The organism is Micromonospora polyrhachis, assembly GCF_014203835.1.
In the GTDB taxonomy this organism is placed as follows: Bacteria; Actinomycetota; Actinomycetes; order Mycobacteriales; family Micromonosporaceae; genus Micromonospora_H; species Micromonospora_H polyrhachis.
Window position 1 is genome coordinate 288358 of the sequence record NZ_JACHJW010000001.1, and the last position, 57671, is coordinate 346028.

Genomic DNA, 57671 nt, shown 5'->3' on the forward strand with positions numbered 1-57671 from the left:
GCGGCGTCGACGTGGCCCAACCGGCCCGGGTTGATCCGTACCCACCAGGCGACTCCGGGTGGCGCGGCGCGCAGGAAGGCGGCGGCCGCCGAGCGGGCGGCGTCCTTGCCGGCTGGCGGCACCGCGTCCTCCAGGTCGACGATCACTGCGTCCGCGCCGCGCCCCGTCGCCTTGGCCAGCTTGTCGGACGCGTCCCCGGGCACGTACAGGTACGACCTCAACGGATTCGGGCCCTTCCACTCGACAACGCCCGACGACACACGGCCATTGTTTCGACAGTGGACACAGTGTTTCCATTGGTGGTCGAGACGTCAAGGAGGCTTCAATGGGACCGCACCCCTACGGCTGGTGGATTCTGCTGCACATCGTGCTCTTCGTCTTCTGGCTGGGCGGCGATCTCGGGGTCTTCTGGTCGAGTCGGTACGTCCTCAAGCCCGATCTCACCCCGGCCGCCCGGGCCACCGCATTAAAGATCATGAGCGGGCTCGACCTGGGACCGAAGATCTGCCTGGTGCTCTTCCTGCCCAGCGGCGTCACGCTGATGGCACTGGATCCGCACGGCGCGCAGGTCTTCGGGATCAATCCGTTCGGCTGGCCGATCGTCGCGCTGGTCTGGGTGTTCGCGGCGACGTGGCTGGCCGCCACGATCTCCGACCATCACCGCCCGGGGCACCGCCGGTGGGTACGCCGGGCAGACTGGACGGTCAGGATCGCGCTGATCGCCGGACTGGCCGGGACCGCGCTCTACACGCTCTTCGCCGCCGCACCGTTCGGTGTGGGCACCAACCCGAAGTGGCTGGGCGGCAAGATCCTGCTCTACAGCGTCGCCATCGCCTGTGGACTGGGCATCCGGCTCACCCTGCGCCCGTTCGGCCCGGCCTTCGGCACACTGCTGACGACCGGCTCCACGCCGGAGGTGGAGCGCACGATGCGGCGGGCAATCGACGGCTGCCTACCCTACGTCTGGGGCATCTGGGGCAGCGTGCTGGCAGCCGCAGCGCTCGGCGTGTTGAAGCCGCTCGCCACGCTGTGACCCATCCAGGCCGGTCAGGCGCTGCCAAGGCAGCCCGCACATCGCGTCCAGGCAACGCCCTTCACCGCGTGACGGGCCCGTGGAAGCGGACTCGATTCGGTACCCTTCCGTCGCTGCCGCAGGTGTACGTCTCCGGAGGTATGGCTATGCGTCGAACTCTGCGAGCCACGGTGGCGACGGCCGTCGCCGCAGGGCTGCTGTCCGTCTGGCCCGCCGTGACGCAGGCCGACTCGGGGTCGGTAACCCGGGTGACGTTGGCCAGCGCGCGCAACGTCACCCCTGGTGCGCTCACTCTGCTCACCAGCCGTACCGTCACACTGGCCACCGGCGAGTCCCGACATGTCAAGGGCCGCTTCGAGGCGACCAGCAGCATGACCTCGATCGCCGCGATGAACAACCATGTGCGGTGCCTCGACTCCGCCGGCTCGCAGGTCGGTGTGCAGGGTGTCACCTCGCGCAACCACGAGGGATCCGACACCACGTCGTACGCGATCGACGGGCACCTGCCCCTGTACGCCGATCTGCTGTTCACCGCGCCGGCCGCAGGGACCTACACCTGTGGCGTGTACGGCTACACCGCGTCCAGCGCCAGCAGTTCGTACCATCTGACGGCGGTACCCGGCAGCACCTGGCTGGAAATGAGCGACACCAACCAGGCCGGCTCACACTGGTGGCAGAATCCGGTCTGCAACAGCACCGGCACGTCGTCGACGTGCAGCTACATCGGCGCCGGCACCTCGACCGTGCACGTGTTCTACAACGACGGGACGCCGGTCTACAAGTGGACTGCGGCTCCGGACGCGACCGCGGTGCAGTCGCTGGCCAACCTGACTGTCACCACCTGCTACCTGAACACGGCTTCGTGCCAGCGGTCCAGCGTCGCACCGTACCAGAAGGCCCGTGGCACCAACGCGGTCATCGACGCCCGATTGGAGGTAATCCAGCTCGACCCGACAGCGCACACCTGCCGCAACACGGCGACCGCCACGACCCGGCACACGATCCGCGACGACGCCCACCACTACGCCGCCTATTTCAGGCTGCCCCAGGTGACGATCGACCCGACCTGCGGAACCCGGATGTTCATCATGCGTATCGTCGTCACGCACATCTCGGGCCAGCCGGTGAAAATCGACGGTCTGCAGGGCACGAGCGCGCTCAGCCACGGGATCGCGATGAACCTGTTCGACTAAGAACTCCTACCGAGAGAAGCTTCGAGATACTTGGATCACTCCGCAACGTTGATCAGGGGGTACGGGGCGACGCGGCACAAGCGACACCCGGAGACCCACCTCGCACGCCGTACGCACCCAACAATCTGTCGATCAGACGAATCAGCGGGCCAGAACCAGGTACCGGGCAAGGAAGGATCCGGACGACTTCGATCGGGCCTTCGTTCATTCAGGTGGAAATAGCGGCTCTGGTGTCTCGGCCCGGACTGGCGACCTTGTTGATGACGGTGTCGTCTGGACCGAGTTGTCGCCCGTCGTCGGATCGGACCTCCAGGGCGCGCAGCGGGTGCCCATGCTGGCGGTCGATCATTTCCGAGTGCGGTTCGCCCGGCTCGAAGCAGTGAGTCTCGCCCCACTGCCGTAGTGCCACGATGACCGGAAAGAGGCCCTTGCCCTTCTCCGTCAGCGCGTACTCGTGGTAGCTGCCACCGTCGGGGGCCTCAACGATTTCGATTACGCCGCTGGCGACCAGGGTCCGCAGGCGGGCAGCGAGGATATTCTTCGCCACCCCGAGGCTGCGCTGGAACTCACCGAAGCGGCGACTGCCGTCGAACGCGTCACGCACGATGAGCAGCGACCACCAATCTCCGATCGCGTCGACCGACCGGGCCACTGGGCACTCGGCATCGTCGAAGCGGGTCCTCCTCACCATCGCGCCCTCCTCGTCACATTCCGGTTGCAACATGCTACCAGAAACCCGTACGGTGCCCTGGTGGCAACATGCAACCATGACTCGAAGATAGATCTGGCCATCACCGACCGGACGAGAAGTCGAGCGCCGTCGCCCTCCGGGCTATCCGGGTGGCTCACCCTGCTCTTCGCCGGCGCCGCCGGGGTGGCAGTGGCAAACGTCTACTTCGCCCAACCACTGCTGGTGACCATCGGCCGGGAGTTCGCGCTCGATTCGGCGACCGTGGGCATCGTGGTGGCCATCACTCAACTCGGCTACGGGCTCGGACTATTCCTCGTCGTTCCGCTCGGTGATCTGATGGACCGGCGGCGGCTGGTCGTGACGCAGTTGCTGCTGTTGGCCGGCGCGCTGGCCGTGGTCGGTACCGCCGGCACGGCGCTAGTTCTGCTCGCCGGCATCGCCGCGGTGGGACTGCTGGCGGTGGTGACCCAGTCGATAGTGGCGTACGCCGCCGCGCTGGCGGGACCGGCCAACCGCGGTCGGACTGTCGGCCTGGTGACCAGCGGGGTGGTGATCGGCATCCTTTCCGCCCGGACGGTGTCCGGCACCCTGGCGGATTTCGCCGGCTGGCGGTCGGTCTACCTTGTCTCCGCCGCGCTGACCGTGACGATCGCGGGACTCCTGTACCGGGTGCTGCCCCATCACCCGCCGGCCAGCAACCGCCTTCGGTACGTCAGGCTGCTCCGTTCGACCGTGTCACTGTTCACCGAGGAACCCCTGTTCCGCGCCCGCGCCCTGCTCGCCCTGCTCATCTTCGCCGCGTTCAGCGTCCTGTGGAGCGGGGTCGCGCTGCCGCTCAGTGCACCGCCGTTGTCGCTGTCGCACAGCGCGATCGGCGCGTTCGGGCTTGCCGGGGTGGCAGGTGCGTTGGCGGCGGCTCCCGCGGGTCGGTTGAACGATCGTGGTCTGTCCGGGTGGACCACCGGCGCTGCTCTCGTCCTGCTCGTCCTGTCCTGGTTGCCGATCGGGCTCACCCGACAGTCGCTGTGGGCACTGGCGATCGGCGCCGTCCTGCTCGACCTCGCCGTGCAGGCAGTCCATGTCACCAACCAGTCCGTCATCTACGAGTTGCGGCCGGACGCCGGCAGCCGACTGATTGGCGGCTACATGGTCTTCTACTCGATCGGCAGCGGCGTCGGGGGGATCGCTTCGACCACGGTGTACGCGCGGGCCGGCTGGGGTGGCGTGTGCGCGCTGGGGGCGGGGATCAGTGCACTCGCGTTCCTGCTCTGGGCGGTGACCCGACCCCGGGTCGGCTTAGGAGGCCGCACAGACAGGCGCTCGGCGTGCTGAAGCCGCTCGCGGCGCTGTGACCTGTGCAGTTCGGTCAGGCACCGCGGTAACCGAGCTGAGCGGAGATCCGGCTGGTCGCCTTCAGCAGCGACTTCGCCAGGTCGGGCGACTCCGGCTTGAAGCGTCCCACCGGCCCGGCCACGCTGACGACCGCCACCACGTGCCCATCGTGGTCAAAGACCGGTGCCGCAATCGAGGTCGCGCCGGGCTGGCGTTCACCGCGCGAGGTGGCGTAGCCGCGCTTACGGATGGCGGCCAGCTCCTTACGCAGCTTCACCGGGTCGGTGATGGTGCGGTCGGTCAGCTCGTCGAGCCGGTGCCGCTCCAGGTAGGCGTCAAGCTCGTCCGCGTCGACGAAGGCCAGGAACGCCTTGGACGAGCTGCCGGCATGCAGCGGGTACGGGATGCCGATGTTGACGTCCAGCCGCAGTTCCTGCTCGGGCACCACCTGGTCGACATACAGCCGGGTGTCGCCCCGGCGCAGTGACAGGGTGGCGGTCTCGCCCGTCTCGGCCGCCAGCGCACGCAGCTCCGGACCGGCCATCGCCCGCAGGTCGGTGCGGGCCAGGTAGGCCCGGCCGAGGGTGACGGCCGCGTGGCCCAGTGCGTAGCGACGGGTGCTCGGGTCGAGGATGATCAGCTCCCGGCTGCGCAGCGCCGTGAGGATGCGGTGCACGGCGGCCTTGGTCAGGCCCAGCGCGGTCGCGATCTCGGTGACCCCCAGGTCCGGACGCCCGCTGCGCCCGAAGTAGAGCAGCACGTCCATCGCCCGCTCCACCGCCGCGATCGAGCGGGACTGGCCGTCGCCGTCCTCCCCCACGGCCGGTGCCGTCGCCTCAGATGTCCGGCTGGTCATGGATGGGCCTCCAGAGCACTGTTCGTCCGTCCGGTCTCGGACCAGTGTAGGTGGCTCGATTCCACACAGCGAAACAGCGTGTCCTGAACGCCACCGACAAACTCCCACGCTTCCCACGCTCCCGTGCAATGGGCCAGCCCGGGGCGATCCGGTGGCCGGTTTCGGGGGCTGGCCGCCCGGACGTAACGGCGGTTGACACGGGACACCACCCGTCGTTACGTTTACGGTAACGACGTTTCCTAATGCGAAACGGAGAGACTGCCAGTGTCGGTCGACAGCATCACGTTCCGCTCGGTCCTCGCCCAGTGGCCCAGTGGCGTCGGTGTCGTGACCACGGTCATCGACGGCCGCCCACATGGCATGACCGCGAGCTCGTTCTCCTCGGTCAGTCTCAACCCGCCGCTGGTCTCCGTCTGCCTGGGCATCCACCTTCCCAGCCACGCCCTGGTGAAGCGGGCCGGCGTCTTCGCGATCAGCTTCCTCGGCAAGGGCCAGGCCGGTATCGGCCAGCGCTTCGCCGGCATGCATCCCGAGGTCACCGACCGCTTCGCCGGGCTGGACTGGGCGCACGCCGAAACCGGCTGCCCGTTCCTGGCCAACGCGACCGCTTGGCTGGACTGCCGGGTCGTGCACGCCTACCCCGGCGGCGACCACACGATCTTCGTCGGCGAGGTGCTCGCCGCCAGCACCCCCCGGATCGGCGCCCCGCTGCTGTTCCACTCCAGTGCGTGGAGCCAACTCGCCGACCCGCTGCCGGAGCGGATCGACATCGCGATCGGGGGCCGGCTCTCGCTCCTACGCGCGAACACCCTGGCGGCAGCCGGCTTCACGGTGCGGGCAACCCCCGACCCGATGATCTCCGACGCCTTCCGGGCCGGTGGCGAGGAGGCCATCCTCGCCGAGCTGGACCAGCTGCTGTGCGCCGGGCACACCACCGTCACCCTGGTCGAGGAGGCCGACGCCACCCCGGTGCAGGTGCGGGCCGTACTCGCCGACGCCACCGTGCGCGCACGTCGCGCCGCACTTCGGGTGCGGCTACGGCCCCAGGGCGGGCTCGGCCTGGTCAACGCCATGGTCGCGATGAAGAGCGGGGTCACCGGATTCGACACCACCCTCAGCGGCCGATCGGGTGCCCTACGCACCCGCGACCTGGTCTTTCTCGCCCGGCAACTCGGGGTGTCCTGTCCCCGGCTCCCCGCCAACAAACCAGAGGAGTGACCACATGTCCACCGGCGGACGCCTCATCGACGACCTCACCCCGGCCGAGCAGGATCGCGCGGCCCGGGTGGAGAAGGTGCTGCCCGCGCTGCGGGCCGCCGCCGCGCAGGCCGACGCCGACGGGGTGTTCCCCGCCGCGCACGTCGCCCTGCTGCGCGATGCCGGGCTGCTCGGCCTGGTGGTTCCGCAGGAGTATGGCGGCCTCGGCGGCGGCCTGCGCGACCTCGCCGCCGCCACCTTCGCGATGGGCAGCGCGTGCCCGTCGACGGCGTTGGCCTTCTTCTTCCACAACACCAGCGCCTCCCGCGGCCTACTGCCACTGGAGGCGATCGAGCGCGGCCTCTTCGACGACGCCGACGTCCCCGTCGTACGGGATTTCGCCGAGAAGGTGCTGACCCGGATGGCCGGTGGGATGTGGCTGGCCAACTTCGCCAGTGAGTCGGTCAAGAGCTCGTCGGCCAACATCGCCATCTCCACCACCGCCACCCCGGCCAACCACGACGGCGTCGACGGTTGGTCGCTCACCGGCGAGAAGTCGTTCGGCTGCGCCACCGGCGTCGCCGACACCTACCTGGTCACCGCCCGACTCGCCGGCCACGAGACAGCGGACAGGCTGGCACTGTTCCTGGTGCCCCGCGATGCCTCCGGGGTCACCGCACGGCCAACCTGGGACGGCCTCGGCATGCGCGGCTCGGCCAACCACGGCATCCGGCTCGACGACGTCTTCATTCCCGCCGACGAGGCGCTCACCGTGCCCGGCGCATTCGTGAAGATGCTGCAGTGCAGCCGGGGCAGCTTCGTCGGCAACCAGCTGGCCATCACGGCGGTCTACGTCGGCGCGGCGCAGAGTGTCTACGACGACACGCTCACCAGGCTCACCCAGAAGACCTTCGCCGACACCGGCCGACCAATCGCGGAAAGCCCCATGCACCAGGTGATCATCGGGAGCATGACGGAACGGCTGGAGACGGCGTACCTCTGGCTGCGCCGCCAGTTGCTGCTGGAGACCAGCGAGCCACCGCTGCGCCCGCACGCCGAGGTCTACCAGCAGTGGCGGTTGGCCAAGGGCTCGATCTGCGAGGCGTGCTTCGACGTGGCGGTCGGCGCGCTCAAGGCGTCCGGCACCTCCAGTGCCACCATGAACGGGCCCGTCGGCCGGGCGCTGCGCGACCTGGCGATGGGGCTGGTGATGACCTTCCCGCCGGAGCGCGGCCGGTTGGAGGCGGCCGGCATGGTCACCAGCGACCGGTCCAACAACCTGTTCGCGGCGGTGGCCGGGTGATCGGATCCGACCAGCCGAGCCTGCCCGACCAGCCGGCCCTGCCCGACCAGCCTGAGCTGCCTGAGCTCGCCGATTTGGTCGACGGGGCCTGGACCCCCAGCGACGCACCGCTCGGGTTCGACCTGGAGGATCCGGCGACCGGGGCGGTGCGGCGGCCCGCCGCCGGAACGCCGCCGGACCGGATCGAGGCCGCCGTCGCCGCCGCCTCGGCGGTGCACGAGGCCGGGAGCTGGGCCGCACTGCCGGCCCCGGCTCGCGCCGACGTGCTGGACGGCGTCGCCGAGGCGGTCGAGGGCGTCGCGGCCGAGATCTGCGCGCTGGAGTCGGTGACCACCGGTGTGCCGATCCGGCAGACCACACCGCTGGGCGTGATCCTCGGCGGGGCGTTCCGGCTCGCCGCCGCCCAACTGCGGCAGGGCCCACAGAGCCAGGAGTTCCACCGCGAGGACGGCCGGATCGTGCACGCCGAACGGCTGCCCTGGGGTCCGGCCGCCTGCGTGGTGCCGTGGAACGCGCCCGCACCGATGGCCGCACACAAGGTCGCGAACGCACTCGCCGCCGGTTGCCCCACGATCCTCAAACCCAGCGAGTACGCCCCGCACGGCAGCCAACGGCTCGCCGCCGTCATCGGGGCCGCGCTCGCCGCCGCCTACGCACCGGCCGGGGTGTTCCAACTCGTACACGGCGGGGCCGAGGCCGGCGCTGCCCTCGTCGGCGATCCCCGGATCCGGGCGGTCTCCTTCACCGGCGGGCTCGCCGCCGGGCGGGCGGTGGCGACGGCCTGCGCCTACGACATCAAGCCCGTGCAGCTCGAACTCGGCGGCAACAATCCGCTGGTCGTACTCCCCGACGCCGACGTCGCCGACGTCGCCCGGGCCGCAGTCGACCTGCTCAGCACGCTCAACGGCCAGTGGTGCCGGGCGCTGGGCCGACTGATCGTGCCCGCCGACCGGCACGACGAGATCGTCGGGGCGATCGCCGATCGGCTCGCCGATCTGGTCGCCGGCGCGCCGCTGGACCCCGCGACCGACCTCGGTCCGCTGGTGCACTCCCGGCACCTGGCCCGGGTGGTGGCCGCCCGGGACGACCTGCTGGCCCACGGTGGGACGGCGGTCACCGGCACCACGCTGCCGGTCAACGGGCCACTGGCCGGTGGCAACTTCCTCGCCCCGACGCTGGTCACCGGCGTCGCCGCAACACACACCGAAGACGAGATCTTCGGGCCGGTGGCGGCGGTGCACCCGTACGCCACCGTCGACGAGGCGGTGGCGTTGGCCAACGGCACGCCGTACGGGCTGGAGGCGTACGTGCTCGGCGCGGACGAGGAGGCCGCGCTGGCAGTAGCTCGCCGGATCCGGGCTGGCGAGGTCAAGGTCAACGGCTCCTCGGTGCTCAGCCTGCACCTGTTCAGCCCACGCCCGGCGTTCGGGCTGTCCGGGTATGGCGAGGAGGGCACAGCCGAAACCCTGCGGTTCTTCACCAACCCACGGGTGGTCGGCGTCGAGGGCGGCTTCGCGCTGCATAGTCGGTTATGAAGCGGCCGGACGGGAGCATCGCATCGGAGGACGCGCCCCCGGTCGCGGCCGGACCACCACCGGGTCACGGCCGGGTTCCCGACGCGGTGCCCACGCACCCGGCCAACCTGCTACGGGCGCTGCTGGGTGGCGCCACACCGGTGCACGCCCCCGGCGTACACGATCCGCTCACCGCCGCACTGGCTGCCGAGGCCGGACACCGGGCCGTACATCTGTCCGGTGCGGTCTGCGCCGCGGTCGATCTGGGCCTTCCCGACCTGGGATATCTGCACGGCACACACGTCGCGGAGCGGGCCGCCCGGCTGGTCCCGGCGCTGGCCGGCGTGCCGCTGATCGCCGACGCGGACACCGGTTACGGCAATCCACTGCACGCGGTCTGGACCGCCCAGCGGTACGCGGCGGCCGGCGTCGCCGGGCTACACCTGGAGGACCAGGTCAGCCCGAAGCGCTGCGGCCACCTGGCCGGCAAGGAACTGCTGGATCGGGCGGGTGCGACGGCGAAGATCCGGGCGATCGCCGAGGCGGGCACCGGCCTGGTGCTGATCGCCCGCACCGACGCCTACTCGGTGGCTGGCCTCGACGAGGCGATCGACCGGGCCGGCCGGTTCGCCGCCGCAGGTGCCGACGCGGTCTTCCTGGAGGGTGTGGACACTGCCCAGGAGCTGGCTGCGGTGCGTACCGCGCTGCCCGGCGTACCCCTGGTGGTGAACCGCTCCGAGGCGGCCGGTGTGCGCGCCTTCCCGTCCGACGACGCGCTCGGTGCGCTCGGGGTCCGGGTCGTGCTGCATCCGGTCGCGCCGATGCTGGCCGCGCTCCGCGCGGCTGCCGCCGCCTACGCCGCGATCGGCCGGGACGGCCACGCCGACGCGGTGCCCCGCCTTGCCTGGTCGTCGTTCACCGCACTGGTCGGCCAGGACGACGCGCTGACTCTCGATCGGAGGTACGCCTGATGCACGTGCTGATCGCCGGAGCGGGCCCGGTCGGGCTGACCGCGGCGCTCGCGCTGGCCCGCCGGGGCTGCGAGGTGACCGTGCTGGAGGCCGGCGAGCAGCTCGCCGCCGAGTCCCGCGCCTCCACGTTCCACCCGCCGACGCTGGAGATGCTCGACGCGCTGGGGGTCGGCCCGGACCTGTTGGCGCGCGGGCTGGTCGCGCCGACGTTCGCCTACCGGGACCGCCGGGAGGGGCTGATCGCGGAGCTGGACCTCACGGTGCTCGCCGGCGACACTCCGTACCCGTACCGGGTGCAGTGCGAGCAGTCCAAGCTGACCCAGATCCTGCTGGCCCACCTGGCCCGGCAGCCAACGGCCCGAGTCCACTTCGGCTGGCCGGTCAACTCGGTACGGCAGGCCGCAGATTCGGCTGCCAAGGATGGTGTGGTCACGGGCGATGGCGTGATCGCGGACGATGGAGTGGTCACGGACAATGGTGTGGTCACGGGCGATGGCGTGGTCACGGACGGCGTAGTCGCGGTCGCCGACGATGGTCGGGAGGTCGCCGGCGACTGGCTGATCGCGGCCGACGGCGCCAGCTCGGCGGTACGGCGGGCGCTGGGGTTGCCGTTCGACGGGATCACCTACCCCGAACGGTTCCTGGTGGCCTCCACCGACGAGGATCTGCCGGCGCTGCTCGGCCCGCTGGCGTACGTCAACTACGTCTTCGACCCGGTCGAATGGTCGGTGCTGCTGCGCACGCCGGACCACTGGCGGGTGCTGCTGCCCACCCCCGAGGACACCCCCGACGCCCACGAGTTGGGCCGGCTCGACGAGCGGCTGCGGGCGATCGCCGACCCGGGACGTCCGTGGCGAGTGGCGCACGCCAGCCTGTACCGGGTGCACCAGCGGGTCGCCGGGGCGTTCCGGCGGGGGCGGGTGCTGCTGGCCGGTGACGCCGCGCATGTCAACAACCCGCTTGGTGGGCTGGGCATGAACTCGGGCATCCACGACGCGGTCGCCTACGCGGAGGTGCTGGCCTCGGGCCGCACGGCACCAAACGGCGAGAAGCGGGACCGGGCACCGGACGGCGGGGAGCTGGACCGAACGGTGGCCGGCGGGGAGCTGGACCGGGTGGTGACGGCGGTGGCTGACGAGCGGCGCCGGATCGCCCTGACCTACGTGCAGGAGGTCTCCGACCAGAACTACCGCCGCATCCGGACCACCGATCCACAGCAGCGCTCCGCGCATCTGGCCGACCTGCGCACGCTGACCGAGAATCCGGCGGCCGCCCGGACGTACCTCCTGCGCAGCTCCATGATCGCCTCGCTGCGCCCCGAGGCCGGAGCGCCGGTGGCACGGGCATGACGGCACCCGGCGGCGGCCCACGCGGCGCGGTGATCGAGCGGGAGAACCCGTCCCGGGTCACCGAGCTGGTCGGCACGGTCGAGGTCAGCGGGCCCGACCGGGTGGACGCCCTGGTCCGCCGGGCCGACGCCGCGCAGCGGGGCTGGGCGGCCACCGGCATCACACAGCGGCTCGCCGCGCTGACCGCCGGTACCGATGCGATCGCCGAACGACTTGAGCCGCTGGCCGAGATGCTGGCCAGGGAGTCGGGCAAGGTGCTCGCCGACTGTCGCGGCGAGGTCGGGTTCGCCGTCACGTACCTGCGTTGGGTCGTCGCGCACGCCCCGGCGGCGTACGCGGAGCGGGAGATCGACGACGCGGCCGGGCGCCTACTGCGGCTGCCCCGGCCGTACGGGGTGGTCGCCGCGATCACGCCGTGGAACGCGCCGATCATCCTCACCCTGCTCAAGGTGGCCCCGGCCCTCGCCGCCGGCAACGCGGTGGTGGTCAAGCCCTCGCCGCTGGCCCCGCTGGCGGTCTCGGAGGTGCTGCACCTGCTCACCGGGGCGCTGCCGGAGGGGACGCTGGCGGTCGTCCACGGTGACGCCGCCGCCGGGGCAGCGCTGGTCGGGCATCCGTTGGTGCGCAAGGTGGCGTTCACCGGCGGCGGCGCGACGGCCCGCCAGGTGGCGGCGACCGCCGCCACGCAGACCACCCCGGTCGTGCTGGAGTTGGGCGGCAACGACGCGGCGATCTTCCTGCCCGACGCCGACCTGGGCGCCGAGCCGATGCGCCGGCTGGTCCTGGCGAGCTTCGCCACCAGCGGCCAGGTGTGCATGGCGGCGAAGCGCCTGTACGTGCAGCGCAGCCGCCGCGACGAGTTCGTGGCGGCGTACCGGTCCGCCGCAGTGGAGGTGCTGCGGGTCGGTGACGCGCTCACACCCGGGGTGAGCATGGGCCCGGTCATCTCGGCCGGTGCCGCCGCCCGGATCGAGCGGATCGTCGCGGCGGCCGTCGCCCGGGGAGCCACCGCGCTGCCGCTGGGCACCGTCGACGGCGGCACCGACCTGGCCGGCGGATACTTCGTGGCCCCGACGCTCGTGCTGGACGCGCCGGACGACGCCGAGGTGGTCGCCGGGGAACAGTTCGGGCCGACGGTGCCGCTGCTGCTCTACGACGACGAGGAGGAACTACTGGCCCGGGTCAACGCCGACGAGCTGGGCCTTGGCGGCTCGGTCTGGTCGGCTGACGAGGAGCGGGCGTTCGCGCTGGCCCGCCGGGTCGAGGCGGGCTTCGTCTTCGTCAACACGCACAACCGCACCGGGCTGTCGCTGCGGGCACCGTTCGGTGGGGTAAAGCGCTCCGGCTACGGCCGCGAGTACGCCGAGGAGGGGCTGGCCGAGTACGCGCAGACCTGCGTCGTGCACGCCCCCGGCCCGTTCCGGCCCGGTGGTGCCGGGCTGCCCGCCAACGCGTACCCGGGTTGAGGCCGGGACCGCGTCGGGCGGTTTCATGGCCGCGCGGCACCAGCGTCGAGGCACTGACCGCACTCGACCGGCCCGGCACCAATCCTTGTTTCAGTAGTCGACGACGACACGGGCTGCGAGGCGCGGCTTGAGCCAGCCCGCCACCTCCAGGTGGGCGGGGTGGGACTGGTAGGCGCGCAACGCTTCCACGTCGGCGTGTGTGCTGATCATGCACAGGTCGTATGAGACCGGGGTCCGCAGCCTGTCCAAGGCGACCGTCAGGGTCGCGATCTCATCAATTGTGTTGGCCAGACCTTCCAGCAGTGACTTCGCCTTGGCAGCATCGGCAAAATCGGCGAACTTCATCAATACCACGTGGGTAAACACCTGTTCTTCCCCCTGTTCCCCGGCGTCGCCCGAGTGTATGTTCTGGAAACAGCGTTTCGCCAGGGGAACCGGAGCGGATATGACCATCAGGGTTGCCGCCGTACAGTTCGAAGCCGGCCAGGACATCGAGGCCAATCTGGCCACCTGCCTGCGCCTGGTCGCCGACGCCACCGGACAGGGCGCACAACTCGTGGTACTGCCCGAGTTCTGCAACCATCTGTCCTGGTACACCGACCGCGCACAGGCACACGCTCTGGCCACTCGGCCAGGCGACACGTTCCTCACCGCGATCTCGGCGAGCGCCGCCGAGCACCGGATACACATCAAGATCAATGTCACGCACGCCTACCCAGATGGGCGCACCGGCAGCACCAACTTCCTCTTCGGACCGGACGGCGCGGTGCTCGGCAGCTGCGACAAGCAGATCCTGATGGGTGCCGAGAACGACCACCTCGACCCGGCGACCGAGGTTGGACCCGTGGTCGACACCCCGATCGGCCGGCTCGGCATGTACGCCTGCATGGAGGGCGTCATTCCCGAGACCACCCGGGGGCTCGCGCTGCGGGGCGCGCAGGTGCTGCTGAACAGCCTGAACTCGTTCGCCACCGATGAGGCCGCACTGCACATCCCGGTCCGGGCCGCGGAGAACCGGGCCTGGGTGATCGCCGCCAACAAGGTCGGTCCGCTGCTGCCCGCCGCGCACCTGCCGGCCATGAGCCGGGGCCTCGGCGTACCGGAGCAGTGGCTGCACGGGGCCGGCGAGTCGCAGATCGTCGCACCGGACGGGACGGTGGTGGCCAAGGGCCCGCGCACCGGTGAGGCCGTCGTCATCGCCGACATCGCTCCGCAGAGCGCCGACGACAAGCACCGTCCGGACGGCAGCGACATCCTCGCGGCCCGCCGGCCGGAACTCTACGGTCCGCTCGGGGGCGCGCCGACCGGCCGCCAGAGGTCGCCTGGCGCGCCGAGCCTGCCGGTCGCCGTGGTCCGGCCACGGGACCCCGGCCAGGCGGTCGACCTGCTCGGCGAGTCGGTCGCCGAGGGCGCGCTGCTCGCCGTACTCGCCGAGAATGCCCTCGGCGCGCACGTCGGGCCGGCCGAGGCGGCTGCCGCACTGGCACCGGCACTGCACGGCACCGACGGGTACGCCGTGGCCACCGCACGGGACGCCGACGGTCCGGTCGGGCTACTCATCGGTTCGGACGGCGTGGTCGGCGTGCAGCCACAACTGCACCGGGCCGGCGCAGCCCGCGACGCCGCCCGACTCGGCGACGCGCTGCGCACCTTCGACCTGCCCTGGGGCCGGCTGGCGATCGTGGTCGGCGACGACGCGATCTTCCCGGAGACGTTCCGGCTCGCCGCGCTCGCCGACGCCGATGTGGTCGCCGTACCGTTCACCCCGCGCGAGCCCTGGGAGCTGGTGCTGGGCCTACCGGAGCGGGCCGCCGAGAACCGGCTCAACGTGATCGCCGCCGGGCCGCTCGGCACGGGCGCCGCGGTCTTCGCCCTCAGCGCCGACTTCACCCTCTGGACCACCTGGGCTGGGCCGTTCACCGGCCGGATCAGCAGCCCACTACGCACCGACATCACCGCCGACCAGCCCGTCACGCATGCCGTGGTGGCCCCGGCACAGGCGGCGAACCGGCTCGTCTCCCGCCGAACCGACCTCGTCGACGGCCGCCCGTGGCGGCTCGTCCAGGCCCTCACCGAAAGGCGCTGACTCGTGGCCGACACCCTGAAATTCGTCGAGGACATGGTCGACAACTCCCCCACGGTCGACGTCCACGAGACGTTCCACCGGTACCAGATACTGCTGGATGAGCTGAAGGCCAAGATCGCGGCACGGTTCGAGCTGATCCGCGACCCGTCCACCGAGCCGCTGGAGCACTACGGGGACTACCCGAATGGACCGGGCGGCTCGCTCGCCGCGTACACCGGGCCCGAGGTCGACTGGCTCGTGCACTCCTGGCTGGGCAACCCTGCGGCCAGCTTCGCCAACCTGCACCTGACCTGCTGGCTGGGCCCACAGGTCAGGGTGCCGCACCTGGGGCTGGCCCTGCTGGTCTGGCCCGGCGGCTGGTTCTACATCGACTCCGTACCCCGGGTCAACATGGTCGAGCACGGCGACTACTACGACCGGTACTACGAGCCGGTCAACGAGGAGTGGCTACAACTGCGCGCCAACCCCGCGTTCGACTACTTCGTCAGCCGGGCCGGGTTCATCCGGGCCAGCCTGTCACCGACGGCGTACTGCTACTCCTTCGACCGCAGCCCTGAGAACATCGAGAAGGTCAGCCAGGTAACCCACGCCCACGTCGACCGCTGGCTGCGCTGGGTCGACGAGGCCGAACCGGTGCCGGCCGAGGAGCGGGCCGCGCTCGCCGAGACCGACCTACGGATCCGCCGCAACATCGCCGACCGCGACCCGGCGAACGTGATGGGCGTGCGCTACTTCGGGGAGGAGACCACCAACCAGCTCGTCCGCGCGCTCTGGGGCGGCGACCGCGAACTCCCCCGGCCATCCGCATGAGTGGTCCGCAGCGCAGCGGAGGAGATGACATGAGCGGTCCGAAGCGAAGCGTAGGAGCCGCTCATCAGAAGCTCAGCCTGAACTCATGGCATCGCCGCAGCGCAGCGAAGGAGATGACATGAGCGGTCCGAAGCGAAGCAAAGGAGCCGCTCATCAGAAGCTCAGCCTGAACTCATGGCATCGCCGCAGCACAGCGAAGGCGATGCCATGAGCGGTGTCCGGTCGGTCTGGTGGGCGGCGCGTATCCCCGGCGCGCCGGCCCCGTTCGACACCGCACACCTGCGGGTCTACTACCCGGCCCGGCCCACCGGCTCGGACGCCGAGCGGCTCAGCGGGGTGCTGGGGCCGGGGCACCGTACCCGGTGGTCCTGCTGGTCTCCGGCGTCAACGTCGGGCAGGACGCCTACCGCTGGCTGGCGGTGGAGTTGGCCGCGCGGGGCGTCGTCGCGGTGACCTACGACTGGGTCGGAGTGCTCTTCGCCGGCCTGCACGGAATCACTCCCGGCGTCGACCTGGACGCGGCCCGGCCGGACGGCTACGGCAGCCGGCCGACCAGCCCGTCACTGCGCCCGGTGCTCGACGCGCTGGCGCAGCTCACCGGAGCGCTCGACGGGTTGCTCGACCTCGACCGGGTGGCGCTGTTGGGCCACTCGGCCGGCGGCACGGTGGCGTTGCAGTCGGCACGGTTCCTGCCCGAGGTCCGGGCGGTGGCCACCTACGGGGCGCACACCATGGTGGCGACCATGCTCGGCTGGCCGGCCGGTACCGTGCTGCCGGCCCAGGTGAACTGCCCGGTCATGCTGCTCGCCGGCACCAACGACGGCGTGATCAACGGCTCCGCCGACCGGTACGGCGAGGACGCGGCCAACCGCGTCGACCCGATCACCCGCACCTTCGACGAGGCGCTGCCCGATGCGGACGGTACCAACCTGCTGGTACGGCTGGCCGGTGCCAACCACTTCGGCATCGTGCACCCGCTCGACCCCACCTCGGCGCGTGCCTTCCTCGACGAGGAGGCGACCGCCGACCCGGAAACCACGCGTGCGCTCCTGGTCGACCTGCTGTCCGGGTTCCTCGCTGTCCACCTTCGCGGTGAACCGGCTGACGACTTCGACCGGCTGTTGGCAAAGCACGACACCACCTCTTCGATCGCCTCGTTTCGTCGGAGGTAAGCCATGCTCAAGAACTTCTGGTACGCGGTCGAGTTCTCGGACCGGGTCACCACCAAGCCGGCCCGGGTCACCGTGCTCGGCCAGTACCTGGCCCTCTACCGCACCCCGAGGGGGCGCGTGGTCGCCCTGTCCGACCTGTGCGTGCATCGGGGCGCGGCGCTCTCCGGCGGCTGGATGGCCGGCGAGAACATCGTCTGCCCGTACCACGGCTGGGAGTTCGAGCCGGGCGGGGCGTGCACGAAGATCCCGGCAAACCAGCCCGGTCGGGGAATCCCGAACAAGGCCCGGGTCGACTCGTACCCCGTGCAGGAGCGCTACGGCTTCGTCTGGGTCTTCATGGGCGACCTGCCGGAGGCCGAACGTCCGCCGATCCCGGTCTGGCCGGAGTTCGACAACCTGGTGGAGAACGGCGGCAAGTATCGCGCGGTGACCGGCGAGTTCCTGTGGAAGGCCAACTACGAGCGGATCCTGGAGAACGGCTGCGACATCGCGCACGCCCCCTTCGTGCATGGCAGCGTGTTCGGCAACCGGGAGAAGCCCGAGGTTCCCGAGTACGAGGTCGAGGTGCGCGACGAGTGGTCGGCGTTCGCCACGGTCAGCCTGCACCCGCCGCGTTCCAAGGGCCTCTGGTCCCTGATCAACCGCAACAACGCGGACCTGGCCAACCGCCCGCCGGTGGTCACCTCGGCCGGCTGGATGCTGCCCAACATGATCAAGCTACACGTCCGGCTGTCGATCGGTGAGCTGATCATCTACGACACCAACATCCCGATAGACGAAACGACCACACTGGTCAAGTGGGTCGCGCTGCGTACCTTCTTCACCGGGGCCTGGGCCAACCGCAACGCCGTGCAGCGCGTCATCCGGATCTTCTACGAGGACGCCGAGGTGGTGGACAACGTCCGCCCCGAACTGCTCCCGTTCGACCTCGGCGCGGAGCTGCACGTCAAGAGCGACCTCATCGCGGTGCACTACCGCCGACGCCGGCAGGAGTTGGCCGAGCGGGGCTGGATGCTCTCCGACGCGGACCGGGTGACCGGCGACGTACCACGCCGGGAGGCGACCGTCATCCCCTCGCCAGCCCGTCGGGAGAACCCGGAGCTGGCCCGCGCCTGGGTGCACAAGGCCAAGGGTGACCACCCGACCGTGGCGGAGTCGCAGCGAATCGGGCTCAAACGCATCACCGAGGAGGAGGGCGCCGACGCCGCCGCAGGGGCCGAGGCACAGGCGAGCCCCGACCCGGCCAACGGCGCGACAACGAAGGAGAAGGCATGAGTCTTCCGCTGGAACTTTGCGAGAACGCGGTGGCGCACCTGACCACCCGGCACCCGCTCACCATGGTCATCGACGAGCCGCTGAGCAGCCCGATGTCGCCCGACCCGGTGGGTTCGCTGCGGGTCTGGCGGGGCGAACCGGGTCAGCCGGTGGTCAAGGTGGTCTACGTCGGGCTGGTCGTCCCGATGATCCGCCTCGACAGTCACATGGTCTTCGCCTTCACCGCCGCCGACAGTGCGATCCCGCACTTCACCCTGGACTCGGTGTACGGCGGCGACTACCACGCGTACCACCTCGACCTGATTCCCCGGGCCGAGCTGAGCAGCCACCTGCCCTACATGGACGCGGCTTACCAGCCGCTCACCGAGGTCTTCACCGAGGCCGGCGAGATGGACGGGCTGAGCCGGGCCGACATCGGGCCACGCCAGTACGCACTGATGTCGCCGTGGATGCTGGTCGGCCGGGCCACCGAGGAGGCGTTCCGGAAGATCGGAGTCGCCGTCTCCGCGTACGCCGAGCACTGGTCGACGCTGGTGACCGACGGCCTGCCGGCCGAGGTCGTGGCCGGCCTGGCCGACACCGACCTGGCCGCCCGGGACACCGCCGTGCGGGTCAACCTGTTCAGCCCCGACGTCGACCCGGTCTGGGCCCGGGTCACCCGCTTGATCGGCGAGCCGGCAGCCGACCGGATCCGGGCGGAGCTGATCGGCAATGCCTGAACCGACCGCCCCAGTAACCGAACCGACAACCGCACCGGCGGCCGAGCTGACACCCGACCCAGGGGGCACCGAGCCGAGCGAGTGGCAGCAGCGGATCGCCGGCGAGTGGCACGGCCGGCCGTCGCTGTTCACCGCCACCGGCGTCTGGCGGGGCTTCGAGGAGATCCGCCGCTCGTCGGTCTTCGCCGACGGCGTCACCACGTACTACATGGACGGCGGGCTGGTCGGCGGGGGCGAGTTGGCCGGGCGCTACCGGCTGAGCGCGCCCTTCGCCTTCGGCGTGATCGACTCCGACGCCGATCGGGTCTACACCGGCCCCGACTTCTTCGGCACCGGCCAGCCGTACGGGTCGTTCGTGGACTCGCACTACTACGGCCCGGGCTGGCAGGTCGACCTGAACACCTGGAACCAGGTGCTGCCCGACGGCGAGACCCAGGTCTACTCGTCGATGCTCTACCAGGGCTGGGCGGTGGTGGGCTGCTTCAACGGCGTCTACACCCGAAGCTTCGACCATGACACCAATCCGGACACCCGGGAGCGGGTGGCACGGTTCCTGTCCGCCGAGGAGCGGCGCGGTCCGGTGCCGTACATCCTGCCGACCAAGCAGGCCGGCGCGTACACCGGTAGCTGCGAGCTGTGGGGTGCCGACCAGCAGCTGCGCGGCAAGGTCGCGGTGCGCCTCGGCCTGGAGCCGATCGACCTGCTCCGTACCCGCCGGGTGGTGCACTGGACCGGCACCGGCCTGGATCGGCGGTACGTGGTCGAGCAGCGCCGCGACGGCGACCGGCTCTTCTTCGAGGGCCCCGACGCCTGGGGCAACGCGCAGGGCTTCGGCCGGGCCAGCTACCCGTCCTGGCACTTCCACGCCGACGGCGGGGACGTGTGGAAGGTCAAGGGCCGCGAGTTCGCCATCGACGCCGAGCCGGGCATGTCCGCCGGCGGACGCCTCGCCGTGGTGTACGAACTGTTCCGGGGCAACGTGCTGGACAGCGTCCTACACGGCCTGCTCGCCTGGGAGCCGGCCGCATGACCGCGGTGGTGGTGACCGGCGGCACCCGCGGGATCGGTGCCGGCCTGGTACGCGAGTTGCTGGCCCGTGGCGCCCGAGTCGCGTTCTGCGGACGCAGCGCGGAGTCGGTGGCCACGGCTCTCGCCACGCTGCGCTCCGACGCCTCGGTGCCGGCCGGCGCCGAGGTGATCGGGGTCCGCGCGGACGTCACCGACCGCGCCGACGTGTCCGCCCTGTGGTCGGCCGCCGTCGAGGCGTTCGGCGGCGTCGACATCTGGATCAACAACGCGGGTACGAGCCATGCCCGGCGCCCGCTGTGGGAGCTGCCCCCGGCGGAGCTGGACACGGTGCTCGCGGCGAACCTCGGCGGGGTGGCCCGGGCCAGCGCGGTCGTGCTCGCCGCGATGGTCAAGCAGGGCCACGGCGCGCTGTGGAACATGGAGGGCTTCGGCTCCAACGGCCAGATCCGGCCGGGGCTGACCGGGTACGGGGCGTCGAAGCGGGCGGTCACCTACCTCACTGACAGCCTGGCCAAGGAGCTCGCCGCAGCCGGGGTCGCCGACCAGGTCACCGTGCACCACCTCTCCCCCGGCATCGTCTTGACCGACCTGCTCACCCACGACTACCAGCCGGAGGATCTGGCAAAGGCCAAGAAGGTCTTCAACATTCTCGGTGACCGGGTGGAGACGGTCACGCCGTGGCTGGCCGACCGGGTCCTCGCCGGGGGCCGCAACGGCAGCCGGGTCGCCTGGCTGACCAGCCGCAAGGCCGCCGCCCGGTTCGCCGTCGCCGGCTTCCGCAAGCGCGACCTCTTCGACGACTCCGCTGGCGGCCCCGGATGACCCGGCCCCGCGCGCGGGCAGGTCCGGCACCGCGCGAGCACCTGCCATGACCGGCAGCGACTACCCCGTCATCCTCGCGCTGGAGGACTTCGTGCCGACCGGTCTGGCGCTGGTCGGGTTCTGGATCCTGGGCGGGCTCTCCGGTCGGGTCGTACCCCGGGTGGGCCAGATCGCCCGCGTCAGCGCCGTCCTGATCGGCGTCGGTGGCCTGGCCAAGTCGACCTGGAAGCTGCTGCTGGCCGGGTTCTCGATCGACTGGCCCTGGTTGGAGGCGGCGCTGTTCCCGCTGATGGCGCTCGGCGCGGCTGGACTGCTCTGGGGCCTGTCCAGTGCGCTGCGCAGGCGCAGCGTGCCGTGGTGGCCGTTCGCCGCCGCGCTGGCCACCGCCGTCGTCGTGGCGACGGGGTACGGCACCATCGAACCGGTCTTCGCCTTCGCCACCACGGGCGTGACCGCCATCAGCGTCCTGGCCGCGGTCATCGCCGGCCGACGGCGTGCCTGGGGCGCGGTGGCGCTCTACGTCGCCGGACTGGCCTTCGTGCTGCTGCTGGTGCCGCTACGCGACCACCCCGATCACGAGACCCTGGCCATGCAGTGGGTGGAGCAGGGCACCAACACCCTCGCCCAGGCGGCACTGCTGGTCGCGGCGTGGTTGACCGCGCGCGCCCACACCCTGGCCTCGGCCAGTCCCCACCCGACCCCCACCCAGGAAGGAGCCGTGAGGTCATGACCGACGCGCTCGGCTGGCGCCGCAAGTTCGGCGTCATCGCCCCGTCGACCAACACCATCGTGGAGCCGGACTTCTACCGGATGACGGTGCCCGGTGTGACCGCGCACTTCTCCCGGATCCACATCCGCAACCAGGACCTTTCCAGCGACAGCAACTTCGAGAACCTTCTGACGCAGATCCGCGGCGAGATCGGTGCGGCCTGCGAGCGGGTACTGACCTGCGAGCCCGACTACATGGTGATGGGCATGTCCGCAGAAACGTTCTGGGGCGGTGTCGAGGGCAACCGGCAGTTCGTCGCCCAGATCAAGGCGGCCACCGGGTTGGAGGTGGCGACCGGGGCGGAGGCGTGCGAGCGGGCACTGCGCCTCTACGGCGCGCGCCGGATCGGTGTGGTGACGCCGTACCAGCCGATCGGTGACACGAACGTCGTGCAGTTCTTCTCCGAGATCGGTTTCGAGGTGGCCGCGATCGAAGGGCTCAAGTGCCCGACGGCGGTCTCCATCGCCCACGTCACGGAGGACGAGTTGCGCCGGGCGCTGCTGGCGGTGAACGGTCCAGACGTGGACGCCCTGGTGCAGTGCGGCACCAACCTGTCGATGGTCGGGCTGGCCGACGAGGCCGAACGCTGGCTCGGCAAGCCGGTGATCGCCATCAACGCGGCGACCTGGTGGATGGCGCTGCGCGAGAACGGAATCCCCGACAGGGTGTACGGCGCCGGTTCCCTGCTCCGCGAGTACTGAGAGGGCTGTTCCGGACGGGGCGGCCTGTCCGCCGAAGCCGTTCGCCTCCCCGCCAGCTGGCGTGCCGCCGGGACGGGGCTGCGACGCGTTGGCAACGAACCCCGAGTCTGCCGAGCGAAGGGGCGGTGAGCCGAACATCTTTCGCACGTCTGATTCGCGACTGTCCGCTGACACATCGCAACAGCCATGCCTAGCGTCACGGAGTGCACCCGAACGAGTCATCCCCCGCGCAGACCTCGAGACCCCCACTGGCAGCCGTCCACCCCCTTTCCCCCACGCCAGTGCCGGTCTACCACGACGAGCCGATCCGCCCGCCATGGGACGCCACCACCGCTGGCCCCGCGCCGGCCCCACCGCCAGCCCCGCACCCGGATCAGGCCCTGACCGCGCGTCTGGCGCACTGGTACGCGGCCGAGCAGGCGGTCGTCGATGTGGTGCGGGCCCTCGACACCGCGCACGGCAGGCCGCTGACCGTGGCACTTCTCGACAGCCCCGTTGGCAGCGACTACCTGCCGGCCACCAACACCATCGTCCTGTCCACGAAGTACGCCATGCCAGAGCTCGCCACCGTCGCCGACAGGCTGATCCTGTACCGGTTGGCCACGGCATTCGAACTGCTCGGCGTGAACACGCGCGATGCGGAGGCACTTCAGACGTACAACGGGCGGCAGCAACGGCTGTGGCGGTTGGCGAACCCGCCCCAGGACCCGCCGCCTGCGGACATGTACCGGTTCTACCACGGCACCAACCGATGCAACTTCTACGACGGCATCCAGGTCACGGGCCTGACGCCGAGCAAAGCCGGCAGCGCCATCGGCTGCAAGCGCTGGGAGAGACACGACATCGCCAGGGAGAGCAAGGACCAGGGCTGGAACACCGCCACCCTCGACTTCGACCTGGCGCTGTCCTACGCCCGGCAGCACACCGAATGGGCCATGGGGAGGAAACGCAACGAGCCGACCCTGCGCGATGTCGCCAGCGAGGGCGGGCTCGTCCTCGCCTTCGACATGCCGAAGAAGGACGTCGACGGCAACGACCAGTGGCGTCAGGACAACAGCGGCAACCCGAACAACTTCCAGACCATGCAAGCGATACCAGCGGAGTGGATCCGGGTGGTAGAGGAGCTGGGCATCCCAGGGCCCTTGACGGCTGTCGCGCCACCCCCGACCCCCCTCGAGGCCCCGACGGCCAAGGCGGACCCGACGCCGGGCACCCGGCGACGCGTCTACCCGAAATCGACATCTGAAGGGTCGTGACCTCATGCTCCAGGAGACGAACAACCGCTTCGCCACCACGTCCTGGATGTGGCTGACCGACCCGGACGAGACCGAGAACGACGAGCTCATCCAGCCGTTCGACTGCGAGATCTTGCGGATGGTCCCGGCCCAGAATGCGCAAACCAGCCCCACCACCGTCCCCACCGGCGACGAATACCAACTGGACGGCGACGACCAAGCCAGGTTCGACGCGATCCACCGAACGGCGCTCGCGCGCGCCGTCGCCGTGCTACCGCACAACGGCCGGATCGCCGCTGGACACACCGTCGCGCTGCACGCGGAAGCCGAGGCCGAGATGGGAACCGGGCCCACCGCCGCTATCGGCGCGACTGCTCTTGCCGGCACCGACGGAGTCAGCCCATGCGTCGCCGTGCTGGCGCGCGCGCCCGTCGACGGCGGTCGCTGGCGGGTCGGTTGCAGCCACCTGAGTGCCAATGAGATGGGCAGCCTCCAGGAGGCCAGAGACGCCATCGACCAGCTACTGACGAGCCTGGCCGCGGTCAGCCAGGAGACGAGGAACGCCCCAGTCGAGCTCTACGTGGTCGGGGGCTGCGAGGACGAGAATGTCGCGTACGAGGAGTTCGGTCGGGTCATCGCCGCCGCCCAGATGCGGGCGGCCGACCCCGGATCCGACCAGGTGCTGCTCGCGGGGGTCCGGGTGCCGGCCTGCGCCGGCCAGCAGTACGTCGACGTGTATATCGGCGCGGGCGGTGTGACGTACTCGATCCATCAGCGCGACTAGTACCAAACGTCACGTCGCCTGTCTGCGCTGGTAGTGGGATCGCCGGGCTCGGGCTCGGGATGTTGAGGGCTGCCGCATCGCCTGCGGGGCGGTCGGCCACACGCAACGGCGCGGGCCGGGGATGATCCCCCGGCCCGCGCTGTTCGTTGGCTCAGCTCTGTGGGGTACCGCGACGTTTCGGCAGTACGACGAGCAGCCCGATACCGAGCAGGAGCGCCGCGCTCGACCAGAGCAGCAGCAGCGGCAGCATGCCCCCCTCGCCCGTGGTCGGCAGCGATCCGCCACGGGTTTCGTCGTCGGTCGCGGCCCGCGACTTCACCGTGAACTTGGCGACGATCGACGTCGCCGCCGGGCCGGTCACCGGGTCGGCGCCCGCGTTGCAATCGGTGTCGACCTGCGCGTGGTCGAAGACGATGTTGGTGACCGTCAGCGTGACCAGCCCCGCCTGCGAGGTGGTGTAGGTACCGGTCAGCGTCGCGCCGGGCAGGTCGGTGTAGGCACCGATCGCGCCGTACGCCGGGCCCTGCAGGTTCACGGTGCCGCTGCCCACCCCACCGACCTTGACGGTCGCCTTGGGCACCAGTTCACCGGCACCGACCGCCACCGGTCCGCTCTTCGGGCCGGCCGAGAACTTCAGGCTCACCCTCACCTTGGCACCCCGCCCTGGGTTACTGGGCGACATGGTCAGCGTGTGCGTGGTGGACCACGCCGCGATGCTGCTCAGCGTCTTGCACTTCAGCTCCACGCGCTTCGGGCCGAACGGCTCGGCCGGAGTGTCGACCTCGTCGGTGCTCGTCGGTGCCGGCGGGCCCGTCGTGGACGGCGACACGGACGGTGACGGCGACGCAGGTGTGGATGCCGACGGGCTCGGCGGTGGCGGGGTCGCGGTGCCGGTACCCCCGACGGTGAAGCTTTCCACGATGGAGGTCGGCGCCGGTGCGGCCTTGTGGTCGCGGTCGCCGGCCGCCGAGCAGTACGTCGTCGCCGAGGCGTTGGCGAACGTGACCCGCTGGACGGTGAGCGTCGCCGCTCCGGCCGAGCTGGCGAAGTAGGTGCCGGTCGCGGTGATCGGGCCCAGCGGTGCCGCCGGGGCGACGGCCTGCGCCGGGTATGAGGACATGCGCAGGGTCGCGCTGCTGGAGAGGGCACCGCCCAGGGCCAGTGTCACCTGTACCGGAACATCACCGGCGTTCAGCCCCACCGGCCCGTTGTCGGGGCCAGCCTGCGCCCTGAGCGTGACGGTCACGGTGTCGCCGACCGTCGGCTCGGCCGGCGACTGGGTCAGCGTGAAGGTGTCCTGCCAGACCGTTGGCGAACTGCCGGTACCGGCGTCGTTGAAGTAGAGCCGGCAGCCCAGCGTCGCGGCCGTGGGACCGAACGCCGCAGCCGGCAGCGTCGCCCGGGCGGAGACCGCCGCCGGGATCGCGAACAGCAGCAGCGGCGCCGGGACGAGCGCGAGCGCCGCCACCCGGACGGGGAAACGACGTCGGGTCATAAGGACCTCCGGTTCCGGTAGGGGATCAGCACGAGCAGGCCGATGCAGAGCAGCAGCAGGCCAAAGCCGACCAGCACGGCGACCGCGTACCGGTCAGGGCCTGCGCTCACCGGGTTGGCATTGACCAGCGACGGGGTCGGCGTACCCGCCGCGCCTGCTGGCATGGTCGAAGCTGGGGTGGTGGCTGCCGGCGTGGGCGACGGTGCCGTAGTTGGGGTTGCCGGTGGCGGCGTGGGCTGTGCCGGGGCTTTGCCGAACGTCAACGGCACCGAGACCTTGTTGGCCTGGACCTGGTCGGCGTTGTCGCTCGCGGGCAGGATCTGCGCCGCGACCACGCACTCCTGCTTGGTGCAGTCGAACGAGCCGAACCTCTGGGCCAGCCTCAGGGTGACCGTGGGCAGTTTGCCGCTGCCGTCGGCGTTGACGAACGCGGCGCCGCCAGCAAGGTTGCAGTCGGTCGGGCCCTTGAAGCCGGCGACGCACTGGCCGACGGCGATCTGCTTCAGATTCGGGGTGAAGCCCGAACCGTTGACCGTGACCTGCTGCTTGTCCGTTAGCCCGGTGGTCGCGCTGACGGTAAGGGTCGGCGCGGCGAGCGCGGCCGGGGGTGCCGCCACGACGGCGAGACCGCAGCTGGTGGCGAGCAGGACGACGAGCGTGAGCGCCCGGCGGCGGAAGGTTCGCACGGCGATCTCCTGACAGGTTCGGCGCAGGCCGGCACGGGCAAGGGACAGAGTGGGGCGGGTTGGGCTCACGACAGCACCCCCGCACGCTGGGCAGGCACGCCGGAGCGGTGGACGGCGGCGTGGTCGGTGCCGAGGTAGGAGCGGACCACGTCGGGGTGGGTACGGACCTCCTGCGGGGTGCCGTCGGCGATGACCCGGCCGCTGTCCATCGCGACCAGCCGGTCGGCGAGCCGGGCCAGCAACGGCAGGTCGTGCTCGATGATGACCATGGTGACCCCGAGTTCGTCGTGGACCCGGCGCAGCACCTCGCCCAACGCGACGCCGTCGGCCTGAGACACCCCGGACGAGGGCTCGTCGAGCAGCAGCAGCACCGGCTCCAGCGCCAGCAGGCAGGTGATCTCGACGATCCGGCGGGTACCGGTGGACAACTCCCCGACCAGCCGATCGGCGAGCGGGGCCAGACCCATCAGCGTGACGAGTTTCTCGGCCCGGCGGCGCTTGGCCCGGTCCTGGCCGGTCGCGCCGAGCGCGGCGGCGACGAGGCTGGTCGGCGCGGTGCGTTCGCCGGCCACCATGACGGTCTCCAGGACCGTCATGGTGGCGAAGAGCCGGGCGTCCTGGAACGAGCGCACCAGCCCGAGACCGGCCCGCCGCTGCGGCGACAGCCCGGTGACGGGGCGGCCTGCGAACCGGACCGCACCCCGGTCCGCGCGGGTGAAACCGGCGATGATCTCGAACAGCGTGGTCTTGCCGGCCCCGTTCGGGCCGATGATGCCGACCACCTCCCCGGCGGTGACGTCGAGGCTGGCCCCGGCGACGGCCCGCACGCCGCCGTAGGAGCGGGCCACCCCGCGCACCGAGAGCAGTGGCTCGCCGGTCACCGCCGGTCGCAGCGGGACGGTGCGCGGCGGCAGCGTGATCACACCACCGGATCCGGCGGCGGCCGGCGACGGCCCGGCCCCAGATGCAGCCCCGAATTCGGCCACCTCGTCGGCCTCAGGTTCGGCCCCGGATCCGGCCACCTGGTCGGCGGCGGACAGTACCGGTGCGCTGCCACGGGCGATCGACGCGGCGATCCGGTCACGCAGCCACAGCACCGGTCCGCCGAGTCCGGCCGGAAGCGCGATCACCACGACCAGCCAGGCCAGGGTCAGCACGGCCTGGCCGATGATGTCCAACTCCAGGAACCCGGGTACGCCGACGATCAGGAACGCCCCGAGCAGCGGCCCGCCCAGCAGCGTGATCCCGCCGACCACCACGGTGGCGACGACGTCGATGCTGGCCGAGGCCGGGAACGTGTTCACGGTGAGCTGGGTCTGCCCGTGGCCGACCACCGCCCCGCCGAGGCCTGCCAGCGCACCCGCGACCGCGTACGCCTGCAGGACCCGCACCGGCACCGCGACGGTGAACGCCCGGGCGGCGTCGGCGTTGTCGCGCAGCGCCACCAGGATCCGCCCGAAGGCACCGGTACGCAGGTTCGCCGTCACCCACAGACCGAGCAGCAGCACCACCAGCGCGAGCAGGTAGTAGTCGGTGGCCAGGTCGAAGGTGTGGCCGAGGATGCGCGGCTTGGGCACCTGTGCACCGTCGCCGAGCAGCCATCCCTGCCGCAGCAGGAACGCGCTGGTGGCCAGCGCGAAGGCGAGCGTGGTGACGGCGAGGGCGAGCCCGCGCAGGCGCAGCGCCGGCACCCCGACCGCGACTGCGGCCAGCGCCGCCGCCGTGCAGCCGGCGAGCATTCCCAGAAACAGGTTGCCGGTCCGCACGGAGACCTGCACCGAGACTGCGGCGCCGATCCCGGCGAAGGCGAACTGCCCCAGGGACAGCTCGCCGGCCACGCCGGTGACCAGCCCGATCGAGAGGCCGACCAGGGTGAAGCCGATGATCGCGATCAGCACCGAGGCGGTCTCGTTGCTGATCACGAAGGCCAGCACGGTGGCGACGGCGAAGCCCACCCCGGCGACGACCCGGCCCAGGTTGCGCAGCAGCCAGACCCGCTGGTACGCGGCGGGCAGCGGCGGTGCGCCGATCCGGCCCCAGCCACCGTCCTCGCCGGCGCGGCGCGACCGGACCGGCTGGGCGAGCAGGGCGACCAGGATGACCGCGACCAGGGCCAGCTCGACGAGGCCGCCGCTGGACCGACCGGAGAGCAGGATCTGCTCTCCCACCCCGATGCCCAGCGAAGCGCCGAACGCGATCGGAACCGAGGAGAACCGGGCGATCACCGCACCGGCGAGGCCCCGTACCAGCAGGGCCGGGCCGAGCGACTCGATCGACTGGGTGCCCTGGGTCGGCGCCATGAGGATCGCCGAGAAGGCGGCGACGGCACCGGCGATCGACCAGGCCAGGGTCGCCATCCGGGCCGCGGTGACGCCGTTGAGGGTGGCCGAGTCGGGGGCATCGGCGGCAGCCCGGATCGCCAGCCCGAACCGGCTGCGCTTGAGGAACATGGCGAGCCCGACCAGCAGCGCCGGGGTGAGCAGCAGCATCGCGGTGAACGCCGGGCCGACCGGGGTGTTGCCGACGGTGAAGGACGGCATCCCGGGCGGCACCGGAAATGCGGGGCCGCTGGCTCCCGAGCTGTTCACCAGCAGTGCGAGTACGAGCACGAACTGGGACAGCCCGAGGGTGGCGATCATGCCGATCACCCGGGGTCGGTGCCGCAGTCGGCGGACCACGCTCAGCTCGATAGCGCCGGAGACCGCGGCGGCGGCGAGCATCCCGACCGGCAGGGCGAGCCAGTATGGCAGCACACCGTCAGTGACCAGCCGGCCGAGCACAGCGGCGCCGAACACTCCGACCGCGCCGTGTGCGAAGTTGACGAAGCGGCTGGACCGGTAGACCAGCACCAGCCCGACCGCCAGCAACCCGTACGTCAGGCCGGTGAAGAGACCCAGCAGGATGCGGTCCGGGCCGAAGTCGAAACCGCCGATCATCGGATCACCGCCCCATCCGCCCGGGTGGCCTCCGACGCGGGCTCGCCGCCCGGTGTCTGGACTACGGGCTCGCCGCCCGGTGTCTGATGCGCGGGCTCGACGTCCTCAGCCGGGGCGTGGCCGCCGAGCATCAGGGCCCGGACCAGCTCCGGCCGACCGGTCAGTTCGCCCACAGTGTGCTCGGCGACCATCGCACCCTTCTCCATGAAACAGATCCGGTCGGCCAGCGACAGTGCCACGTTGACCGACTGCTCCACCACCAGCAGCGAGGTGCCCTGTGCGTTGAGCCGGCGCAGCATCTCCAGCAGGCCGCCGACGACGACCGGAGCCAGGCCGAGTGACAACTCGTCGACCAGCAGCATCCGGGGACGCTGGATCAGCGTCTTGGCGAGCACGAGCAGTTGCCGTTCACCGCCGGACAGGGTGGCGGCGACCTGGTCCCGCCGCTCGTAGAGACGCGGGAAGACGGCGAACGCCGCGTCGACCCCCCGGTGCACCGCGTCGCTGCGCCGCCCCAGCGTGTAGCCGTGCATGCGCAGGTTCTCGGTGACGGTGAGCGAGCCGAAGACCGCCTGACCGACCACAGCCGACAGTCCGAGCTGGATCCGGCGGGGTGCGGTCAGCGTGGTCACATCGACCCCGCCGAGCCGCACCACCCCGGCGGCGGGACGGTGCAGCCCGGAGAGCACCCGCAGCAGAGTGGTCTTGCCGACCCCGTTCGGGCCGCAGATCGCCACCATCTCGCCGTCGTCGACGCGTACCGCCGCGTCGTAGAGCACCTGGACCGGACCGTGTGCCGCGTCGACGCCGGAGCAGGAGAGGGCGGCGGGACGTACGCCGCGGTGCGCCAGCCGGGCCACCTCCACCTCGTCGGCGAGCACCCGGGCCAACCGCTCGGCGTCGACCGGGGCGGTACGCCGGATCCGCCGGGCGTAGCCGATGCTGACCAGCACCGCCGCCGCGGCCACCACCAACGCCGGTCCGGCACTGTAGCGGGTTTCGAGGAGGGTGAGCAGGCCGGCTCCGCCCAGGCCACCGGCGAGGAACAGCACCGATGCCGCCGCCACGAACGCGGGACGGGCATCCGGGTGGAGTACCTCGGCAGCGACGCGCTCGCCCGAGACGGCGAGCGCGACCAGCGCACCGACGGCGACGGCCAGGCCCGCTGCGAACAGCACGACGCCGACCACCGTAGGGTCGGGCCCGACGAGCAGCGCACCAGCGGCGGCGAGCAGTCCGGCCGGAGCTGCGACGACGGCGAGGCGAAGTGCCCACTTGCCGCGCAGCAGCACCGCGAGTACAGCCCCGCCGACCAGCGCGTCGCCGACGACACCGACAGCACCGCGCGGACCGAGACCGAACTCGGCGCGCAGCACATCGGTGGCGAAGACCAACGCCCCGGGCACGACCAGGCCGAGGCCCGCCTGGGCCAGCACGGCGGTACGTGCGGTGGCGGGGCGGGTGGCGTTGTCGAACAGGGGACGCAGCGCCGGTGGCCAGCCGACATCACTCAGTAGTTCCCCGGCGGTCGCCCCGGCCAGCGCGCCGAGCGTCACGAGGACACCCGCCGCCGCCCAGTGGTATCCGGACCCGCCACCGGTGCCCCCGGCGAGCAGCGCGGCCAGGCCGAGCCCGTTCAGCAGCCCCACGTGCCAGTACCGCAGGGTGGCTGTTCCGGCGGCGACCGCGCGACCGGCCACCATCAGGGCCGCCCAGGGCAGTCCGAGTGCGGTGAGCGCGAACAGCCCTGGCATCGGGGCGGCGACGTGGACGACCAACAGCAGCACGGCCCCCAGCGCGGCACCGGCGAGCAGCGCAGCCCGTACCGGATGGCGGTGCGGTACCCGCTGCACGACCGCGACGGTCGCCGCCGCGCCGAGCACCGCGGCGGCGATCACCGCGGCCAGCACGCTGGTCAGGTCGACACCGAGGCCACGGGCGAGTCCCGCAGCGCCGAGCAGCGGTACCCCGGTCAGTAGGCCGCCGGCCGTACCCGCGCTCCAGCCCGCGATCCGGGAACGCCATGCCCCCGCACCGTCGTGGGTGGTGCCTGGCGGGACACTGCGGCGGGTGTCTTCATCGGGTCGCAAAGGACACGCCCTCCCCGCGGTAGGTGAAGCAGGCGCAGCCGCTGTCGTAGCCGAACGCCCGGTAGCCGTTCGAGGCGGCGAACCTGCCCGGGCCGAGCCGTCCGGAGAATCCGGTCGCCGGCTGGAATTGCGTGTCGAGCCTGCCGACGGCCGTCAGCCACCGGTGCGCGTTGAGGTCCGCGCCGAGGTCCTTCGCGCCGGCCTGCAACAGCAGGATCGCGTCGCAGTACGGGAAGGCCACGCGCGCGTTCTCGCGGGTGGCGAAGGACTCCCCCGCTGCGGCGAAGATGCCCAGGCAGGTTCGTTCGGCCTCGGTGGCCGGGAAGGCGTACTCCCGGTCGGCGACGTCCTGGCTCGGATTGAAGCCGATGCCCACCGCCCCGGTCAGGGCCTCGCGCGGAATGATGTCCGGGTTGCCGATCAGGAAGCTGGGATTGTCGTAGCTGGAGATGCCGTACCGGGCGGTGAAGCCCTGCGCGCTGGCCGAGGTGAGGAAGAAGGAGGCCAGCCGGGTCCCGCCGAGGAAGAAGACCCGCTCGACGCGCGTGGCCCGCAGGTCGACGGCGGCCTGGTTGAGTCCGGTGTTGAGGGTGCCCAGGTCGGTGCTGTCGATCCAGGCCACGGTGGGGGTGATCCCCCGCTGCTTCAGGTACGGCACCACGTGCTGCTCGTACATCGCCCGGTTGGCCGGTGCGTCCACCGCGACGATGCCCGCCTGCCGGGCCCCGTCGAAGAAGCCCTGCTGGGCCAGGGCCGGCAGGTACGCGCGCACGAAGTCGTCGTACAGCGGGTAGGCCGGGGAGAACAGGTACGGCGAGAGCCGCTGGTTGGTCGCCCGGTCGATGGTGATCAGGGTGGCGTCCAGCACCAGGGTGTGCCGCTGCGCGTAGCAGGGGCGGGCGTTGGACTGCAACTGACCGGTGAGCACGACCGCGAACGCCCGGTCGTCCTGGGTGATCTGGTTGCAGAGCTTCTCCTCGGCGGCCGGTGAGTCGTCGCTCGCCTCGAAGTTGCGGAAGATCGCCCGCATCTTCCGGCCGGCGATGCCGCCGTTGGCGTTGACGTAGCTCTCCAGCGCCCGCATCTGGCGCACCGGGTCACCGGCCGAGGCGGTGTTGAACCCGGTCAGTTCCCCCGTCTTGGTCAGGTCGGTACCGACGAACACGACGGTGACCGTGTCGGCGGTGACGCCGGGCCCGACACCGGTGCCGTCGGTGCCGTCCACGCCGGGCAGCACCGCGCCGCAGCTGACGAAGGCGAGCAGCGCGGCGACGACGGCGACGGTCGCCCGTACGGTCAGGCTTCGGTCCCGGCCGGTGGCCGAGCGACGACCAGCGGTGTGGCTGCCAGGTGCGCGGCTCATCGCGGGCTCCCGAGGTGTGTGTCGAGCGCGGTCAGGTCGATCACGGCGGCGGCGTTCCGGTGGCCACCGGGTGCTCCGGCCAGCGAGGCCGCGCCCGGGCGGGCGGCGAGCACCGCGTCGAGGGCGGCGAGGTCGATGACCGCGGTGCCGGTCGGCCCTTCGGCGTCGGCTCCGTTCGGCAGTCCGGCGTCGCCGAGCAGGTCCCGCAGCCCGCCGACGCTCAGGTGGGCGCGGGCCCGCCGACGCAGCCGACCGGCGCCGGGAGCGTCGTCGAAGACGAGGTACGCCCCGAGCGAGCCGACCCGCACGACGGGCGGCAGCAGCGTGCCGGCCGGGGCAGCGGCCATCGTGGGCAGCGGCGGGCGGTTGCGACGGTTGCGACGATTGGCAACCCGACGGGCGACGCCCACGACGATCATCGCCGCGCCGAGCAGGTGCAGCCCGAAGAGGCCCCACGGGTACTTGCGGAACGTCACCTCGGCCGGGCTGAACCCGCCCAGGTCGGCCCGCACGGTGTACCGGCCGAAGGCGGCGAACGGGGTGGTCACGGGCACCCGGTAGGTGCGCGTCTCGCCCGGCCGGATGTCGCCGGTGCCGGGTGTGCTGACCCGGTCGCCGCCGCCGCTGCGACCGAACTGGACGTTGAGCGGCGGGTTGGGCAGCGGCTGCGGCCCGGGATTGTGGACGGTGTAGACGAAGGTTCGGGTCGCCGCCGCGCCGAAGAGGCTTCGCCAGCCCTGCCGGCCGACGATCCTCGCCTCGACGAGGTCGAGCCGGACCGGGGCGGCTGCGGCTGTGGGGGTCTCCCCCATGGGGTGTCCGGTGAGTCCCAGTGGCGCGTCGGCCTGGCCGCGCGCGGTACCGCCGACCAGCGTGGCGTGCACGACGCACGGGCAGGGCACCGGCGGGGCGCTGAGCACGAACTGCACCGCGAAGGTGCCGTCCGGGCGCACCGGGACGGCTAGAGCGGCCCGCATGTCGCAGGCGGCCGAGCCGGCGATGGCAAGCTGCCCGCACGTGACGAGCTGGACCAGTGCGCCGCTGGGCCAGCCGCTGCCGGTCACCCCGAGCTGGTCGCCCGGGGCCGCCGCCGGGGCGGCGAGGGTGAGTTGCTCGGCGGCCCACGCCGGACCGGTGGGCAGTGCCAGCCCGGCGGCCAGCCCGCAGGCCAGCCCGCACACGGCGGCGGTCAGGGTACGCACGATCCTCGTCATCCGACCTCCGCGGGTGTGCGGACGCGCCGGACGCCCCGGGGGCGGGCCGCCTCGGTGCGGCGGCGCCTACGCCAGGCCACGACCCCGGCGGCGATCAGCGCGGCGAGTACGGCGAGGCCGGTCCAGGAGACGACGACGGTACGGGTGGTCCGCACCGTCAACACGCCACCGTCGGCCTTCGCCGTCACGGTGGCGGTAACGATGTCGACCGGCCACAGCCCGGTGAACTGGGCACGCATCCGCGCCTCGGCACCCGGCACCAGGTCGAGTTGTGGAGTGGCGCCACGTTGGCGGATCTGATGTCCGAACAGGCCGGCGGCGGTGACCGTGATGGTGGGGGCGAGGTGCAGGTTGCCGGTGTTGGCCAGGGTGTACTCCAGTGCACCGTCGACCGGTGTGGGCAGCCACGGTGTCCGGTGCGTCAGATCCAGGTCGGCGAGGTTGAGGCCGGGCACCTCGGGCCCGGCCACCCGCAGGTAGATGCGGGCACCGACGGCCCGCTGCACCGCGACGGCGACGCCGTTCTGCTCGCTCCGACCGCCCGGGACGGCCTCCATGGCGACGATGCCGCCGACGTGGTCGCCGGGGCTGGCGTTGGTCGGGATGGTGATGGAGAACGGGATGTCGGCCTGCGCCTTGGGCGGGATCACGACCGTACGGGCACCGACCGCCGTCCACACCCCGATGTCCGAGTGCTTCTCGTCGAGCCGGCGCAGTGCGAATCCGCCGTCGCGTGCGGTGTTGTAGGCGTCCGCGCCGTACAGGGTGAAGGTGCGTTCGGTGTCGGTGCGGTTGATCACCCGTACCGAGTCGGTGAGGGTCCGGCCGGCGGGCGATTCGAGGAAGAAGTAGAGCCGGGGGGCGGGCCCGGCGTTGGCGGGCGGGGTGGGCATGACGGCCCACTCGCCGTTGTCCGCGGCGGTGGCCGGCCCGGCCGGAACGACGGTCGACGCGACAGCGGCGAAAGCGGCGGCGAGGGCGGCCACACCGGTGCGGAGGCGACGCGGCCAGAGGGGGTGACACACGCGGTTGCACCCTTCGACTGGTCGATGTGGGGCGGCCGGCTCGACCGACCGCCCCACGTCGAGGCGGTCCTCAGCTCAGGGTGAGCGTGAGGGTCGCAGCGTAGGTACCGGCGAGCTGGTTCGCCGGCACGGAGAGGGTCAGTCCGGCTGCGGCGTCGAAGCTGCCGCCCGTACCGGTGGCGCTGGTCGGTGCGGAGCAGAGCGTCGCCCCGTCGACCGTGCCCGGGGTGCCGGGCACCGCAGCAACCGCGTTGGTCGCGCCGGCGGTGCCGACGCAGGCCGGTGTCCAGGACAGGTTGCTCTTGGCGATGGTTCCGCCGGGGGTGCCGGTGAAGTCGGTGACCGTGCCGACGAGGCTCCACCCGAAGGTGCTGCCCCGGTAGTCGGCCACCGTCACGGTCGACAGGCTGCCCGTCGTCGTCTGCACGGTGCCGCCGACGGTGACGCCGGCGAACGTGATGTTGCCGCTGCCGGCGGCGCGAGCCATCGACAGGTTGCCGGCGGTCACGGTCTCCGACAGGTTGTACGACAGGATGCAGCTGCCGGTCGTGGCGGAGCCGGTCTTGGCAACGCACGAGTCAGCCGATGCTGTCCAGGCGGAGATTGCGAACAGGGCGCCGGACTGCGCGCCGATGTACGCGGTGGTGGCGTCCGTGACGGTGAAGGTGGCGTTGATTCCACCGCTGGCGCCGGCCGTGGCCGTCGTTGCCGGGTCGCTCGTCGCGGGCGGCGGCGGGGGGCCGGTGAGTGCCTTGTAGCCGCCGATCGTGACCGTGCTGCCCGGGTTCCAGTTGGTGCCGGTGACCGCCACCACGGTGCCGGAGCCGCCACCGCTGGGGGTGATCGCGATGCTCGGCGAACCGAGGATCGTGATCGGGACGGAGACCGTGTTGGTCCCGTCCGAGACCGCCAGGGTACGTGCCCCCGAGGTGGCCCCGCTGGGCACCGTGAGTGTGCCGGTGCCGGCACCGGCGGCGTCGGTCGTGCCCGTGCCGGAGCCTTCGGGCGTGCCGGTGCCGTCGGCGGCGCGCAGTGTCGCGGTCAGGGCGGTGGACGGCGCGAGGCCGCTCACCGCGTAGTTGATGACGTTGCCGGCCCGGGCATACCCGGTCACGGTCTGGCCGGTCACCGAGGTGACCGAGACCGTGCCGCCGAAGACGGTGAAGCTCTCCACGATGTGGGTCGGGACCGGTGCTGCCTTGTGGTCCCGGTCGCCCTCTGCGGAGCAGTACGTCTTGGCGACCGGGTTGTCGAGGATGACCCGGTTGACGGTCAGCGTCGCCGCTCCCGTCGCGCCGGCCACGTAGGTGCCGGTGGCGGTGATCGGACCGGTTCGGGCGTTACCCGGGATCGGACCGGCGGGGTAGTTGGGTTGGCTGAGCGTGACCGAGCCGCTCTGCGAGCCACCCAGTACTGCCTCCACCACGATCGGCACGTCACCGGGGTTGATGGCGACCGGGCCGTTGAGCGGACCGGCCGCCGCGGTGAAGGTGACCGTCACGGTCTGCCCCGGGCTCGGCGTTGCCGGCGTCTGGGTGAGCCCGTACGTGTCGTCCCAGTTGGTCGGCGAGCTGCCGGTACCGGCATCGTTGAAGTACAGCCGGCAGCCCAGGTTGCCCGGGGTGGGGCCGTACGCCTGCGCGGGGGACACACAGACCGCGGTGGTGATGGCGGCCAACGCCGCCACCACCGCCGCTGTAGCCGTAGTTCTGAACAAACCCATTGCGGTCCCGCTCTCCTTCCCGTGGGGAACGGTGCACCCCTGACCACTGTTTCGCCAGTGGAAACAATGGTTTCCAAAACTGGATAGGTTTCATAAAGGCAGCCAGCCCACCCTCCTGTCAATAGCCCGACAGGCGATTTGACGCCGACCGATTCGATCGATCCCGCGAGCAGCACAGCGCCATCCACAGGTTTCGCGAGACGGCCTTGGCAGCGGACCGGAGATGGGGCAGAGTGGAAACGGCGTTTCCCTTAGGGAGGTTCGAGTGCGTTACGTGATCATCGGTTGTGGCAACGTCGGCATGGAGCTGGCCCGGCGCTGGGTCGAGGCCGGCCACCACGTGGTCGGTACCACCACCTCCCCCGATCGGGTGCCCGAGCTGGCACCCGTCTGCACCGAGGTGACGGTCCTACGGGGCAGCGACCGCGCGGCCGTCGAGCGGGCCGCCCGGGACGCCGACGCGGTCGTGCTCACCGTCAGCCCGCGCATCGCCCGCGCCTTCGACGCCGGCCAGCGCATCACCGAGTACGCCGACACGCTCACCGCGTCCGCGCGCACCGCCGCCGTCGTGCACCCCCGGGTGGTCTTCACCAGCTCGGTGTCGGTCTACGGGGCCGGCCAAGGTGCGCTGGTCGACGAGGCCACCCCGGTCACCGACGACCCGGACGCCTCCCCCCGCAACTTCGTCGCCGCCGAGGACGCCGTACTGGCCGCCCCGCGCGGTGCCGTACTGCGGATCCCCGACGTCTACGGGCATCCACGCGACCTCGACTATCCGACCCGGGTGAAGCTGGCCCACGAGATGCTCGGCGGCAGCGTGCCGTTCTCGGCCGAAGCCCTGCACTACCGGATCGACTACCGCGACGCCGCCGCCGCGCTCGACTTCGTGGTGAGCCACGACCTCACCGGCGTGTTCAACGCGGTACCGGACGCGGTCGTACCGCAGACCAACCAGGCTGTCCTCGACGAACTCTGCGCCGCCGGGGCTTGGCCCGCACTGACCTACCGGGGCGAGATCAGGACCCCGTTCATGCCGATCAGCTCCGGCAAGCTGCGCGGGGAAGGCTTCGCCTTCGCACACTGAACCGGTCCGGGCACGCGCCTGTCATGGACAGCCAGGCGGAGTCCGGTTCAGCTCGCGGTCCGCGCGAGGCGACGCCCGACCAGCCGACCGAAGGCCATGGCCGGCGTCAGGCACATACCGGAGCAGAACGCGTTGCCATTGACAGCGGCGGAGCCGATCACCTCGCCGACGGCGTACAGGCCGGGAATCGTCGCGCCGTCCGCGCGGCGGACCCCCAGCATCTCGTCCACATCCAGGCCAGCAAACGTGATCAGGGTGACCGGATGGTTCTCCAGGGCGTAGAACGGCGGCTCGACGATCGGCCCCGGCAGGTACGCCCGCCCGAAGTCCGCATCCCGGCCGTCGGCGACGAAACCGTTGTAGCGGGCCACCGTGGCGGCGAGCCCCGCCGGGTCTATGCCGGCCAGCCCGGCAAGCTCCGCCAATCCCGACGCCCGGTGTACGCCCCGACGCCGGCCGCAGCGGGCGTCCAGCTCCGCCGGGCTCCAGCCGTGCACCATCGGGTACGACTCCCGCAACGCCCGGGCGTCGAAGACCGTCCAGAAGGTCATCCGGTCGACTGTGGTCAGTACCCGCTCCTTGTGGTCGATGCTGGGCTCGTCCTCGGCGATCCACCGCCGCCCGGCCCGGTCGACGTAGATCTCCCAGGGCGGCCGCTCCGGTGCCACCAGGTGCGGCCGGTGCACCCAGTCGACCCGAAGGTCGCCGTCGATCGGGGGCAGTCCACCGAAGGTGGGAATATAGCGGCCCAGGCCCTGCAGGCCGGCTCCGATCGACCGGCCCATGAGCAGGCCGTCGCCGGTGGAGGTGGGTGCCGCCGAGGTGGTCAGCGGGGCGCCCTCCAGTTCGGTGAAGAGCTCCGGCGCGTACCCGAATCCGCCGGTGGCGAGCACCACGGCGGGGGCCCACCACCGCGTGCCGTCGGCCGTACCCACCCCGACCACCGCGTCGCCCTCGGTCAGTAGTTCGGTGACACGTACCCCGCAGCGCAGGTCGATACGGCCGGCGGCCCGATGTGCGTCGAGCATCGGGCGCAACGCGGCCAGGATCGCCGGACCGCCGGGGGCGGTGGTGGCGTGGATGGTCCGAGGCGTGCGGTACGGCTCGTGCCCGTACACGATGCGGGGGGTATCCGGATCGACGGTGAGCCCGGCGGTGAGCAGCCACTCCAGCACCGCCGGCTGTTCGCGCAGCGTCAGCCGGGTCAGGTCGGACCGTGCGGTACCCCGGCTGATCCGCCAGATGTCGTCGAAGTGCCGCTCGGGGTCGTCACTGATGCCCCGTGCTCGCTGCAACGAGAAGCCGCCGGCGGACAGGTGCCCACCCGAGTACGGCAGGGCACCCCCGACGTCCGGTGCCTTCTCCAACAGCAGCACGGTGCCGCCCGCGTCGGCGGCGGCGATGGCGCAGGCCAGGCCGCCCGGCCCGGCACCCACAACGATCGTGGTCGGCACGCCCACCTCCGGCACTCCAGTAGCGTTTCCATGGAAGTAACAGTGTTTCCATAGATCGGCGTACCGTCAACGCCTCGGGCGAGCCGTTCGACAGCAGTCATCGCCCGCCGGAAAGTGCGCACGAACCCCGGCCACCGGACCTCGGTACTCGCCGACTCAGCCGGAGCCGATGCTCGCCGCTGTCGGAGCCTGTGCCCGCCGACTCAGCCGGGAAAGACGCCGGCCCGGGCGAGCTGACCGGGAACGGTGCTACCCAGCACGCCGCTGAGCCAGTCGGCGGTCTCGATCAGCTGCCGCAGGTCGACGCCGGACTCCACGCCGCTGCGGTCGAGCAGATAGACCAGGTCCTCGGTCGCGATGTTGCCGGTCGCGGCAGGTGCGAACGGGCAGCCGCCGATGCCGCCGGTCGAGGCGTCCAGCACCGTCACCCCGGCGTCCAGCGCCGCGACCGCGTTGGCGTACCCGGTGTTGCGGGTGTTGTGGAAGTGGCAGCGCAACCGGACACCCGGTGCCACGGCCCCGACACCGGCCACGAGCCGGGCCACCTGCGTGGGGACGCCGACGCCGATGGTGTCGGCGAGCGCGATCTCGTCCACCCCGAACTCCCCCACCTGCCGGGCCAGGTCAACCACGGTCGCCTCCGGCACCTCTCCCTCGAAGGGACAACCGAACGCCGTGGCGATCGTGACCGACAACGCGACGCCGGCGGCGCGGGCGTCGTCGGCCAGGTCGCGCACCGTACGGACCGAGTCCGCGACCGACATGCCCTGGTTGCGCTGACTGAAGGTCTCCGAGGCGACGACCACGCAGTTCACCTCGTCCACCCCGGCGGCGATCGCCCGGTCGAAACCTCGGCGGTTGAGCACCAGGCCGATGTAGGAGACGTCGGCGCGGCGCGGAACACCGGCCATGACGGCCTCGGCGTCGGCCATCTGCGGAACCCGCTTGGGATGCACGAAGCTGGTCGCCTCGATCCGGCGCAGCCCGGCGGCGATACTGCGCTCGATCAGCGTGATCTTGTCCTCAGTGGAGACGAGTACGGCCTCGTTCTGCAGGCCGTCGCGGGGGCTTACCTCGATGATCTCCACCGCTCTCCGCCTTCCACGCAACGTCGTCGATGGCTCAGCCTACGCCCAGTCGACCGTCAACGAGATCAGCAGCGTTCTTTCGACGCACTGGCGTCTCCGACGTTCTTCGGTGGTGGAAGGCTCTTCCGTCTCCCACCACCGAAGACTGAGCGCCAGGTCAACCGCCACGCACGGCGGCGACGACCCGGCGTACCTCGTGGCCGTCCGTGGCCTCGCGACCACCGCGCCGGATCGGTGCCCGCAGGTGCACCTCCTGCGCCCCGGTTTCGGCGAGCACCCGCTGGACGTTGTGCGACCGGATGTCGCCGGCGGCGATGACCCGCAACCGGTCACCGGCCTGCTGCCGCAGCGCTGCGATCCGTGCGGCACCGGCCAGCGCGGTGGGTGCCGCACCCGAGGTGAGCACCGCCTCGGCCCCGAGGTCGATGATCTCCTCGATCGCTTCCAACTGGTCGCCGATCTCGTCGAAGGCCTTGTGCACGGTCACCGGCAGCGGTCCCGCCGCCTCGATCAGATGCCGGAGTACGGCCAGATCGAGGCCGCCGTCGGTGGTGACGGCACCGACCACCACCCCGACAGTGAGACCGTGCGGATTGGGCAGGCCGCGGATGGCCTCGATGTCGGCGAGCATGACCTGCTTCTCGATCTCGCTGACCCGGAAGTTGCCGCCCCGGGGGCGGACCATGACCCGTACCCCCGCCCTGCGCAACGTCCGCAGGGCGACCTCAACGGCCCCCAGGCTGGGGGTGGTACCGCCCTGGCCAAGGTCCGCACATAGCTCCAGCCGGTCGGCCCCGGCTGCCTCGGCCACCAGCGCGGTCGGCACGTCGCTCACACAGATCTCCACGATCGTGCGACGTGTCGGGCTCATCGGACGGCTCCGGTGTCCACAGTGGCCGCCGCCGACTCCGCGCGTAGCGGGAAGTGGCAGGCCACCTGGTGCCCGTCGCCAGCCAGCGGCGGCTCCGTCGCGCAGATCTCCTGGACCAGGGGGCAGCGGGTCCGGAACCGGCATCCGGTGGGCGGATTCAGCGCGCTGGGCAGTTCGCCTCGGATGGTGACGCCATCACGCACGGCTGGGGTGTTCGGGGTGACTGAGGGAACGGCGTCGATGAGCGCCTGCGTATACGGATGACGGGCCGCCCGGACCACGTCCCGGGCGGGGCCGACCTCAACGAGCTTGCCGAGGTACATGACGCCGATCCGGTCCGCCATGTAGTCGACGACGGACAGGTCGTGGCTGATGAAGACGTACGCCAGACCAAGCTCGCGCTGTAGGTCCTTCATGAGGTTGAGGACCTGTGCCTGGATCGACACGTCCAACGCGCTCACCGGCTCGTCCCCGACGATCAGCCGGGGTTGCAGGGCCAGCGACCGGGCCAGCCCGATTCGCTGCAACTGGCCGCCGGAGAACTCGTGGGGATAGCGCTCCAAAACCCGCCGCGACAGCCCCACCTGGTCGAGAAGGGTGGCGATGCGAGCCCGTCGGGCCGCGCCGTCGCCCACCTTCTGGATCTCCAGCGGCTCGGCGAGGATGGCGTCGACCCGCATTCGCGGGTTCATCGCGGCATAGCTGTCCTGGAACATCAGTTGGACCTGCCGGTGCATCCGGCGCCGTTCCCGTCCGGTCAGACTGGCGATATCGGTACCGTCCAACATGATCTGCCCGCTAGTCGGCCGCTCCAGCCCGACGGCCAGACGGCCCACGGTGGACTTACCGCAGCCGGACTCACCGACCAGTCCGAACGTCTCTCCCGGACCGACCTCGAACGAGACACCCGCCACGGCGCTCACCTGCCCGGCGGTACGCCGCAGCAGCCCTCCGCTGTTCGCGGCATAGTCCTTGACCAGCGCCCGCACCGACAGGACCGGTGTCGCCGTCGGATCACCTGCCGTGGCCACCGGTTCACCTGTCCCAGCCGCCGGCTCAGCGGGCCTAACCGCCGGTTCAGCGGGCCCCGCCGTCGGCTTGCCTGTCCCGGCCGCCCGGCTGGCCAGCGCCGAAACCGGCTCGACCCGGGCCGGGGTCGGCAACGAGACCGGTACGACGGATGCCACGGGCACCGGATGCAGACAGGCGTGCTGGTGTTCACCGGCCGACAGGGTCACCTCGGCGCTGCGGCACTCGTCGGTGGCGTACCGGCAGCGGGGGGCAAAGCGGCAGCCGGTCAGGGGCCGGGAAAGGTCCGGTGGCAGTCCCGGGATGCTGTAGAGCCGGGCGTGTTCACCAGAGTCCCGGATCGCCGACTCAGGCAGCGCCTCCATCAGTGCCTGGGTGTAGCGGTGCCGAGGCGAGTGGAAGAGTTCCTCGGTCGCGGCCGTCTCCACCACCCGGCCGGCGTACATGACGGCGACCCGGTCGGCCCGGCCCGCGATCACCCCCAGGTCGTGGGTGACCAGAATGACGGCCATCCGGAACTCTTCCCGCAGGTCGTCGATGAGTTCGAGGATCTGGCGTTGGGTGGTGACGTCGAGCGCCGTGGTCGGCTCATCGGCGATGAGCAGGCGTGGTGAGCAGACCAGTGCCATCGCGATGGCGACCCGTTGCCGCATCCCGCCGGACAGCTCGTGCGGGTAGTTGTCGACGATCCGATCCGGGCGCGGCATCCCGACCCTGCGCAGGATATCGATGGCCCGTTCCCGGGCCTCCGCCTTGCCCACCCGCTCGTGCACCCGCAACGGCTCGGCGACCTGGACACCGATCCGCATGGTGGGGTTGAGCGAGGTGAGCGGGTCCTGGAAGACCATGCCCATCCGCACACCACGAATCCGGCGTACCTCGCCTGCGGGCAACGACCGCAGGTCCCGGCCCTCGAACAGGATCTGCCCTCCGCACACCCGGCCACCGGGCGGCAGCAGCCCCATGATCGACAGAGCCGTCATCGTCTTGCCACTGCCCGACTCACCCACGACACCGAGGGTCTCCCCCGGCATCAGCTCCAGGTCGACCCCGTCGAGGGCGTGCACGGTACCGCGGCGCAGCGCGATGTCGGTGTCGAGATCGCGCAGTTCCAGCAGGGGTTGGTCGCCCGTCGTGTCCGCCGCCCCCGGAGAGCGCCGCACGGTCGGTTCGGTCGATTCGATCATTTGTGCTCCTGCTACCTCCGCCGGAGGCGGACCTCGAAGGCGTCCCTCAGCCCGTCGCCGATGAAGTTGAAGGCGAGGACGATGAGGATGATGGCGATCCCGGGCGGATACAGCAGCCACCAGTGGCCGCTGTAGGTGTTCGTGAGGCCGTCGGAGAGCATCCCGCCCCAGTTCGCCGCCGGCGGGGGCACGCCGAGGCCCAGGAAGGACAGGTACGCGACGTACAGGATCGCGTCGGCGACCTGGAAGGTCGCGTTGACGATCACCGTCCCGATGGCGTTCGGCACGATGTGCCGGCGTACCGCCCGGCCGCCCGTCCCACCCATCGCCCGCATGGCCTGGACGTACTCGCGGGACCGCAGGGTCAGCGCCTCGCCGCGAACCAGCCGGGCCGGCCCCAACCAGGCGAAGGCACCGATGATGAAGATGAGCATCGGCACGCTCGGCGTGACGATGGCGGCCAGCAGCATGAAGAGGAAGAGCGACGGGATCGACATCATCGCGTCGACCACCCGCATCATCGCCGAGTCCGCCCAGCCGCCGACGAAGCCGGCGACCGCCCCCCACAGGGTGCCGATGATGGTGGCGAGGACTCCCGCCGCGAGCCCGACCACGATCGAGGTCTGCCCACCGAGCATGAGGCGGCCCAACTGGTCGTAGCCGAGCCCGTCGGTCCCGAGCGGATGTCCCTGCTCACCAGGGGCCAGGTATACGGCCGTGAGGTCGGTGTGCACCTGGTCGGTGCGGTAGAAGAGCGGGCCGAGGAAACAGATCCCGGCGAGCAGGACGAACAGGCCCAGGCCCACCAGGGCGAGCCGGTTCTCGCAGAAGACGACCAACCCCTGCCGCCAGAGGCCGCGCACCGGCCCCTCGCCCGGGTCGGAGGTCTGGTCGGCGGCCGTACCTGGGCGCACCGCCTCGGAAGATGTGGTCATGAGGTGCTCCTGCGGAGTCGGACCCGAGGATCGACGGCGGCGTAGAGCAGGTCGGCGACGAGCGCACCGGCGACTGTCGCGATCGAGATGATGACGGTGACCCCGAGCAGGATCGGGAAGTCACGCTTCAGCGCCGCCTGCCAGAACAGCTGCCCCATGCCGGGGAAGTTGAACAGTGACTCGACGACCAACGCGCCGCTGAACAGCGCGGGCAGGTACATGCCGAGCAGCGTGATGACCGGGAACAACCCGTTGCGCAGCGTGTGCCGCAGCACCACGCGCCCTTCGGACAGGCCCTTGCTGCGGGCGGTGCGGACGTAGTTCTCGTTGAGGTTGTCGACCATGGCGGAGCGGACGTACCGCGAGTAGACCGCGACGGTGACGATGGCGAGCGTGACCGTGGGGAGGACCAGCCCGGCCGGGTCGCCGAGCATCTCCGCCACGGTGAACCCCTGTGGCGCCTCCGGTGGCAGGATCGGCCAGACCTGCGAGAAGAGAATGATCATCATGAGGCCCATGAAGAAGATGGGCGTGGCATACGCCAGCAGCGACAACGAGGTGATGGTGTAGTCGGGCCAGCGGTTGCGGCGTACCGCCTGGATCACCCCGAGCGGAATGGCCACCACGACGGCGAGCAGGGTCGACAGCAGCGAGAGCACCATCGTCTTCGGCAGTCGTTGTCCGATCGCCTCGGTCACCGACTGGTTGAGCTGGTACGAGTAGCCGAGGTCGCCGTGCAGCATGCGCTGTACGAACATGCCGTACTGCTGGGGCCAGGGCCGGTCGTAGCCCATCTCGTGGTTGAACGCCGCGAGCTGCTCCAGCGTCGCCTCCTTGCCGAGGGTGGCTCGCGCCGCGCCCCCGGGGAGCAGATGCAGGATGAGGAACGCGATCACCGTGACGAGTGCGACGACGATGAGGGCCTGACCCAAGCGCGTGATGAGGTAGCGGACCACCTGGGCCGTGCCTCCTCTCCGGTCGGGGCCTCGGCGGCGCGGTGGGCGCCGCCGAGGCCGGGGCGATCAGTGATCGGTCACTTCCAGGACCAGTCCTGGAAGTACATGAGGTTCATCGGGTCCTGCGGCTCGACTCCCTGCAGGCCGGACCGGTACGCCGAGAGCTGGAACACCGGGTTCGGCATCCAGAGCACCGGCAGGTCCGTGGCGAGGAAGTCGTTGTACGCCTTGAGCGTGCTCTCGTCGCCGGAGAACTGCGTGGCCTCGATGAGCCGGTCGGCCTCGGGGTTGCTGTAGCTGCCCAGGTTCACCGGGGCGTCGGTGGCGAAGAGCCGCTCACCGCTGGCGAACGCCGGGTAGTACCAGCTGCCCTGCGAGCCGAAGAAGGACATGTCCCACGAGCAGGCCGCCTCGGTGGACTTGCAGGTCGGGGTGACCGCGACCGAGTCGGGCACCTCCTTGATGGTCAGCTGGATACCGAGCTTGGCCATCTGCGACTTGATTTCGGCGAACATCTTGGTGGTGGCGGTGAACCCGGTCTGGCTGGTGACGGTGAAGGCCAGTGGCGTGCCGGCGGCGACACCCTCGCCGCACTGGTTCGGCCCGGCGCCCGGTGCCTGGCAGGTGGTCTGCCCGTCCGGGGTCACCTTCCAACCGTGGCTCTCCAGCAGGCCCTTGGCCTTCGCCGGGTCGAACGAGTAGGCACAGCCGGCGGCGTCGGTGCCGCCGGTGCCCGGCTTGGCCGGCACCGGCCCACAGGTGGGTGCGGCGGTGCCGGACCAGATGACCTTGCTGATGGTCGGCTGGTCGATGAGCATCTGCAGCGCCTGCCGCAGGTACGGCTGGTGGAACAGCACCCCGGTCTTCGGGTTGTTGAAGTTCAGCTGGAGGTAGGTGATCGACCAGCCGTACCAGGGAGAGATCGTGTAGCCCTTGGACTTGAGATGTCCCTCCTGCGACACGTTGGCAGCGGGCACGTACCCGTAGTCGATGCCGCCCGCACGCAGCACGTTGAACTCGGCGTCGTCGCTGGTGAACGGCCGGAGTACGACCTTTGTCAGCTTCGGTTTGTCCACCCCCGAGTACTTCGGCTGGGCGGTGAGGGTGACCTCACCGTTGGGCACGTACCGCTCCAACTTCCACGGGCCGCTGTTGACCTTCCACAGCTCGTTGGAGTCGTACGTCTTGAGGTCCTTGGCGGCGGCGGTGAGGAAGTCGAAGACCTTCCGGGCGCGCTCCGGGGTGCTGGCCGGCCCACCCACGGCCGCGGTCGCGGAGTCCTTGTCCCACGCGTGCTGCGGCAGAGGGGTGATGCGGTTGAGCTGGTTGTCGACGAACCACGCGGTGTTGTACGCCTTCGTGGTGGTGATCGAGAAGGTCTTGTCGTCCTTGACCGACCACTGGGCGATGTTGTCGGGGAAGCCACCGGCCCGGTACGACGCCCACTTGTCCTTGTTGGCGGTGACGAGGTCGTACCAGAACTGGATGTCCTTGGTGGTGACGGGCTTGCCGTCGGACCAGGTGTTGTCCTTGAGGGTGATGGTGAGGGTCTTGCCGCCGTCGCTGACCACCGGCGGCTCGGCCATCGAGCGCTGCGGGTCGATGTTGTACTGCGCGGTGCCGTCCAGCTTGTACTGGTAGAGGGATCGGTACAGCGCCTGGCCGAAGATGGCGTTCTCGCCCTGCGTGTAGCCGGGCGCCGAGATCGGCAGGATCCAGTTGGGGGTACGGAAGGCGACCGTGACGGTGTCCTTGCCCTGACTTCCGCCGTCCTTCGACGGATCACTGCCGCCGCCGCAGGCGGCCAGGCTCGCCCCGAGGGCGACCGTGCTGGCTATCGCCACCGCGCGGCGGAGCGCGCGCCCGGGAAATCTGCTCCTCATGAGTCTCCTCGATTGATGTGCACTGCCCCGCGTCTCCGGGTGCCGGCGGCATCGCCACGCGACCAGCCGTCCGAGCTGCTCCTCGACGTTCGACGCGGAGAATGTAACCGCGCCGAAGTGCCAAGTCAACGAAAGTTACTCTCTTTATTCGGCAGCTTTGACCGGGGTACGCTCAAAGTCGGCGAAGCATGGGCGATACTCTTCGCGTGGGCTCCGGACCGCACCCCGTGGCACTGCGACACACTGAGGCGCGCCAGAGGACCGCCCAAACAAGGAGAGGCACCTTGGAACCATCGATCTCCGCCACGCTGCGCGAGCAGACCCTCGACCTGCTGGCCAACGGCACCGCCACCTCGCGCGCCGACCTCATCGAAGCGTTACAGGTCGCCCCCTCGACCGTCACCAGCGTGGTACGCCGACTCCTCGAGGAGGGCGTCCTCCTCGAGGAGGGGGTGGGCCGGTCCACCGGGGGACGACGCCCCCGGATCCTGCGGCTACGGGAAACCAAGGGGGTCCTCGCCGTCGCGGAGTTGGGCGGCAGGCACGCCCGGGTGGGGTTGTGTGGGCCCGACGGCGGGCTACGCACCACTGAGGAGGTGTCCATCGACATCGCCGCCGGACCCGACGAGGTGTTCGACATCGTCGCGGCGACCTTCGCACGGCTCCAGGCCGATACCGCGCCAGGTCAGGAGTTGCTCGGGGTCGGCGTCGCACTGCCGGGCCCGGTCGAGTTCCCCGGTGGACGGCTGGTCGGCCCCGCCCGGATGCCCGGCTGGAGCGGCGTCTCCGCGCGGGAACACCTCGCCAAGCACTTCCAGGTGCCGGTGGTCGTCGACAACGACGCCAAGGCGGCGGCGATCGGCGAGTACGTCATCCGAGGCAACGAGTTCGGCGACATGATCTACGTCAAGGCCGGTACGGGCATCGGCGCCTGCCTGGTCAGCGGCGGACAGATCTACCGGGGCGGTCGCGGTCTCAGCGGAGACGTCACGCACGTACGCGTAGCCGACAGCGGAGAGCAGGAGTGTTCCTGTGGCAGCCGGGGCTGCCTGGAGACCGTTGCCAGCGGCGCCGCCCTGGCCCGCCAACTGGCCGGGCAGGGCTCGTCGGCGACCTCGATCCAAGACATCATGGCGGCGGTCGGCGACGCCGATCCGACCGTGGTGACCCGGGTACGCCACGCCGGCAGCCTGCTCGGCGTGGCCCTCTCCGGCCTGGTCAACTTCCTCAACCCCGACGCCGTCGTCATCGGCGGCGCGCTGTCCAGCCTGGACGTCTACGTGGCCGCGACCCGGGGGATGCTCTACGGGCGCTGTCTACCCTCCATGACCCAGTCCCTGACCATCGAAGCCAGCGTCGCGGGCCCGGATGCGGCCCTGGTGGGCCTCGGGCACCTGCTCCGCACGACCACCGACGTACGACCCTCCTGAGGAGCCCACACCCGTGCCCCGTCCCCTCCGCGTCGCCATCGGCGGCATCCACATCGAGTCCAGCACGTTCTCGCCCCACCTGAGCACCGCCCACGACTTCGAGGTCACCCGGGACGATGCGCTACTGGCGCGATACGACTGGCTCTCCCCCGTCGCGCCCTGGGCCGCCGACGTCGAGTGGGTCCCACTCGTGCACGCTCGGGCGCTGCCCGGCGGAGCGGTGGACCGGCCAGCGTACGAGGCCTGGGCCAGCGAGATGGTGGCGAAGCTCGATGCGGCTGGTCCGCTCGACGGCATGCTGTTGGACTTCCACGGTGCGATGACCGTCGTCGGAAGTGACGACGCGGAGGGTGACCTGGTCACCGCCATCCGGTCGGTGATCGGGCCGGAGCCGTTCGTCTCCGCCGCCATGGACCTGCACGGCAACGTGTCGCAGGTGCTCTTCGACGCCTGTGACCTGCTCACCTGCTACCGGACCGCCCCGCACGTCGACGTCTGGGAGACCCGTGAACGCGCCGCCCGGAACCTGATCGAGGCGCTGCGCCGACAGCAGCGCCCGCACAAGGCGTTGGTCCACGTACCGATCCTGCTGCCAGGCGAGATGACCAGCACCCGGGAGGAGCCGGCCCGGGGACTCTACGCACGGATCCCCGAGATCGAGACCCGCGACGGCATCCTCGACGCGGCGATCTGGATCGGGTTCGCCTGGGCCGACCAGCCGCGCTGCCGGGGCGCGGTCGTCGTCACCGGCACCGACGCCACCGCCAGCGCCAAGGCGGCCCGGGAGCTCGGCGAGCACTTCTGGGCGGCCCGCGACGAGTTCACCTTCGTCGCCCCCACCGGTTCGATGGACGAGTGCCTCGACACCGCCCTGGCAGCGGTCGCCGATCCGGGTCGGCGACCGTTCTTCATCAGCGATTCGGGCGACAACCCTGGTGCCGGCGGCGCCGACGACGTCACCTTCGCCCTCGAACGGATGCTGGCCCGCCCCGAGATCCGCGACGGCTCGCGCCGCGCCGTGTGCGCATCGCTGGTCGACCCACAGGCCGTCACGCAGATCGCCGACCAGCCGCTCGGCTCACCGGTGCAGGTGACGGTCGGCGGACGCATCGACTCCCGGGAGCCGGGCCCGCTCCCTCTCGACGGAATCCTGGAGGCGGTCGCCGACGATCCCGACGGCGGGCGGTGCGTCAGCGTACGGGTCGGTGGGCTCAGCGTCTTCGTCACGTCGCGCCGGATGCAGTACCGCCTGCTGGACTCCTACGCACGGCTGGGCATCACGGTCGACGAGATGGATCTCGTCGTGGTGAAGATCGGCTATCTCGAACCCGAACTGTTCGAGGCTGCCGGGGACTGGCTGCTCGCCCTGACCCCGGGCGGCGTCGACCAGGACCTCGGGCGACTGCCGTACCAGAAGGTGGTGCGACCGGTGTTTCCCCTGGACCACGACTTCACCGCGGACCTCACCGTGGTGCCGGGGTTGATCGCGTGACGCGATCATCCGAAGGCCAGTGCGTCCTCGCTGTCGACGTCGGGGGGACGACCATAAAGGGGGCCGTGTTCGGTGAGGATGGCCAGTTCCGTCACGCACTGGTCGTGCCGTCGCGGGCCGACGACGACCCGGTCGAAGCCGTCCGTTCCCTGTGCCGCCAGTTGCGCGACGACGCGCTCGCCCTCGGTGCCACGCCCGCCGCGATCGGCGTGGTCACCCCGGGACTCGTCGACGAGACCGAAGGTGTGGTGCGGTACGCCGCCAATCTCCGGTTCCGCAACGTGCCACTACGCGCCTTCATCGGGGCGGACCTCGGGCTGCCGGTTGCGGTCGGGCACGACGCGCGGGCGGCCGGCATCGCCGAGGCGGTAGCCGGAGCGGCCAGCGGGCTGGACAACTTCCTGCTGCTACCGCTGGGCACCGGCATCGCCGCGGCGGTGGTGGTGCACGGTGCGCCGGTGCCGGGCGCGACCGGTTCGGCCGGCGAGGTCGGCCACATGCCGGTCTATCCCGGCGGGGAGCCGTGCAGTTGCGGGCAGCGGGGCTGCCTGGAGGTGTACGCGTCCGCCGGAGGGCTGGCCCGCCGCTACGCCCGGCTCGGCGGAACCCCCGGGTTGGACAGCCAGGCCATCGCCGAGGCGGTGGCCACCGATCCGGTGGCCCGCACCGTCTGGGATGACGCCACCCAGGCTCTCGGCACTGCCCTGGCCACCCTCACCCTGACCCTCGACCCGGCCCGCATCATCCTCGGCGGTGGGCTCGCCGACGCGGGTGTGTTGTTCTTCGACCCGGTACGCGACGCCCTGCACGCGGCCCTCGCCTGGCGGACCCCACCTCCGCTGCTGCGATCCGCCTTCGGCGCTCAGGCCGCGCAGGTCGGCGCCGCCATCATGGCCCGACGAAAAGCTGACCTGCCCGTTCCCGACGGCTGGGGCGTACCCGAGCTTGCCCGGACCGGGGCAGGACCGTACGTCTGATGACGGCCGCCGGCATCCGCCGAAGTGGCGCGGGGCAGGTCGTGGACCGTTCGAGGCCATCACGTCGCGATGGTCTTGAACGCTTCCGAACCCGGGCTACAACGCCTCGGGATAGCGGCCCGGACGGTGATTGATGACCAGCACGAGGTTGAGAATGGCCACCCCTGCTGCGGACAGTGCGACGGTGGGCAGGGGGGCGGTGAACGCCGAAAGGACCACGACGGTGGCGTCGAGGGCCAGCAGCACGTAGCCGACGCGCCAGCCGAAGCGCTCCTGGCAGACCAGGGCTACCACGTTGAAGCCGCCGAGGCTGCTGTGGTGGCGCAGGACGATCAGGAGCCCGATTCCGGCAGCGAGGTTGCCAACCAGGGCGGCGTACACGGGGTTGGCACCGTCCAGAGGCAGTAGCCGGGGCTGGAACGACGAGAAGGTGGAGAGCAAGACGATGGCGAGTACGGAGCTGACCACGAAACGCGGCCCCTTGCGGTTCCAGGCCAGCACCGCGAAGGGCAGGTTGACCAGCGCGAAGATCATGCCGAACTGCCAGGGCAACAGGTGGGTCAGCAGAAGCACGAGCCCGGCGGTTCCTCCGGTGACCGCGCCGGCGGTCTTGATGAGGTGGAGCCCGATCGCGGCGATCAGTGTCCCGGTGGCCAGCGCCAGCAGGTCCTCGACGATGCTGTGTCGGACCGCGGAGCGGGGCGGAGCGAGTTCGGCGGCGGGAATGGTCATCGGGCGGCCGACGATGTCGCCCGGTGACCGAAGCGGCATGGGGCCCCGGCGGAGAACACCGAACGCGGGGCGGGGCTCCGTCGCAGATTCTGGGGCGCGTGCGACGTAATCACTCGGCCACCCTCCACGATCGTTTTCATATGCGCAAGAGAACCCTTCTCAGTTGAGCATGCTGTAGTTGGTTACCGTGCTCTGGTGCCATACTGCTCAAGTGGATGATCTCGATGCGCGGATTCTGCTGGCTCTGGATGAAGATCCGGATGCCACGGCACTCGCGCTGGCGCAGCGGCTTGGCATCGCCCGCAACACGCTGAGCGCGCGGCTGCTGCGGATGCGGCAGAACGGGGCGCTGCGGGAGTTCACCCGCAGGGTCGATCCCGCCCATCTTGGGCGTCAGCTGGTGGCGTTCGTGTCCATTGCCCTGAGCCAGGCGAGTTCGGTGCATGCGACCGCAGCGCTGCGGTCAGTGCCCGAGGTGATCGAGATGCACCGGACCACCGGCGAGGCGGATCTGCTGGTGAAGGTGGTCGCGCGCGATACGGCGGACCTGCAACGGATCACCGACGTCATCCTCGCGGCACCGGGTGTGCTGCGGACCAACACGGCGATCTCGTTGTGCGAGGAGATGCCGCTGCGACTGCGCGCCCTCATCGAGCTGGTGGCGCATCCCTGACCCGGTATGAGTCACGACTCATCGGTGCAGAATCAGGTCCAACGGCCCGCGCCCGGCGCGGAGTGCAAGGTTAGCCTGCCCTTACAACTGGAGGCACCGAGGCCAACTGCCGGAGGTTACGGATGGCCAGCACACGCACCGCCGAGCGGCAACGCCGTCGACTCTCCCCGGACGTCGGGGTCAGCACCGGCACCCTCACCGACCTGCCGCCCGGCGCTCGGGCAAGGGTCACCGGCATCATCGCGACGACACCGGGCACCGCCGGGCGCCTGGCGGATCTCGGGTTCACCCCGGGCACGGTGGTGCAGGTGCTGCGGCGGGCGCCGCTGGGCGACCCGGTGCTGTACCGGGTGAAGGACTACGAGGTGTGCCTACGTCGGGCGCAGGCAACGTGCGTACGGGTGGTCGAGGTGGACCGTTGACCGCCGGGTGCCACGACAGCGGTGGTACGGACACGGTCGCGACCCAGGCGCCGCGAATCGCACTGGTCGGTGCCCCGAACGCGGGCAAGACCAGCATCTTCAACGCACTGACCGGACTGCGCGGCAAGACCGGTAACTATCCCGGGGTGACGGTGGCCCGGTCCGTGGGAACCTGCCGGGTAGGACGGGACCAGTACGTCATCGAGGACCTGCCGGGCACGTACGGCCTGGAGCCGGTCAGCCCGGACGAACGGATCATGGTCGATGTCCTCGATGGCCGCGCCGATGGCGTGGACCGGCCGGACGCGCTGCTGGTGGTGGTGGACGCCACCACCCTGCGCCGGTCGCTGGGGTTCGTCGCACAGGTTCTGGCCCGAGGTCTGCCGGTGTGTGTGGTCGTCACCTTCACCGACGAACTCGCCCGCCGTCAGGGCCACCTGGACATCGACGCGCTCGCCCAGGCACTGGGCACACCGGTGCTGCGGGTGGTCGGCCATCGCCGGTACGGGCTCACGGAGCTGCGCGAAGCACTGGCCGACTGGGCGGCGTGGTCGGTTCCCCCGCTCGCGCCGCCGACCGAGCCGGCCGAGCGGGACGCGTGGGTCGAGTCCGTCCTGACGTACGCCGACTACCGCGCCCCCGAGCGGCACCGGATCACGCAGCGCGTCGACGGCGTTCTGCTGCACCCGGTCTGGGGCACGGTGGTCTTCTTCGCGGTGATGGTGCTGTTCTTCCAGACGTTGTTCACCGTCGCCGCCCCCCTACAGGATGGGGTGGAGGCTGGCTTCGGCGCTCTGGCGGCCCTGGTCGCCGCCCACGTGGAAAACCGTTGGTTGGCTTCTCTGCTCGGCGACGCGCTGATCGGCGGGGTGGGCGGCGTCCTGGTCTTCGTCCCGCAGATCATGCTGCTGTTCCTGCTGATCACCCTCCTCGAGGGGGTGGGGTACATGTCCCGGGCGGCGTTCCTGATGGACCGGGTGATGGCCCGCGCCGGGCTGGAGGGTCGCGCCTTCGTCGCGCTGCTCTCCTCGTTCGCCTGCGCGATCCCCGGCATCATGGCCACCCGGACCCTGCCGTCGGCCAGGGACCGGATCGCCACCATGATGGCCGCGCCACTGATCACCTGCTCCGCCCGACTGCCGGTCTACGTCCTGCTGGTCGACCTCCTGGTCGACCCGTCGGCCTCGGTAGGCCCGTTCGGCGCGCAGGGCCTGGTCATGTTCGGTCTGTACGTACTCGGTGCCGTATCGGCGATGCTGGCCGCGTGGGCGTTCAAGAAGCTCGGCGGCCGGGGTGGCACACTCATGCCGTTCTATCTGGAGATGCCGCCCTACCGGCTACCCTCGCCCCGGTCGGTCCTGATCGCCGTCTGGAGTTCCGCCCGGTCGTTCCTGCGCAAGTGCTCCACCATCATCGTGGCCACCACCATCGTGCTGTGGCTGCTGCTGAACCTGCCGCTGCACTCGGCCGCCCAACTGGGTGCGGCCGGTGTCGACACCGGCGACCCGGCGGCGGTCTCCGCCTACACCGTCGACCACAGCTATGCGGCAGGCCTCGGCCGCCTGGTGGCGCCGGTGTTCGACCCGCTCGGCTTCGACTGGCGGATCAACGTCGGGATACTGTCGGCCCAGTCGGCCCGGGAGACGTTCGTGGCCACTCTCGGCCAGGTCGCGGCGGCCGAGGACCCGGAGGACCCGGCCGAGGCACTACGCGCCATGACGTACTCCGACGGCGACCGCGCCGGGCAGCGGGTCTTCACGCCACCCACGGTCGCCGCGCTGCTGGTCTACTTCGCGTACGCCCTGCAGTGCATGGCCACCGTCGGGGTGATCCGTCGGGAGACCGGCACCTGGAGATGGCCCGCCGTCGCCTTCGGCTACCTCGCCGTGACCGCCTGGCTGATGGCCTACCTCGCCCGGTTCGTCACCGGCCTGGTGACCGGGTAGCACGACAATGGTTCCCATCCACCCCCAGCCATGTCCGGGCGAGCCGGACCGGGTGCGCTGGATCATCCCCGCCGGCCTGCTGAGCGTCACCGGTGCCGTCGCGGCGGCCCCGGTGCCACTGGCGACGCTGTTGGCCGACGGTACCCTCGCCGAGATCGTGGTGGAGCCCGCTGCGGTAATGACCCGGCTCGGCCACGGCCGCAGCTGGTCCACCGACGCTCCCCGGGTACGCACCGCGATCCACGCGGCCCTTGAGGAGCCCGCCGGGTGGATCGCGGCGAACGAACCCGACAGCTCCGGAGTCGACGCCCTGCTGTACCCGGTGGTCCAGGGGCTGCTGGACGGAGCGGTCGGTCAGTATGCCCGTTCCCACGGCGGCCGGATCGACCTGGTCGACGTGCGCGACGGCGTCGTCACCGTCCGCCTCACCGGCACCTGCCACGGTTGTCCCGCCGCCCACCTGACCCTGCGTCACCGTCTGGAACGCGACCTGCGCCGGTGGTATCCCGCTGTGCGTGTGGTGGACGCTGGACGGGCACCGGTTGACCGGCGCGCCCCGCGGTCGGACGACGCGCCCGTGCTCAGGCGGCGGTGAGCAGGGCGACCAGGAAGTCCGAGTCGGGTGTGTAGGGGCGCACGTCCCAGGTACTCAACAGGAGGTCCGGTGCCAGGCGCGCGGCCTTCGCGTCGGTGAGGAACTCGTCGTACCCGTAGCCGCGTCCGGTGCCGAATCCGACGGCGACCCGGCCGCCGTCGGCCAGGTGGGCACGGAAGCGGCAGAGGATCTCCCGCCGGGTGGACGGGGCCACGAAGGTCATCACGTTGCCGGCGCAGACGATCACGTCGAAGCCGGCCGGGACGCCGGCCGAGGGCAGGTCCAGCTCGCTGAGGTCACCCACCAGCCAGGTCGGCCCGGGATGGGCGGCCTGGGCCTCGGCGATCAGCTCGGGGTCCAGGTCGACCCCGACCACCTGGTGCCCGGCCGCCGCGAGGTGCGCGCCCACTCGCCCGGTGCCGCAGCCGGCATCGAGGATCCGCGCGCCGCGCGGCACCATCGCGTCCACCAGCCGGGCTTCACCGGCCAGGTCGGCACCGCGCGCGGCCAGGTTCCGGAACCGCTGGATGTACCAGCGCGAGTGGCTGGGGTCTTCGGCGATCTTGCGTAGCCAGAGATTCTCCGTGGCCTTCATCCGATTCCTTCCGTGGAAACCCGGTCGCAGGCGGGAAGGATCTCACACCGCCTCGGTGACTTCCTCGATCCAGCCCAGCGCGGCGATCGCGGTGGGAAACCCGCAGGTGGTGATGGCGGCGAGGGCGACCGCGTGGATCTCGTCGGGCGTGGCTCCGTGCTGGAGGGCCTTGCGGACGTTGGATCGCACGGCCCCCTGGGCCTCGGCACCGATCGCCATCGCCAGCTTGATCAACCGGTCGGTCTTCTCGTCGAACGGATTACGGTCCCGGATCGTGCGTGCCAACGCGCCCTGCGCCTCCGCGACGTCCGGGAAGCGTTCCTGGAACTGCCGGTAGATGCCCGGCAGGTAGTCGTTCTCCATCTGGTCCCCTTGAGTAGGCACCCGCATACGTTAGCCAGGGCACCGTGGCCACGCTGCTGGAGCGGAACAATCAGCGTCGTGGCCACGGTGCTGGAGCGGAACAATCAGCGTCATCGTCCGGATGACACGGGCCGGCGCTCGGCGTCCCGGACTGCGGCGGGCGTCGGGGCCGCGACCGGGGCTGGGCCACGGCGACCCCGGTAGACGACGTACGGGCGCCACAGATACGCCAGCGGCGCGGACCAGACGTGCACCAGCCGGGTGAACGGCCAGAGCGCGAGGAGAAGGAAGCCGCTGATGGCGTGCAGCTGGTAGACCAACGGTGCCCCGGCCATCAGCTCGGTGTGTGGTTGGAACCAGAAGATGCCACGGAACCAGACGGCGATCGTGGCCCGGTAGTCGTAGCCGCCGCCGAAGATGTTCTCCCCCACCACGGCGACCATGCCGAGGACGGCAATGACGGCGAGGAAGGTGTAGAGCACCTGGTCCATCACGGTGGTCTTGCGCCGGACCCGGCCGTTGACGAAGCGGCGGGCGATCAGCAGCGCGAGCCCCGCGATGAGCATGATGCCGGTGACCGAGCCGGCCGAGACCGCCACCAGGTGGTAGGTGTGCTCGGAGATGCCGACCGCCTCGGTGAGCGACGCCGGTATCACCAGGCCGAGGACGTGACCGCCGAGGACGCCGAGCACGCCGAGGTGGAACAGCGGCGAGCCGAGGCGCAGCAGGCGGTTCTCCAACAGTTGGCTGGTGTGGGTGGTCCAGCCGAACTGGTCGTGCCGCCAGCGCCAGACGTGCCCGGCGATGAAGACCGCGAGGCAGATGTACGGGAGCACGACCCAGAGCAGCGTGGTCATCGTGAGGCCTCCGCGAAGGAGCAGGAAGGGTACGGGGCGAGGTGGGTGTCGTGCAGGTCGGGACCGGCGCCGATGCTGTCCAGGCCGACGGTTTCGACCGGTGGCCCGTCGATGGCGAGTGCCGCGATGGCGGCCCGGTCCTCCTCGGTCAGTTCGGGAAGCATCGAGCAGACCGCGTCGAGCAGGAGTCGGTACGGTGTGCCGGAGTCGGTCAGCGCGGCGCGCAGCAGTTCGATGCCCTGCCGGTGCTGGCGCAGCGGGGC

The 57671-nt window shown here is 71.0% G+C and carries 52 protein-coding genes (2 of these 52 only partly in view); 28 read left to right on the forward strand and 24 right to left on the reverse strand.

The window, feature by feature from the left end:
* Positions 1–260, reverse strand: the 5' end (the start) of a protein-coding gene (locus FHR38_RS01030) for an HpcH/HpaI aldolase/citrate lyase family protein (protein ID WP_312881699.1). The gene continues 622 nt to the left of window position 1, outside the view; the window shows 260 of its 882 coding nt (coding positions 1–260); its start codon is at positions 258–260; its stop codon lies beyond the left edge, outside the window.
* A 65-nt stretch (positions 261–325) separates the two neighbouring features.
* On the opposite strand from FHR38_RS01030, the gene FHR38_RS01035 reads away from it, so the two are divergent.
* Positions 326–1033 carry a hypothetical protein gene (locus tag FHR38_RS01035; RefSeq protein WP_184531965.1) on the forward strand — a complete coding sequence of 236 codons (708 nt, stop codon included), beginning with the start codon at positions 326–328 and terminating at the stop codon, positions 1031–1033.
* 146 nt (positions 1034–1179) lie between these two features.
* A complete protein-coding gene (locus FHR38_RS01040; protein WP_221448870.1) occupies positions 1180–2226 on the forward strand; it encodes a hypothetical protein in 1047 nt (348 codons plus the stop codon).
* Positions 2227–2434: 208 nt separating this feature from the next.
* On the opposite strand, the gene FHR38_RS01045 is transcribed toward FHR38_RS01040, so the two are convergent.
* A complete protein-coding gene (locus FHR38_RS01045; protein ID WP_184531967.1) occupies positions 2435–2917 on the reverse strand; it encodes a winged helix-turn-helix transcriptional regulator in 483 nt (160 codons plus the stop codon).
* A 60-nt stretch (positions 2918–2977) separates the two neighbouring features.
* Between FHR38_RS01045 and FHR38_RS01050 the strand changes: the two genes are divergently transcribed.
* A complete protein-coding gene (locus tag FHR38_RS01050) occupies positions 2978–4249 on the forward strand; it encodes an MFS transporter (protein WP_221448871.1) in 1272 nt (423 codons plus the stop codon).
* A 34-nt stretch (positions 4250–4283) separates the two neighbouring features.
* On the opposite strand, the gene FHR38_RS01055 is transcribed toward FHR38_RS01050, so the two are convergent.
* Positions 4284–5105 carry an IclR family transcriptional regulator gene (locus tag FHR38_RS01055; protein WP_184531969.1) on the reverse strand — a complete coding sequence of 274 codons (822 nt, stop codon included), beginning with the start codon at positions 5103–5105 and terminating at the stop codon, positions 4284–4286.
* 264 nt (positions 5106–5369) lie between these two features.
* On the opposite strand from FHR38_RS01055, the gene FHR38_RS01060 reads away from it, so the two are divergent.
* Genes FHR38_RS01060 through FHR38_RS01085 form a run of 6 tightly spaced genes read left to right on the forward strand, consistent with a single transcriptional unit; the run spans position 5370 to position 12905 of the window.
* A complete protein-coding gene (locus tag FHR38_RS01060; protein WP_184531970.1) occupies positions 5370–6323 on the forward strand; it encodes a flavin reductase in 954 nt (317 codons plus the stop codon).
* A 4-nt stretch (positions 6324–6327) separates the two neighbouring features.
* The gene (locus FHR38_RS01065; protein ID WP_184531971.1) at positions 6328–7605 is read left to right on the forward strand and encodes an acyl-CoA dehydrogenase family protein; all 1278 of its coding nucleotides are present in this window, start codon (positions 6328–6330) and stop codon (positions 7603–7605) included.
* A complete protein-coding gene (locus FHR38_RS01070; RefSeq protein WP_312881702.1) occupies positions 7602–9140 on the forward strand; it encodes an aldehyde dehydrogenase family protein in 1539 nt (512 codons plus the stop codon). Before FHR38_RS01065 ends, FHR38_RS01070 begins: the two co-directional genes overlap by 4 nt.
* On the forward strand, positions 9137–10090 hold the full coding sequence (locus FHR38_RS01075; protein ID WP_184531972.1) for an isocitrate lyase/PEP mutase family protein: 954 nt from the start codon (positions 9137–9139) through the stop codon (positions 10088–10090). Before FHR38_RS01070 ends, FHR38_RS01075 begins: the two co-directional genes overlap by 4 nt.
* Positions 10090–11439 (forward strand): FAD-dependent oxidoreductase, encoded by a 1350-nt coding sequence (locus FHR38_RS01080; RefSeq protein WP_246446214.1) that lies wholly within the window; start codon positions 10090–10092, stop codon positions 11437–11439. The genes FHR38_RS01075 and FHR38_RS01080 overlap by 1 nt, the downstream gene beginning before the upstream one ends.
* Positions 11436–12905: an aldehyde dehydrogenase family protein gene (locus tag FHR38_RS01085; protein ID WP_184531973.1), complete on the forward strand. Its 1470-nt coding sequence runs from the start codon at positions 11436–11438 to the stop codon at positions 12903–12905. Before FHR38_RS01080 ends, FHR38_RS01085 begins: the two co-directional genes overlap by 4 nt.
* 90 nt (positions 12906–12995) lie before the next feature.
* On the opposite strand, the gene FHR38_RS01090 is transcribed toward FHR38_RS01085, so the two are convergent.
* A complete protein-coding gene (locus tag FHR38_RS01090) occupies positions 12996–13271 on the reverse strand; it encodes a Dabb family protein (protein ID WP_184531974.1) in 276 nt (91 codons plus the stop codon).
* 79 nt (positions 13272–13350) lie between these two features.
* Between FHR38_RS01090 and FHR38_RS01095 the strand changes: the two genes are divergently transcribed.
* The 11 genes from FHR38_RS01095 to FHR38_RS01145 all read left to right on the forward strand — a co-directional run bounded on the left by FHR38_RS01095 (position 13351) and on the right by FHR38_RS01145 (position 24307).
* The gene (locus FHR38_RS01095) at positions 13351–14991 is read left to right on the forward strand and encodes a nitrilase-related carbon-nitrogen hydrolase (protein ID WP_184531976.1); all 1641 of its coding nucleotides are present in this window, start codon (positions 13351–13353) and stop codon (positions 14989–14991) included.
* 3 nt (positions 14992–14994) lie between these two features.
* The gene (locus FHR38_RS01100) at positions 14995–15801 is read left to right on the forward strand and encodes an oxidoreductase (RefSeq protein WP_184531978.1); all 807 of its coding nucleotides are present in this window, start codon (positions 14995–14997) and stop codon (positions 15799–15801) included.
* A 230-nt stretch (positions 15802–16031) separates the two neighbouring features.
* The gene (locus FHR38_RS01105) at positions 16032–16973 is read left to right on the forward strand and encodes an alpha/beta hydrolase family protein (RefSeq protein WP_221448872.1); all 942 of its coding nucleotides are present in this window, start codon (positions 16032–16034) and stop codon (positions 16971–16973) included.
* A gap of 3 nt (positions 16974–16976) precedes the next feature.
* Positions 16977–18248, forward strand: coding sequence for an aromatic ring-hydroxylating dioxygenase subunit alpha (locus FHR38_RS01110; RefSeq protein WP_184531980.1), 1272 nt, complete (start codon positions 16977–16979; stop codon positions 18246–18248).
* A complete protein-coding gene (locus tag FHR38_RS01115; RefSeq protein ID WP_184531982.1) occupies positions 18245–18967 on the forward strand; it encodes a hypothetical protein in 723 nt (240 codons plus the stop codon). The genes FHR38_RS01110 and FHR38_RS01115 overlap by 4 nt, the downstream gene beginning before the upstream one ends.
* Entirely contained in the window at positions 18960–19997 is a 1038-nt protein-coding gene (locus FHR38_RS01120; protein WP_246446217.1) for a hypothetical protein, read from the forward strand. The genes FHR38_RS01115 and FHR38_RS01120 overlap by 8 nt, the downstream gene beginning before the upstream one ends.
* On the forward strand, positions 19994–20818 hold the full coding sequence (locus FHR38_RS01125; RefSeq protein ID WP_184531984.1) for an SDR family NAD(P)-dependent oxidoreductase: 825 nt from the start codon (positions 19994–19996) through the stop codon (positions 20816–20818). The genes FHR38_RS01120 and FHR38_RS01125 overlap by 4 nt, the downstream gene beginning before the upstream one ends.
* A gap of 46 nt (positions 20819–20864) precedes the next feature.
* Entirely contained in the window at positions 20865–21548 is a 684-nt protein-coding gene (locus FHR38_RS01130; RefSeq protein ID WP_184531987.1) for a hypothetical protein, read from the forward strand.
* Positions 21545–22288 carry a maleate cis-trans isomerase family protein gene (locus FHR38_RS01135; RefSeq protein WP_184531989.1) on the forward strand — a complete coding sequence of 248 codons (744 nt, stop codon included), beginning with the start codon at positions 21545–21547 and terminating at the stop codon, positions 22286–22288. Before FHR38_RS01130 ends, FHR38_RS01135 begins: the two co-directional genes overlap by 4 nt.
* Before the next feature lie 281 nt (positions 22289–22569).
* Positions 22570–23544, forward strand: a complete 975-nt coding sequence (locus FHR38_RS01140) for a hypothetical protein (protein ID WP_184531991.1) — start codon at positions 22570–22572, stop codon at positions 23542–23544.
* Between the two features lie 4 nt (positions 23545–23548).
* Positions 23549–24307, forward strand: coding sequence for a hypothetical protein (locus FHR38_RS01145; protein ID WP_184531993.1), 759 nt, complete (start codon positions 23549–23551; stop codon positions 24305–24307).
* Between the two features lie 151 nt (positions 24308–24458).
* Here the strand turns inward: FHR38_RS01145 and FHR38_RS01150 are convergent, their stop codons facing one another.
* From FHR38_RS01150 to FHR38_RS01185, 8 genes are all read right to left on the reverse strand, one after another.
* Positions 24459–25802 (reverse strand): hypothetical protein, encoded by a 1344-nt coding sequence (locus FHR38_RS01150; protein ID WP_184531995.1) that lies wholly within the window; start codon positions 25800–25802, stop codon positions 24459–24461.
* Entirely contained in the window at positions 25799–26488 is a 690-nt protein-coding gene (locus FHR38_RS01155) for a neocarzinostatin apoprotein domain-containing protein (RefSeq protein WP_184531997.1), read from the reverse strand. Before FHR38_RS01155 ends, FHR38_RS01150 begins: the two co-directional genes overlap by 4 nt.
* 65 nt (positions 26489–26553) lie before the next feature.
* Complete coding sequence (locus tag FHR38_RS01160) at positions 26554–29424, reverse strand: ABC transporter permease subunit (protein WP_184531999.1); 2871 nt, start codon at positions 29422–29424, stop codon at positions 26554–26556.
* Positions 29421–31514 carry an ABC transporter ATP-binding protein gene (locus FHR38_RS01165; protein ID WP_184532001.1) on the reverse strand — a complete coding sequence of 698 codons (2094 nt, stop codon included), beginning with the start codon at positions 31512–31514 and terminating at the stop codon, positions 29421–29423. The genes FHR38_RS01160 and FHR38_RS01165 overlap by 4 nt, the downstream gene beginning before the upstream one ends.
* Entirely contained in the window at positions 31501–32877 is a 1377-nt protein-coding gene (locus FHR38_RS01170; RefSeq protein ID WP_184532003.1) for a type 1 periplasmic-binding domain-containing protein, read from the reverse strand. The genes FHR38_RS01165 and FHR38_RS01170 overlap by 14 nt, the downstream gene beginning before the upstream one ends.
* Entirely contained in the window at positions 32874–34091 is a 1218-nt protein-coding gene (locus FHR38_RS01175; RefSeq protein WP_184532005.1) for a hypothetical protein, read from the reverse strand. Before FHR38_RS01175 ends, FHR38_RS01170 begins: the two co-directional genes overlap by 4 nt.
* Entirely contained in the window at positions 34088–35116 is a 1029-nt protein-coding gene (locus FHR38_RS01180; protein WP_184532007.1) for a WxL protein peptidoglycan domain-containing protein, read from the reverse strand. The genes FHR38_RS01175 and FHR38_RS01180 overlap by 4 nt, the downstream gene beginning before the upstream one ends.
* A 70-nt stretch (positions 35117–35186) precedes the next feature.
* Positions 35187–36839 (reverse strand): hypothetical protein, encoded by a 1653-nt coding sequence (locus FHR38_RS01185; protein ID WP_184532009.1) that lies wholly within the window; start codon positions 36837–36839, stop codon positions 35187–35189.
* 265 nt (positions 36840–37104) lie between these two features.
* Between FHR38_RS01185 and FHR38_RS01190 the strand changes: the two genes are divergently transcribed.
* The gene (locus FHR38_RS01190; protein WP_184532011.1) at positions 37105–37923 is read left to right on the forward strand and encodes an NAD(P)-binding domain-containing protein; all 819 of its coding nucleotides are present in this window, start codon (positions 37105–37107) and stop codon (positions 37921–37923) included.
* 47 nt (positions 37924–37970) lie between these two features.
* Here the strand turns inward: FHR38_RS01190 and FHR38_RS01195 are convergent, their stop codons facing one another.
* The 7 genes from FHR38_RS01195 to FHR38_RS01225 all read right to left on the reverse strand — a co-directional run bounded on the left by FHR38_RS01195 (position 37971) and on the right by FHR38_RS01225 (position 47326).
* Positions 37971–39377 (reverse strand): FAD-dependent oxidoreductase, encoded by a 1407-nt coding sequence (locus FHR38_RS01195; RefSeq protein WP_221448873.1) that lies wholly within the window; start codon positions 39375–39377, stop codon positions 37971–37973.
* Positions 39378–39580: 203 nt separating this feature from the next.
* The gene (locus tag FHR38_RS01200) at positions 39581–40465 is read right to left on the reverse strand and encodes a hydroxymethylglutaryl-CoA lyase (protein WP_312881706.1); all 885 of its coding nucleotides are present in this window, start codon (positions 40463–40465) and stop codon (positions 39581–39583) included.
* Between the two features lie 157 nt (positions 40466–40622).
* A complete protein-coding gene (locus tag FHR38_RS01205) occupies positions 40623–41336 on the reverse strand; it encodes a copper homeostasis protein CutC (RefSeq protein ID WP_184532015.1) in 714 nt (237 codons plus the stop codon).
* Positions 41333–43552: an ABC transporter ATP-binding protein gene (locus tag FHR38_RS01210; protein WP_184532017.1), complete on the reverse strand. Its 2220-nt coding sequence runs from the start codon at positions 43550–43552 to the stop codon at positions 41333–41335. The genes FHR38_RS01205 and FHR38_RS01210 overlap by 4 nt, the downstream gene beginning before the upstream one ends.
* A gap of 11 nt (positions 43553–43563) precedes the next feature.
* Complete coding sequence (locus tag FHR38_RS01215; RefSeq protein WP_184532019.1) at positions 43564–44487, reverse strand: ABC transporter permease; 924 nt, start codon at positions 44485–44487, stop codon at positions 43564–43566.
* Entirely contained in the window at positions 44484–45443 is a 960-nt protein-coding gene (locus FHR38_RS01220; RefSeq protein ID WP_184532021.1) for an ABC transporter permease, read from the reverse strand. Before FHR38_RS01220 ends, FHR38_RS01215 begins: the two co-directional genes overlap by 4 nt.
* Positions 45444–45520: 77 nt before the next feature.
* Positions 45521–47326, reverse strand: coding sequence for a peptide ABC transporter substrate-binding protein (locus tag FHR38_RS01225; RefSeq protein WP_184532023.1), 1806 nt, complete (start codon positions 47324–47326; stop codon positions 45521–45523).
* Positions 47327–47610: 284 nt separating this feature from the next.
* On the opposite strand from FHR38_RS01225, the gene FHR38_RS01230 reads away from it, so the two are divergent.
* From FHR38_RS01230 to FHR38_RS01240, 3 genes are read left to right on the forward strand one after another with little or no spacing between them, the layout of a single operon-like run.
* Positions 47611–48756: an ROK family protein gene (locus FHR38_RS01230; RefSeq protein WP_184532025.1), complete on the forward strand. Its 1146-nt coding sequence runs from the start codon at positions 47611–47613 to the stop codon at positions 48754–48756.
* A gap of 13 nt (positions 48757–48769) precedes the next feature.
* Positions 48770–50248, forward strand: coding sequence for a M81 family metallopeptidase (locus tag FHR38_RS01235; protein WP_184532027.1), 1479 nt, complete (start codon positions 48770–48772; stop codon positions 50246–50248).
* Positions 50245–51225 (forward strand): ROK family protein, encoded by a 981-nt coding sequence (locus tag FHR38_RS01240; protein WP_184532029.1) that lies wholly within the window; start codon positions 50245–50247, stop codon positions 51223–51225. Before FHR38_RS01235 ends, FHR38_RS01240 begins: the two co-directional genes overlap by 4 nt.
* Positions 51226–51321: 96 nt before the next feature.
* Here the strand turns inward: FHR38_RS01240 and FHR38_RS01245 are convergent, their stop codons facing one another.
* On the reverse strand, positions 51322–51957 hold the full coding sequence (locus FHR38_RS01245) for a YitT family protein (protein ID WP_184532031.1): 636 nt from the start codon (positions 51955–51957) through the stop codon (positions 51322–51324).
* 211 nt (positions 51958–52168) lie between these two features.
* Here FHR38_RS01245 and FHR38_RS01250 point away from each other — a divergent pair, with 211 nt between their 5' ends.
* The 4 genes from FHR38_RS01250 to FHR38_RS01265 all read left to right on the forward strand — a co-directional run bounded on the left by FHR38_RS01250 (position 52169) and on the right by FHR38_RS01265 (position 55593).
* A complete protein-coding gene (locus FHR38_RS01250) occupies positions 52169–52630 on the forward strand; it encodes an Lrp/AsnC family transcriptional regulator (RefSeq protein WP_184532033.1) in 462 nt (153 codons plus the stop codon).
* Between the two features lie 122 nt (positions 52631–52752).
* Positions 52753–53052: a FeoA family protein gene (locus FHR38_RS01255; protein ID WP_184532035.1), complete on the forward strand. Its 300-nt coding sequence runs from the start codon at positions 52753–52755 to the stop codon at positions 53050–53052.
* Positions 53049–54998, forward strand: a complete 1950-nt coding sequence (feoB, locus tag FHR38_RS01260; RefSeq protein WP_184532037.1) for a ferrous iron transporter B — start codon at positions 53049–53051, stop codon at positions 54996–54998. The genes FHR38_RS01255 and feoB overlap by 4 nt, the downstream gene beginning before the upstream one ends.
* A gap of 7 nt (positions 54999–55005) precedes the next feature.
* Positions 55006–55593: a NifU family protein gene (locus tag FHR38_RS01265; RefSeq protein WP_184532039.1), complete on the forward strand. Its 588-nt coding sequence runs from the start codon at positions 55006–55008 to the stop codon at positions 55591–55593.
* Here the strand turns inward: FHR38_RS01265 and FHR38_RS01270 are convergent.
* The 4 genes from FHR38_RS01270 to narJ all read right to left on the reverse strand — a co-directional run.
* Positions 55580–56188 carry a class I SAM-dependent methyltransferase gene (locus tag FHR38_RS01270; RefSeq protein ID WP_184532041.1) on the reverse strand — a complete coding sequence of 203 codons (609 nt, stop codon included), beginning with the start codon at positions 56186–56188 and terminating at the stop codon, positions 55580–55582. The genes FHR38_RS01265 and FHR38_RS01270 overlap by 14 nt on opposite strands.
* Positions 56189–56230: 42 nt before the next feature.
* On the reverse strand, positions 56231–56551 hold the full coding sequence (locus tag FHR38_RS01275) for a carboxymuconolactone decarboxylase family protein (protein ID WP_184539087.1): 321 nt from the start codon (positions 56549–56551) through the stop codon (positions 56231–56233).
* Positions 56552–56661: 110 nt separating this feature from the next.
* On the reverse strand, positions 56662–57408 hold the full coding sequence (narI, locus tag FHR38_RS01280; protein WP_184532043.1) for a respiratory nitrate reductase subunit gamma: 747 nt from the start codon (positions 57406–57408) through the stop codon (positions 56662–56664).
* Positions 57405–57671 carry the final stretch of a nitrate reductase molybdenum cofactor assembly chaperone gene (narJ, locus tag FHR38_RS01285; protein WP_184532045.1) on the reverse strand. 411 nt of this gene lie beyond the right edge of the window, so 267 of the gene's 678 nt are visible here — the last part of the coding sequence; the start codon falls outside the window, past its right edge — the gene reads right to left on this strand; the stop codon is at positions 57405–57407. The genes narI and narJ overlap by 4 nt, the downstream gene beginning before the upstream one ends.

Bases quoted from the DNA above. Each gene is read 5' to 3' on its own strand.
- FHR38_RS01150 (WP_184531995.1), bottom strand. From the start codon at position 25,802: ATGACCCGACGTCGTTTCCCCGTCCGGGTGGCGGCGCTCGCGCTCGTC.
- FHR38_RS01175 (WP_184532005.1), bottom strand. From the start codon at position 34,091: ATGACGAGGATCGTGCGTACCCTGACCGCCGCCGTGTGCGGGCTGGCC.
- FHR38_RS01170 (WP_184532003.1), bottom strand. From the start codon at position 32,877: ATGAGCCGCGCACCTGGCAGCCACACCGCTGGTCGTCGCTCGGCCACC.
- FHR38_RS01045 (WP_184531967.1), bottom strand. From the start codon at position 2,917: ATGGTGAGGAGGACCCGCTTCGACGATGCCGAGTGCCCAGTGGCCCGG.
- FHR38_RS01265 (WP_184532039.1), top strand. From the start codon at position 55,006: ATGGTTCCCATCCACCCCCAGCCATGTCCGGGCGAGCCGGACCGGGTG.
- FHR38_RS01205 (WP_184532015.1), bottom strand. From the start codon at position 41,336: ATGAGCCCGACACGTCGCACGATCGTGGAGATCTGTGTGAGCGACGTG.
- FHR38_RS01210 (WP_184532017.1), bottom strand. From the start codon at position 43,552: ATGATCGAATCGACCGAACCGACCGTGCGGCGCTCTCCGGGGGCGGCG.
- FHR38_RS01065 (WP_184531971.1), top strand. From the start codon at position 6,328: ATGTCCACCGGCGGACGCCTCATCGACGACCTCACCCCGGCCGAGCAG.
- FHR38_RS01185 (WP_184532009.1), bottom strand. From the start codon at position 36,839: ATGGGTTTGTTCAGAACTACGGCTACAGCGGCGGTGGTGGCGGCGTTG.
- FHR38_RS01095 (WP_184531976.1), top strand. From the start codon at position 13,351: ATGACCATCAGGGTTGCCGCCGTACAGTTCGAAGCCGGCCAGGACATC.
- FHR38_RS01125 (WP_184531984.1), top strand. From the start codon at position 19,994: ATGACCGCGGTGGTGGTGACCGGCGGCACCCGCGGGATCGGTGCCGGC.
- FHR38_RS01275 (WP_184539087.1), bottom strand. From the start codon at position 56,551: ATGGAGAACGACTACCTGCCGGGCATCTACCGGCAGTTCCAGGAACGC.
- FHR38_RS01255 (WP_184532035.1), top strand. From the start codon at position 52,753: ATGGCCAGCACACGCACCGCCGAGCGGCAACGCCGTCGACTCTCCCCG.
- FHR38_RS01225 (WP_184532023.1), bottom strand. From the start codon at position 47,326: ATGAGGAGCAGATTTCCCGGGCGCGCGCTCCGCCGCGCGGTGGCGATA.
- FHR38_RS01160 (WP_184531999.1), bottom strand. From the start codon at position 29,424: ATGATCGGCGGTTTCGACTTCGGCCCGGACCGCATCCTGCTGGGTCTC.
- FHR38_RS01245 (WP_184532031.1), bottom strand. From the start codon at position 51,957: ATGACCATTCCCGCCGCCGAACTCGCTCCGCCCCGCTCCGCGGTCCGA.
- FHR38_RS01215 (WP_184532019.1), bottom strand. From the start codon at position 44,487: ATGACCACATCTTCCGAGGCGGTGCGCCCAGGTACGGCCGCCGACCAG.
- FHR38_RS01075 (WP_184531972.1), top strand. From the start codon at position 9,137: ATGAAGCGGCCGGACGGGAGCATCGCATCGGAGGACGCGCCCCCGGTC.
- FHR38_RS01120 (WP_246446217.1), top strand. From the start codon at position 18,960: ATGCCTGAACCGACCGCCCCAGTAACCGAACCGACAACCGCACCGGCG.
- FHR38_RS01115 (WP_184531982.1), top strand. From the start codon at position 18,245: ATGAGTCTTCCGCTGGAACTTTGCGAGAACGCGGTGGCGCACCTGACC.
- FHR38_RS01085 (WP_184531973.1), top strand. From the start codon at position 11,436: ATGACGGCACCCGGCGGCGGCCCACGCGGCGCGGTGATCGAGCGGGAG.
- FHR38_RS01040 (WP_221448870.1), top strand. From the start codon at position 1,180: ATGCGTCGAACTCTGCGAGCCACGGTGGCGACGGCCGTCGCCGCAGGG.
- FHR38_RS01035 (WP_184531965.1), top strand. From the start codon at position 326: ATGGGACCGCACCCCTACGGCTGGTGGATTCTGCTGCACATCGTGCTC.
- FHR38_RS01110 (WP_184531980.1), top strand. From the start codon at position 16,977: ATGCTCAAGAACTTCTGGTACGCGGTCGAGTTCTCGGACCGGGTCACC.
- FHR38_RS01130 (WP_184531987.1), top strand. From the start codon at position 20,865: ATGACCGGCAGCGACTACCCCGTCATCCTCGCGCTGGAGGACTTCGTG.
- FHR38_RS01080 (WP_246446214.1), top strand. From the start codon at position 10,090: ATGCACGTGCTGATCGCCGGAGCGGGCCCGGTCGGGCTGACCGCGGCG.
- FHR38_RS01055 (WP_184531969.1), bottom strand. From the start codon at position 5,105: ATGACCAGCCGGACATCTGAGGCGACGGCACCGGCCGTGGGGGAGGAC.
- narI (WP_184532043.1), bottom strand. From the start codon at position 57,408: ATGACCACGCTGCTCTGGGTCGTGCTCCCGTACATCTGCCTCGCGGTC.
- FHR38_RS01135 (WP_184531989.1), top strand. From the start codon at position 21,545: ATGACCGACGCGCTCGGCTGGCGCCGCAAGTTCGGCGTCATCGCCCCG.
- FHR38_RS01270 (WP_184532041.1), bottom strand. From the start codon at position 56,188: ATGAAGGCCACGGAGAATCTCTGGCTACGCAAGATCGCCGAAGACCCC.
- FHR38_RS01145 (WP_184531993.1), top strand. From the start codon at position 23,549: ATGCTCCAGGAGACGAACAACCGCTTCGCCACCACGTCCTGGATGTGG.